Source organism: Streptomyces sp. NPDC046379, assembly GCF_055587785.1.
The window spans coordinates 113795-170943 of the sequence record NZ_JBVJFP010000006.1 but is presented as its reverse complement, the minus strand read 5'-3'; the positions used below and the strand labels follow the sequence as shown (position 1 = coordinate 170943).

General features: G+C 72.0%; 50 protein-coding genes (1 of these 50 cut by a window edge). 31 read left to right on the top strand and 19 right to left on the bottom strand.

All coding sequences use genetic code 11. The annotated features are described in order from the left end of the window. Positions 1-782, bottom strand: partial view of a hypothetical protein gene (locus ACZ6KF_RS13435; RefSeq protein ID WP_356635546.1) — the 5' portion only. The gene continues 166 nt to the left of window position 1, outside the view; 782 of the gene's 948 nt are visible here — the first part of the coding sequence; it begins with the start codon at positions 780-782; the stop codon falls past the left edge of the window. A 220-nt stretch (positions 783-1002) separates the two neighbouring features. Between ACZ6KF_RS13435 and uvrC the strand changes: the two genes are divergently transcribed. The 11 genes from uvrC to pgi all read left to right on the top strand — a co-directional run bounded on the left by uvrC (position 1003) and on the right by pgi (position 15776). Continuing rightward, complete coding sequence (gene uvrC / locus ACZ6KF_RS13430; protein WP_469238479.1) at positions 1003-3087, top strand: excinuclease ABC subunit UvrC; 2085 nt, start codon at positions 1003-1005, stop codon at positions 3085-3087. Positions 3088-3575: 488 nt separating this feature from the next. After that, positions 3576-4475, top strand: coding sequence for an RNase adapter RapZ (gene rapZ / locus ACZ6KF_RS13425; protein WP_356635631.1), 900 nt, complete (start codon positions 3576-3578; stop codon positions 4473-4475). Further along, entirely contained in the window at positions 4472-5539 is a 1068-nt protein-coding gene (locus tag ACZ6KF_RS13420) for a gluconeogenesis factor YvcK family protein (RefSeq protein ID WP_356635550.1), read from the top strand. Before rapZ ends, ACZ6KF_RS13420 begins: the two co-directional genes overlap by 4 nt. After that, positions 5530-6519, top strand: a complete 990-nt coding sequence (gene whiA, locus ACZ6KF_RS13415) for a DNA-binding protein WhiA (protein WP_356635552.1) — start codon at positions 5530-5532, stop codon at positions 6517-6519. Before ACZ6KF_RS13420 ends, whiA begins: the two co-directional genes overlap by 10 nt. A 285-nt stretch (positions 6520-6804) precedes the next feature. Continuing rightward, on the top strand, positions 6805-9759 hold the full coding sequence (locus ACZ6KF_RS13410) for a M14 family metallopeptidase (RefSeq protein WP_469159797.1): 2955 nt from the start codon (positions 6805-6807) through the stop codon (positions 9757-9759). Positions 9760-9927: 168 nt separating this feature from the next. Further along, entirely contained in the window at positions 9928-10935 is a 1008-nt protein-coding gene (gap, locus tag ACZ6KF_RS13405; protein WP_356635556.1) for a type I glyceraldehyde-3-phosphate dehydrogenase, read from the top strand. A gap of 146 nt (positions 10936-11081) precedes the next feature. Next, complete coding sequence (locus ACZ6KF_RS13400) at positions 11082-12293, top strand: phosphoglycerate kinase (protein ID WP_356635558.1); 1212 nt, start codon at positions 11082-11084, stop codon at positions 12291-12293. Between the two features lie 6 nt (positions 12294-12299). Continuing rightward, positions 12300-13076 carry a triose-phosphate isomerase gene (tpiA, locus tag ACZ6KF_RS13395; RefSeq protein WP_356635560.1) on the top strand — a complete coding sequence of 259 codons (777 nt, stop codon included), beginning with the start codon at positions 12300-12302 and terminating at the stop codon, positions 13074-13076. Between the two features lie 101 nt (positions 13077-13177). Further along, a complete protein-coding gene (secG, locus tag ACZ6KF_RS13390; protein WP_356635562.1) occupies positions 13178-13414 on the top strand; it encodes a preprotein translocase subunit SecG in 237 nt (78 codons plus the stop codon). 216 nt (positions 13415-13630) lie between these two features. Further along, positions 13631-13966 carry an RNA polymerase-binding protein RbpA gene (locus tag ACZ6KF_RS13385; RefSeq protein ID WP_073952427.1) on the top strand — a complete coding sequence of 112 codons (336 nt, stop codon included), beginning with the start codon at positions 13631-13633 and terminating at the stop codon, positions 13964-13966. Positions 13967-14123: 157 nt separating this feature from the next. Continuing rightward, positions 14124-15776 (top strand): glucose-6-phosphate isomerase, encoded by a 1653-nt coding sequence (gene pgi, locus ACZ6KF_RS13380; RefSeq protein ID WP_356635565.1) that lies wholly within the window; start codon positions 14124-14126, stop codon positions 15774-15776. Between the two features lie 53 nt (positions 15777-15829). Here the strand turns inward: pgi and ACZ6KF_RS13375 are convergent, their stop codons facing one another. The 3 genes from ACZ6KF_RS13375 to ACZ6KF_RS13365 all read right to left on the bottom strand — a co-directional run bounded on the left by ACZ6KF_RS13375 (position 15830) and on the right by ACZ6KF_RS13365 (position 19519). Beyond that, positions 15830-18112, bottom strand: a complete 2283-nt coding sequence (locus tag ACZ6KF_RS13375; RefSeq protein WP_469238478.1) for an ABC transporter permease — start codon at positions 18110-18112, stop codon at positions 15830-15832. A 58-nt stretch (positions 18113-18170) separates the two neighbouring features. Then, positions 18171-18902 carry an ABC transporter ATP-binding protein gene (locus ACZ6KF_RS13370; RefSeq protein ID WP_356635633.1) on the bottom strand — a complete coding sequence of 244 codons (732 nt, stop codon included), beginning with the start codon at positions 18900-18902 and terminating at the stop codon, positions 18171-18173. 101 nt (positions 18903-19003) lie between these two features. Further along, complete coding sequence (locus ACZ6KF_RS13365; protein ID WP_356635569.1) at positions 19004-19519, bottom strand: PadR family transcriptional regulator; 516 nt, start codon at positions 19517-19519, stop codon at positions 19004-19006. A gap of 126 nt (positions 19520-19645) precedes the next feature. On the opposite strand from ACZ6KF_RS13365, the gene ACZ6KF_RS13360 reads away from it, so the two are divergent. The 5 genes from ACZ6KF_RS13360 (at position 19646) to ACZ6KF_RS13340 (ending at position 26273) form a co-directional block, all read left to right on the top strand. Continuing rightward, positions 19646-20914, top strand: coding sequence for an ABC transporter substrate-binding protein (locus ACZ6KF_RS13360; protein ID WP_469238477.1), 1269 nt, complete (start codon positions 19646-19648; stop codon positions 20912-20914). 148 nt (positions 20915-21062) lie between these two features. Next, complete coding sequence (locus ACZ6KF_RS13355; RefSeq protein ID WP_356635573.1) at positions 21063-22691, top strand: glycoside hydrolase family 13 protein; 1629 nt, start codon at positions 21063-21065, stop codon at positions 22689-22691. A gap of 53 nt (positions 22692-22744) precedes the next feature. Then, positions 22745-24073 (top strand): ABC transporter substrate-binding protein, encoded by a 1329-nt coding sequence (locus ACZ6KF_RS13350; protein WP_356635575.1) that lies wholly within the window; start codon positions 22745-22747, stop codon positions 24071-24073. Positions 24074-24078: 5 nt separating this feature from the next. Next, entirely contained in the window at positions 24079-25437 is a 1359-nt protein-coding gene (locus tag ACZ6KF_RS13345; protein ID WP_469238476.1) for an ABC transporter permease subunit, read from the top strand. After that, on the top strand, positions 25434-26273 hold the full coding sequence (locus ACZ6KF_RS13340) for a carbohydrate ABC transporter permease (RefSeq protein ID WP_356635579.1): 840 nt from the start codon (positions 25434-25436) through the stop codon (positions 26271-26273). Before ACZ6KF_RS13345 ends, ACZ6KF_RS13340 begins: the two co-directional genes overlap by 4 nt. A gap of 57 nt (positions 26274-26330) precedes the next feature. Here the strand turns inward: ACZ6KF_RS13340 and pgl are convergent, their stop codons facing one another. Genes pgl through tkt form a run of 5 tightly spaced genes read right to left on the bottom strand, consistent with a single transcriptional unit; the run spans position 26331 to position 32951 of the window. Further along, positions 26331-27113: a 6-phosphogluconolactonase gene (pgl, locus tag ACZ6KF_RS13335; RefSeq protein WP_356635581.1), complete on the bottom strand. Its 783-nt coding sequence runs from the start codon at positions 27111-27113 to the stop codon at positions 26331-26333. Beyond that, positions 27110-28171: a glucose-6-phosphate dehydrogenase assembly protein OpcA gene (gene opcA, locus ACZ6KF_RS13330; protein WP_469159801.1), complete on the bottom strand. Its 1062-nt coding sequence runs from the start codon at positions 28169-28171 to the stop codon at positions 27110-27112. Before opcA ends, pgl begins: the two co-directional genes overlap by 4 nt. Continuing rightward, positions 28168-29706, bottom strand: coding sequence for a glucose-6-phosphate dehydrogenase (gene zwf / locus ACZ6KF_RS13325; RefSeq protein ID WP_469159802.1), 1539 nt, complete (start codon positions 29704-29706; stop codon positions 28168-28170). The genes opcA and zwf overlap by 4 nt, the downstream gene beginning before the upstream one ends. Positions 29707-29710: 4 nt before the next feature. Further along, complete coding sequence (gene tal / locus ACZ6KF_RS13320) at positions 29711-30829, bottom strand: transaldolase (RefSeq protein WP_356635587.1); 1119 nt, start codon at positions 30827-30829, stop codon at positions 29711-29713. 34 nt (positions 30830-30863) lie between these two features. Beyond that, positions 30864-32951: a transketolase gene (tkt, locus tag ACZ6KF_RS13315; protein WP_469175478.1), complete on the bottom strand. Its 2088-nt coding sequence runs from the start codon at positions 32949-32951 to the stop codon at positions 30864-30866. A gap of 361 nt (positions 32952-33312) precedes the next feature. Between tkt and ACZ6KF_RS13310 the strand changes: the two genes are divergently transcribed. From ACZ6KF_RS13310 to ACZ6KF_RS13300, 3 genes are all read left to right on the top strand, one after another. Continuing rightward, the gene (locus tag ACZ6KF_RS13310; protein ID WP_469159803.1) at positions 33313-34281 is read left to right on the top strand and encodes a heme o synthase; all 969 of its coding nucleotides are present in this window, start codon (positions 33313-33315) and stop codon (positions 34279-34281) included. A 105-nt stretch (positions 34282-34386) separates the two neighbouring features. Then, positions 34387-34731, top strand: a complete 345-nt coding sequence (locus tag ACZ6KF_RS13305) for a hypothetical protein (protein WP_356635591.1) — start codon at positions 34387-34389, stop codon at positions 34729-34731. A 16-nt stretch (positions 34732-34747) separates the two neighbouring features. Next, the gene (locus tag ACZ6KF_RS13300) at positions 34748-35080 is read left to right on the top strand and encodes a hypothetical protein (protein ID WP_469238475.1); all 333 of its coding nucleotides are present in this window, start codon (positions 34748-34750) and stop codon (positions 35078-35080) included. On the opposite strand, the gene ACZ6KF_RS13295 is transcribed toward ACZ6KF_RS13300, so the two are convergent. The 3 genes from ACZ6KF_RS13295 to ACZ6KF_RS13285 form a co-directional block, all read right to left on the bottom strand. After that, on the bottom strand, positions 35026-36069 hold the full coding sequence (locus tag ACZ6KF_RS13295; protein WP_469159805.1) for a COX15/CtaA family protein: 1044 nt from the start codon (positions 36067-36069) through the stop codon (positions 35026-35028). The genes ACZ6KF_RS13300 and ACZ6KF_RS13295 overlap by 55 nt on opposite strands. 50 nt (positions 36070-36119) lie before the next feature. Then, positions 36120-36836 (bottom strand): ABC transporter permease, encoded by a 717-nt coding sequence (locus ACZ6KF_RS13290; RefSeq protein ID WP_356635637.1) that lies wholly within the window; start codon positions 36834-36836, stop codon positions 36120-36122. A gap of 139 nt (positions 36837-36975) precedes the next feature. Beyond that, positions 36976-37899 carry an ABC transporter ATP-binding protein gene (locus tag ACZ6KF_RS13285; protein WP_469238474.1) on the bottom strand — a complete coding sequence of 308 codons (924 nt, stop codon included), beginning with the start codon at positions 37897-37899 and terminating at the stop codon, positions 36976-36978. A gap of 179 nt (positions 37900-38078) precedes the next feature. Between ACZ6KF_RS13285 and ACZ6KF_RS13280 the strand changes: the two genes are divergently transcribed. The 10 genes from ACZ6KF_RS13280 to ACZ6KF_RS13235 all read left to right on the top strand — a co-directional run bounded on the left by ACZ6KF_RS13280 (position 38079) and on the right by ACZ6KF_RS13235 (position 46071). Further along, a complete protein-coding gene (locus ACZ6KF_RS13280) occupies positions 38079-38792 on the top strand; it encodes a helix-turn-helix transcriptional regulator (RefSeq protein ID WP_356635597.1) in 714 nt (237 codons plus the stop codon). Next, entirely contained in the window at positions 38789-40210 is a 1422-nt protein-coding gene (gene sufB, locus ACZ6KF_RS13275) for a Fe-S cluster assembly protein SufB (RefSeq protein ID WP_356635599.1), read from the top strand. The genes ACZ6KF_RS13280 and sufB overlap by 4 nt, the downstream gene beginning before the upstream one ends. Before the next feature lie 58 nt (positions 40211-40268). Then, a complete protein-coding gene (sufD, locus tag ACZ6KF_RS13270; protein WP_356635601.1) occupies positions 40269-41456 on the top strand; it encodes a Fe-S cluster assembly protein SufD in 1188 nt (395 codons plus the stop codon). Next, complete coding sequence (locus ACZ6KF_RS13265; protein ID WP_356635603.1) at positions 41453-41770, top strand: non-heme iron oxygenase ferredoxin subunit; 318 nt, start codon at positions 41453-41455, stop codon at positions 41768-41770. The genes sufD and ACZ6KF_RS13265 overlap by 4 nt, the downstream gene beginning before the upstream one ends. A 7-nt stretch (positions 41771-41777) precedes the next feature. Continuing rightward, positions 41778-42542 (top strand): Fe-S cluster assembly ATPase SufC, encoded by a 765-nt coding sequence (gene sufC, locus ACZ6KF_RS13260; protein ID WP_356635605.1) that lies wholly within the window; start codon positions 41778-41780, stop codon positions 42540-42542. Further along, on the top strand, positions 42539-43795 hold the full coding sequence (locus ACZ6KF_RS13255) for a cysteine desulfurase (protein ID WP_356635607.1): 1257 nt from the start codon (positions 42539-42541) through the stop codon (positions 43793-43795). Before sufC ends, ACZ6KF_RS13255 begins: the two co-directional genes overlap by 4 nt. A 15-nt stretch (positions 43796-43810) precedes the next feature. Then, positions 43811-44275 carry a Fe-S cluster assembly sulfur transfer protein SufU gene (sufU, locus tag ACZ6KF_RS13250; RefSeq protein ID WP_356635609.1) on the top strand — a complete coding sequence of 155 codons (465 nt, stop codon included), beginning with the start codon at positions 43811-43813 and terminating at the stop codon, positions 44273-44275. Continuing rightward, positions 44272-44604 carry a metal-sulfur cluster assembly factor gene (locus ACZ6KF_RS13245; RefSeq protein ID WP_356635611.1) on the top strand — a complete coding sequence of 111 codons (333 nt, stop codon included), beginning with the start codon at positions 44272-44274 and terminating at the stop codon, positions 44602-44604. The genes sufU and ACZ6KF_RS13245 overlap by 4 nt, the downstream gene beginning before the upstream one ends. A 145-nt stretch (positions 44605-44749) precedes the next feature. Next, positions 44750-45739, top strand: a complete 990-nt coding sequence (dapD, locus tag ACZ6KF_RS13240; protein WP_356635613.1) for a 2,3,4,5-tetrahydropyridine-2,6-dicarboxylate N-succinyltransferase — start codon at positions 44750-44752, stop codon at positions 45737-45739. Between the two features lie 107 nt (positions 45740-45846). Beyond that, the gene (locus tag ACZ6KF_RS13235) at positions 45847-46071 is read left to right on the top strand and encodes a hypothetical protein (RefSeq protein ID WP_356635639.1); all 225 of its coding nucleotides are present in this window, start codon (positions 45847-45849) and stop codon (positions 46069-46071) included. Positions 46072-46084: 13 nt separating this feature from the next. Here the strand turns inward: ACZ6KF_RS13235 and dapA are convergent, their stop codons facing one another. Then, positions 46085-46978 (bottom strand): 4-hydroxy-tetrahydrodipicolinate synthase, encoded by an 894-nt coding sequence (gene dapA, locus ACZ6KF_RS13230; RefSeq protein WP_356635615.1) that lies wholly within the window; start codon positions 46976-46978, stop codon positions 46085-46087. Between the two features lie 256 nt (positions 46979-47234). On the opposite strand from dapA, the gene ACZ6KF_RS13225 reads away from it, so the two are divergent. Then, positions 47235-48680, top strand: coding sequence for a hypothetical protein (locus ACZ6KF_RS13225; protein WP_469238473.1), 1446 nt, complete (start codon positions 47235-47237; stop codon positions 48678-48680). 174 nt (positions 48681-48854) lie between these two features. Further along, on the top strand, positions 48855-50309 hold the full coding sequence (locus tag ACZ6KF_RS13220) for an alkaline phosphatase PhoX (protein WP_356635619.1): 1455 nt from the start codon (positions 48855-48857) through the stop codon (positions 50307-50309). Positions 50310-50375: 66 nt separating this feature from the next. On the opposite strand, the gene ACZ6KF_RS13215 is transcribed toward ACZ6KF_RS13220, so the two are convergent. The 6 genes from ACZ6KF_RS13215 to ACZ6KF_RS13190 all read right to left on the bottom strand — a co-directional run bounded on the left by ACZ6KF_RS13215 (position 50376) and on the right by ACZ6KF_RS13190 (position 56815). Next, entirely contained in the window at positions 50376-51584 is a 1209-nt protein-coding gene (locus tag ACZ6KF_RS13215) for a TerD family protein (protein WP_469238527.1), read from the bottom strand. A 158-nt stretch (positions 51585-51742) separates the two neighbouring features. After that, positions 51743-52732 (bottom strand): zinc-dependent alcohol dehydrogenase family protein, encoded by a 990-nt coding sequence (locus ACZ6KF_RS13210; protein ID WP_356635621.1) that lies wholly within the window; start codon positions 52730-52732, stop codon positions 51743-51745. Continuing rightward, positions 52729-53574 carry a carbohydrate ABC transporter permease gene (locus ACZ6KF_RS13205; RefSeq protein WP_469238472.1) on the bottom strand — a complete coding sequence of 282 codons (846 nt, stop codon included), beginning with the start codon at positions 53572-53574 and terminating at the stop codon, positions 52729-52731. Before ACZ6KF_RS13205 ends, ACZ6KF_RS13210 begins: the two co-directional genes overlap by 4 nt. After that, positions 53571-54518 (bottom strand): carbohydrate ABC transporter permease, encoded by a 948-nt coding sequence (locus ACZ6KF_RS13200; protein WP_356635625.1) that lies wholly within the window; start codon positions 54516-54518, stop codon positions 53571-53573. The genes ACZ6KF_RS13205 and ACZ6KF_RS13200 overlap by 4 nt, the downstream gene beginning before the upstream one ends. Beyond that, positions 54515-55885, bottom strand: coding sequence for an ABC transporter substrate-binding protein (locus ACZ6KF_RS13195; RefSeq protein WP_356635627.1), 1371 nt, complete (start codon positions 55883-55885; stop codon positions 54515-54517). Before ACZ6KF_RS13195 ends, ACZ6KF_RS13200 begins: the two co-directional genes overlap by 4 nt. A gap of 129 nt (positions 55886-56014) precedes the next feature. After that, positions 56015-56815 (bottom strand): DeoR/GlpR family DNA-binding transcription regulator, encoded by an 801-nt coding sequence (locus ACZ6KF_RS13190; protein WP_356635629.1) that lies wholly within the window; start codon positions 56813-56815, stop codon positions 56015-56017. Between the last annotated feature and the right edge of the window lie 334 nt (positions 56816-57149).

Sequence of the window (57149 nt, the reverse complement as noted above, 5' to 3'; positions counted from 1 at the left end):
TCGAAGCGGACCTGAAGGGCGTACTGGCCGCCGGCGGGGCCGAAACCGCGCACGTACTCGCGTGACACGCCGGCCGTTCCGTCCTCGACGCCGTAGCGGAAGAGGAACGTGTCGCCCGCCCGCAGCCGCGTGTCGAACATCAGCTCGGCGACGACGACGCCGGTCTCCCGGTGCCGCCGGACGCGTCCCGTGCGGCAGTTCTCCAGGGCCAGCACCGCCATCCTGTCCGGGGCGCAGCCCGGGTCGCCGTGGTGCACGGCCACGAAACGGTCCACCCCGTCCCGGTGGGCGCGCACGATGTGGTGCGACTCACGCCCCACAAGCTCCCGGCGCGCCCCGATGCGCACCTGTTCATGGTGGCCGAGCATGTGCAGGCCGCCGTCGAGCGGCGCGTCCAGCTCGGCCAGCAGCCGTTCCAGAACGTCGGAGGCCTCCACCCGGGAGCGGTAGGAGCGGGTGCCCGGGTGCCGGACGACCGTCTCCTCGTCGGCCTCCGCGAGCAGCCGGATCAGCGACTCCTCGGGCAGCTGGAGTATCTCCTCCAGTGCCCGAACGGCCCGCAGCGACTCCGGGCGCTGCGGCCGGCGGGCGCCCTGCTGCCAGTAGCTCAAACTGGTGACGCCGACCTTCACGCCGTACCGCGACAGATGGTGCTGCACGCGCTGCAACGGCAGGCCGCGGGCGGCGATCGCGGCGCGCAGCGCGACATGGAACGGGCCGCCCCGCAGGGCGGTGTCCAGTTCCGCCGCGGCGGCGTCCGCGTGCTGTGTGGCGTGCGGCATGTGAGGCGGCCTCTCTGTGACGGTTCACCGGCTGGTCGGGCCGGTCGACGCGGGTCCTCGGGCCCACCTCCCACCGGCGCCGGCGCCCCGTCGTGTCGCGCGTCGCCGTGCACGGTCCCGAGTTCCACCGCATTGAAGCGTGTCGACCATGGCTCGACAACACCTGGCGCCGAACCGCGGCCCCACCGCGGTGTCGGCACCCGCCAGTAGGGTGTGAGACATGGCCGACCCCTCCAGCTACCGCCCCAGGCCGGGTGAGATCCCGGACTCCCCCGGGGTGTACAGGTTCCGTGACGAGCACCGCCGGGTGATCTACGTCGGGAAGGCGAAGAGCCTGCGCCAGCGCCTGGCCAACTACTTCCAGGACCTGGCGGGCCTGCACCCGCGCACGCGCACCATGGTCACCACGGCCGCGTCCGTGGAGTGGACGGTGGTGTCCACGGAGGTCGAGGCGCTCCAGCTGGAGTACTCCTGGATCAAGGAGTACGACCCGCGGTTCAACGTCAAGTACCGCGACGACAAGAGCTACCCCTACCTCGCCGTCACGATGGGCGAGGAGTTCCCGCGCGTGCAGGTCATGCGCGGGCACAAGAAGAAGGGCGTGCGCTACTTCGGGCCCTACGGGCACGCGTGGGCCATCCGCGACACCGTCGACCTGCTGCTGCGGGTCTTCCCGGTGCGCACCTGCTCGGCCGGCGTCTTCAAGAACGCCGCCCGCACCGGCCGCCCCTGTCTGCTCGGCTACATCGGCAAGTGCTCCGCCCCCTGCGTCGACAAGATCTCCGCCGAGGACCACCGCGACCTCGCGGAGGAGTTCTGCGACTTCATGGCCGGCCGCACCGGGACCTATCTGCGCCGCCTTGAGCGGCAGATGGCCCAGGCCGCCGAGGAACTGGAGTACGAGCGGGCGGCGCGGCTGCGCGACGACATCGGGGCCCTGAAGAAGGCGATGGAGAAGAACGCCGTCGTGCTCGCCGACGCCACCGACGCCGACCTGATCGCGGTCGCCGAGGACGAACTGGAGGCGGCCGTGCAGATCTTCCACGTCCGCGGCGGACGCGTGCGCGGCCAGCGCGGCTGGATCACCGACAAGGTGGAGGAGATCACCACCGGCGCCCTGGTCGAGCACGCCCTCCAGCAGCTGTACGGCGAGGAGACCGGCGACGCCGTCCCCAAGGAGGTGCTGGTCCCCGCGCTGCCCGATCCGGTCGAGCCGGTGCAGGAGTGGCTGACCGGGCGGCGGGGGGCGAACGTCTCGCTGCGCATTCCGCAGCGCGGGGACAAGAAGGCGCTGATGGAGACGGTGCAGCGCAACGCCCAGCAGTCGCTCGCGCTGCACAAGACCAAGCGCGCCTCCGACCTGACCACGCGTTCGCGCGCGCTGGAGGAGATCGCCGACGCGCTCGGCCTGGACAGCGCCCCGCTGCGCATCGAGTGCTTCGACGTCTCCCACCTCCAGGGCGACGACGTGGTGGCGTCGATGGTCGTCTTCGAAGACGGCCTCCAGCGCAAGAGCGAGTACCGGCGCTTCCAGATCAAGGGCTTTCGGGGGCAGGACGACGTCCGGTCCATGCACGAGGTGATCACGCGCCGCTTCCGTCGCTATCTGGCGGAGAAGGAGCGCACGGGCGAGTGGACCGACGGGGAGGAGACCGTCGCCGCCGGCGCCGGCGGCGACCTGCCGGCCGCCGTCGAGAACACCCTCACCGAGGACGACGGCCGCCCCAAGCGCTTCGCCTATCCGCCGCAGCTCGTCGTCGTGGACGGCGGCAGGCCACAGGTCGCGGCGGCGCGGCGGGCACTGGACGAGCTGGGCATCGACGACATCGCCGTGTGCGGGCTGGCCAAGCGGCTGGAGGAGGTCTGGCTGCCGGACGACGACGACCCCGTGGTCCTGCCCCGCACCAGCGAGGGCCTCTACCTGCTCCAGCGCGTCCGTGACGAGGCCCACCGGTTCGCGATCACCTACCAGCGCGCCAAGCGCTCCCAGCGCTTCAAGTCCGGCCCGCTCGACGAGGTGCCCGGGCTCGGCGACACGCGCAAACAGGCGTTGATCAAGCATTTCGGTTCGGTGAAGAAGCTGCGGTCCGCGACAATCGACCAGATCTGCGAGGTTCCCGGCATAGGCCGCAAGACGGCGGAAGCCATCGCCGTGGCGTTCGCCCGGGCGGCCCCGGCCGCACCCGCCGTGAACACGGCTACCGGAGAGATCATTGAGGACGAGGAGCCCGAAACGACGGCGGGCCCCTCGGGGGAGCCCGTGACCGCGGGCGCCCCGGACGAGCGACGGGGGCAGGAGACATGACCGAGCACGAGACGCAGCCCGCTGCGGAACGCAACCCGACCCACGAGGCGGCGGCCGGAACCGGGGGGCCGACGTCCGGGGCCGCGGGTCCACGCCCGGCGGACGACCGGCCGTCCGCCGACCGGGCCGCGGAGCGGCCGGACGACGACGGGCGGCCCATGGCCGCCGCTCGGGCCGCCGACGGGCCCGGCCCGGCCGGGCAGGACCCGGCCCGGCCGGCTCCGGCCGGATCCAATGCTGCCGGATCGAATGCTGCCGGATCGGGGGCTGCGGGATCGAGGGCTGCTGGACTGGCCGCGGCCCGGCCGACGGCACAGGGCCCGGCCCGGGAGGGGGCTGCCGGATCGGAGGTTGCCGACCCGGCCTCGGCCCGGCCGACCGAGCAGGGTGCGACCGCCCACGGCGCGACCGCGCAGGACGCGGGCGGGCAGGACGCCGGGCTGCCCGGTGACGGAGTGCAGGACGCGGGACAGGTGGACGGAGAGCAGATGAGTACGGCTGGTGAGGCGGGCGGGGTGCCCGAGGCCGCGATCCCCGAGCTGGTGATCATCTCGGGGATGTCCGGGGCGGGGCGGTCCACGGCCGCCAAGTGTCTGGAGGACCTCGGCTGGTTCGTCGTGGACAACCTGCCGCCCGCCCTGATCCCCACCATGGTGGAGCTGGGCGCCCGCTCGCAGGGCAACGTCGCGCGGATCGCCGTCGTGGTCGACGTGCGGGGCCGCCGGTTCTTCGACAACCTGCGCGAGTCCCTCGCCGACCTGGAGGCCAGGAACGTCACCCGGAGGATCGTTTTCCTGGAGTCCTCCGACGATGCCCTGGTCCGCCGTTTCGAGTCGGTGCGCCGCCCCCACCCCCTCCAGGGCGACGGCCGCATCGTGGACGGCATCGCCGCCGAGCGCGAGCTGCTGCGCGAGCTGCGCGGCGACGCCGACCTGGTGATCGACACCTCCAGCCTCAACGTGCACGAACTGCGCGCCAAGATGAACGCCCAGTTCGCCGGCGAGGAGGAGCCCGAGCTGCGGGCCACCGTGATGTCGTTCGGCTACAAGTACGGCCTCCCGGTCGACGCCGACCTCGTCGTGGACTGCCGCTTCCTGCCCAACCCGCACTGGGTCCCGGAGCTGCGCCCCTTCACCGGCCTCAACGAGGAGGTGTCCGGGTACGTCTTCAACCAGCCCGGCGCCAAGGAGTTCCTCGACCGCTACTCCGAGCTGCTCCAGCTCATCGCCGCCGGCTACCGCCGTGAGGGCAAGCGGTACGTGACCGTCGCCGTCGGCTGCACCGGCGGCAAGCACCGCTCGGTCGCGATGTCGGAGAAGCTCGCCGCGCGCCTCGCGGCCGAGGGCGTGGAGACGGTGGTCGTGCACCGGGACATGGGACGCGAATGACCAAACGTACGTTGCGGCTCAGCAGGCTGCGCCGGGCCGTCCCCGAGGGGCGCGGCGGCCGGCCCGCCGAGCCCCGCGGGGGCCGGGCGCGCCGCCGGGGCGCCCAGCCCAAGGTCGTCGCCCTCGGCGGCGGCATGGGCCTGTCCGCCTCGCTCGCCGCGCTGCGCCGGATCACCGGCGACCTCACCGCCGTCGTCACCGTCGCCGACGACGGCGGCTCCAGCGGCCGGCTCCGCGACGAGCTGGGGGTGCTGCCGCCCGGCGACCTGCGCAAGGCCCTGGCCGCGCTGTGCGGGGACGACGACTGGGGCCAGACCTGGGCCCGCGTCATCCAGCACCGCTTCCAGTCCGGCGGCGAGATGCACGGCCACGCGGTCGGCAACCTGCTGATCGTCGCCCTGTGGGAACAGCTCGGCGACCATGTCCAGGCCCTCGACCTGGTCGGCAGGCTGCTCGGCGCGCAGGGCAGGGTGCTGCCCATGTCGGCCGTGCCGCTGGAGCTCCAGGCCCTGGTCAGGGGGCACGACCCCGAGCGGCCCGACGCCGTCGACACCGTCCGCGGCCAGGCCAACGTCGCCCTCACCCCGGGCGAGGTGCAGTCCGTGCACCTGGTGCCGGGCGCCCCTCCCGCCGTCCCCGAGGCCGTCGAGGCCGTCCTGGACGCCGACTGGGTGGTGCTCGGCCCCGGCTCCTGGTTCTCCTCGGTGATCCCGCATCTGCTCGTGCCCGAGCTGCTGGACGCCCTCACCGAGACCAAGGCCCGCCGGGTCCTCTCCCTGAACCTCGCCCCGCAGCCGGGAGAAACCGAGGGCTTCTCCCCGCAGCGTCATGTGGAGGTTTTGGGACGACACGCCCCTAAACTCGCCCTGGACGTGGTGCTGGCCGACGAGGCGGCCGTGCCCGACCGCGACTCGCTGACCGACGCCGCCCGGCGTCTGGGGGCCGCGGTCGAGCTGGCCCCGGTGGCCCGTACCGACGGAACCCCGCGGCACGACCCGGAGCTCTTGGCCGCCGCGTACGACCGTATTTTTCGGATGCATGGAAGGATCGGCCCATGGCGATGACGGCAGCGGTGAAGGACGAGATCTCCCGGCTCCCCGTCACCCGGACCTGCTGCAGGAAGGCGGAGGTCTCCGCCATTCTGCGGTTCGCCGGCGGCCTCCACCTGGTCAGCGGGCGCATCGTGATCGAGGCGGAGCTGGACACCGCGATGGCGGCCCGCCGCCTCAAGCGGGACATCCTGGAGATCTTCGGCCACAGCTCGGAACTGATCGTGATGGCGCCCGGCGGGCTGCGCCGCAGCTCGCGCTACGTCGTCCGGGTGGTAGCGGGCGGCGACCAGCTGGCCCGGCAGACCGGCCTCGTGGACGGTCGCGGACGCCCCATCCGGGGTCTGCCCCCGCAGGTGGTCTCCGGGGCCACCTGCGACGCCGAGGCGGCCTGGCGCGGCGCCTTCCTGGCCCACGGCTCGCTCACCGAGCCCGGCCGCTCCTCCTCCCTGGAGGTGACCTGCCCCGGCCCCGAGGCCGCCCTCGCCCTCGTCGGCGCCGCCCGTCGGCTGTCCATCGCGGCGAAGGCCCGCGAGGTGCGCGGCGTGGACCGGGTGGTCGTCCGCGACGGCGACGCGATCGGCGCGCTGCTCACCCGGCTCGGCGCCCACGAGTCGGTGCTGGCCTGGGAGGAGCGCCGGATGCGCCGCGAGGTCCGCGCCACCGCCAACCGGCTCGCCAACTTCGACGACGCCAACCTGCGCCGCTCCGCCCGCGCGGCCGTCGCCGCCGGCGCCCGCGTCGCCCGCGCGCTGGAGATCCTCGGCGACGACGTGCCCGAGCACCTCGCCGCCGCCGGCCGGCTGCGCATGGAGCACAAGCAGGCCTCCCTGGAGGAGCTGGGCGCCCTCGCCGACCCGCCGCTGACCAAGGACGCCGTCGCCGGCCGCATCCGCAGACTGCTGGCCATGGCCGACAAGCGCGCCGCCGACCTCGGCATCCCCGGCACCGAGGCCAACCTCAGCGAGGAACTCGCCGACAACCTCGCGGGCTGACTCCGGCCCTCACGGGCCGACCGCTGCCGAACTCGCCGTCCGACCGCCGACCGGCCGAACCGCCGGCCCGACCGGCCGGCCCGGCCGGCCTCACCGGGCGACCCGCCTCGCCGTCGGCCGACCTCGTCGGCGAACCCCGACACCCCGTCAAACCGCCGGAGCCGACGCCCCCTTGGGCGATCGGCCCCGGCGTCCCCCGTTCCCGTCGCACTCTTGACTCGATCAAGAAGTGTCATGAGCCTGGCACCTATTCGCCGCTGTGGCGAACCAGTACCAGGGGGGTACATGAGACACAGAGCGGGATTGATCCTCGCTGTCGGCGCGCTCCTCCTCGCAGGAGCGGGCACCGCACCCATCGCCCAGGCACAGCCCTCGAACCCGGCCGAGGCCGAGGCCGAGGAAGTCAAGGTCTTCCGCGCCGAGGTGACGAAGCGGCAGGTACCCCTGCTGCTCGCCGCCGGACAGGACGGCCACGAACTCAGCGAGCGCGTCCCCGAGAAGGGCACCGCCACCGTCGAGGCCTTCCTCACCGACAAGCAGGCCGAGCAACTGCGCGAGCAGGGCGTCGAGCTCGCCGAGCACACCCTCTCCGCGCGCGCCGAGGCCCGCGTCGAGGCCGCGGCGGACGGGGTCTTCCGGCCGTACAGCGGGCCCGGCAACCTCAAGGAGGAGATCCTGCGGACGGGGCAGGAGCATCCGTCCCTCACCAAGGTCGTCTCCATCGGCAAGACCGTCCGGGGGCAGGACATCCTGGCCGTCAAGCTCACCAAGAACGCCAGGAAGACCAAGGACGGCGCCAGGCCCTCGGTGCTGTACCTGTCCAACCAGCACGCGCGCGAGTGGATCACGCCGGAGATGACCCGCCGGCTGATGCACCACTACCTGGACAACTACCGGACCGACCGGCGCATCAAGCGGATCGTGGACACCACCGAGCTGTGGTTCGTCATCTCCGCCAACCCCGACGGCTACGACTTCACGCACGCCGCCGACGGCGACCGGCTGTGGCGCAAGAACATGCGCGACAACAACGGCGACGGCGCGTACACCATCGGGGACGGCGTCGACCTCAACCGCAACTTCGCCTACAAGTGGGGCTACGACGACGAGGGCTCCTCCCCGTACCCCACCAACCAGACCTACCGCGGCCCCGGCCCGAACTCCGAGCCCGAGACCAAAGCCCTGGACGCCCTCCAGAAGCGCATCGGCTTCGAACTCGGCATCAACTACCACTCCGCCGCCGAGCTGCTGCTGTACGGCGTCGGCTGGCAGGTCGCGACGCACACCCCGGACGACGTGCTCTACAAGTCCCTCGCCGGCACCCCCGGCAACTCCGCCATCCCCGGCTACCTCCCGCAGCTCTCCTCCGAGCTGTACACCACCAACGGCGAGGCGGACGGCCACGCGGCCAACGTCAACGGCACGGCGATGTTCACGCCCGAGATGTCGACCTGCCAGACGATCTCCAACCTCTACCCGGACGACCCCTGGAACGCCGCGGACTGCGCCTCCGGCTTCAACTTCCCGGACGACGAGAAGCTGATCCAGGACGAGTTCGAGAAGAACGTCCCGTTCGCGCTGTCCGTCGCCGAGTCGGCGGCCCGGCCCGACCGGCCCAAGTCCTCGGTCGGCGTGGAGGCCCCCGACTTCACCCCGGCGCCCTTCACCACCTCCTACTCGCGCGGCGCCGACCAGGAGGTCTCCGTCGTCGTGCGCAAGTCGGTGCGCGACAAGGAGCTGAAGTACCGCGTCAACGGCGGGCGCGTCCACGACGTGGCCCTGCGGCCCTGGCGCGGCGGCGAGACCTTCGGCGGCGAGGACAACCTGTACTTCGACGAGTACCGTGCCAAGGTCCTCGACGGCTCGCCCGGCGACGAGGTCGAGGTGTGGTTCAGCGGCGAGACCCGCGAGGGCAGGCCCACCCGCAGCGAGAGCTTCACCTACACGGTGGCCGAGCGGCGGCGCGCCGACGTGCTCGTCGTCGCCGAGGAGGGCCAGAGCGCGACCCACGCGCAGACCTACGTCGACGCGCTGCGCGCGAACGGTCACCGGGCGCTGGTGTGGGACGTCGCCGAGAAGGGCGCGCCCGACGCGCTCGGCGTCCTGAAGCACTTCGGCACGGTCGTCCACTACACGGGCGCCGTGCGCCCCGGCAACGCCACTCAGATGGAGCTGCGCGCCTACCTGAACGAGGGCGGCAAGCTGATCGAGGCGGGCGAGACGGCCGGCGGCTCGGTCGACCTCGGCGACGGCACCCTGTCGAACGACTTCAGCCAGTACTACCTGGGCGCCCACAGCCGCACGTCCCTCCCGGGCGTCACCGGCTTCGACGGCGTCGGGGCGCTGGACGGCGTCGTCGCGCCGCTCGGCGACGCGCCCGGCAACCCGCTGAACACGGCCGGGTCCTTCGGCGTCACCTCCGACACCCTGCCGGTGGAGACGTTCCCGCAGTTCGAGAGCGCGGGCGCGGGCCGGTACCCGGGCACGGTGAACCCGTACGGCCCCTACGAGGGCGACTCCATGGCGGCGGTCACGCACTCCGACTACGCCTGGAACCGGCTGACCCGCACCATCGACCTCACCGGCGTGAGCGCGGCCGACCGGCCCACCCTGCGCACCCGGCTGCTGTGGGACACCGAGGAGGGCTACGACCACGCCGTACTGGAGGCGCACACCGCGGGCGCGGACGACTGGACCACGCTCCCGGAGGCGGGCGGCGCGACCGGCACCGCCGTACCGGCCGAGTGCGAGGCCGGCTACTTCATCCAGGCGCACCCCGCGCTGAAGCGCTACCTCACCCCGGGCGACGCCGGCTGCACGCCGACCGGCACGAGCGGGGCGTGGAACAGCTTCACCGGGGCCTCGGACGGCTGGCAGCAGGTCGAGTTCGACCTGTCGGCGTACGCCGGGAAGACGGTCGAGGTCGCGCTGAGCTACATCACCGACCCCGGCTCCGGCGGCCACGGCGTCCTGGCCGACAACGCCACCGTCGTCATCGGCGGCGCGGCGGGCCCGGCCGACGGTTTCGAGACGTCTCTCGGCGCGTGGAGCACGCCCGGTCCGCCCGCGGGCAGCCCCGCGGTCATCAAGGACTGGGGCCTGGCCGGCGAGCTGTTCCGGACCTACGGGGCGGTCGCCACGGACGACACCGTGCTGCTGGGCTTCGGCCTGGAGCACGTGGCCTCCGAGACGAGCCGTGAAGCGCTCATCCGAAGGGCTCTCACGGCACTTGAGAGCTGATCCGGGCGGGTGGCCCGTACCCCTACTCGCGGGTACGGGCCACCCCGCCTTGTATGGGCGTCTCGATGTCACCCCGGGGCCCTCAGGGAGGTAGGGTCGTAGGCGGTCGGGGACATCCCATACAGCTCGCCGGTCTCACAACCGGCGTACCAACGAGGAGATCGGTTCGTGACGATCCGCGTAGGCATCAACGGCTTTGGCCGCATCGGTCGTAACTACTTCCGCGCGCTGCTGGAGCAGGGTGCAGACATCGAGATCGTGGCTGTCAACGACCTGGGTGACACCGCGACCACCGCGCACCTGCTCAAGTACGACACCATCCTGGGCCGCCTCAAGGCCGAGGTGTCGCACACCGCCGACACGATCACCGTCGACGGCCACACCATCAAGGTCCTCTCCGAGCGCAACCCCGCCGACATCCCGTGGGGCGAGCTGGGCGTCGACATCGTCATCGAGTCGACCGGCATCTTCACGAAGAAGGCGGACGCCGAGAAGCACCTGGCCGGCGGCGCCAAGAAGGTCCTCATCTCGGCTCCGGCCTCCGACGAGGACATCACCATCGTGATGGGCGTCAACCAGGACAAGTACGACCCGGCGAACCACCACGTCATCTCCAACGCCTCCTGCACCACCAACTGTGTGGCGCCGATGGCGAAGATCCTGGACGAGAACTTCGGCATCGTCCGGGGCCTGATGACCACGGTGCACGCGTACACCAACGACCAGCGGATCCTGGACTTCCCGCACAAGGACCTGCGCCGCGCCCGCGCCGCCGCCGAGAACATCATCCCGACCACCACGGGCGCCGCCAAGGCGACCGCGCTGGTCCTGCCGCAGCTCAAGGGCAAGCTCGACGGCATCGCGATGCGCGTCCCGGTCCCCACCGGCTCGGTCACCGACCTGGTCCTGGAACTCGGCCGCGAGGTCACCAAGGAAGAGGTCAACGCCGCCTTCCAGAAGGCCGCCGAGGGCGAGCTGAAGGGCATCCTCGAGTACACCGAGGACCCGATCGTCTCCTCCGACATCGTCAACGCCCCGGCGTCCTGCACCTTCGACTCCTCTCTGACCATGGTCCAGGAGGGCAAGAACGTGAAGGTCATCGGCTGGTACGACAACGAGTGGGGCTACTCCAACCGCCTTGTCGACCTGACGGAATTCGTCGGCAACCAGCTCTGATCGGCTGAAGCGGGCACTTCGGTGTGAGAGCAGGGCTCGGGCGGCGCGGCGCGCGCCGTCCGAGCCCTGACTCGCGTACGGATCGGCCCGCAACGGATCCATCACTTCCGATCACGAGCGATCACGAGCCACACAGGAGTCCCCTCATGAAGACCATCGACGAACTGCTCGCCGAAGGCGTCGCCGGCCGGCGGGTCTTCGTCCGCGCCGACCTCAACGTGCCGCTGGACGGCTCCGTCATCACCGACGACGGCCGCATCCGCGCCGTGGTGCCCACCGTCAAGGCCCTCGCCGAGGCGGGCGCCCGCGTGGTCGTCGCCTCTCACCTGGGCCGCCCCAAGGGCGCCCCGGACCCCGCCTTCTCGCTCGCCCCGGCCGCCGCCCGGCTCGGCGAACTCCTCGGCGCCGACGTGGCGTTCGCGACGGACACCGTCGGCGACTCCGCCACGTCCACGGTCGCCGGCCTCGCCGACGGCGGCGTCGCGGTCGTGGAGAACCTGCGCTTCAACGCGGGCGAGACGGCCAAGGACGACGCCGAGCGCGCCGCCTTCGCCGAGCAGCTGGCCGCCCTCGCGGACGTGTACGTGGGCGACGGCTTCGGCGCCGTGCACCGCAAGCACGCCTCCGTCTACGACCTGCCGGCCCGGCTGCCGCACTACGCCGGCTTCCTCATCGCCACCGAGGTCGGCGTCCTGAAGAAGCTCACCGACGACGTGCGGCGCCCGTACGTCGTCGTGCTCGGCGGCTCCAAGGTCTCCGACAAGCTCGCCGTGATCGACCAGCTCCTCGGCAAGGCCGACCGGCTGCTGATCGGCGGCGGCATGGTGTTCACCTTCCTCAAGGCCAAGGGCCACGAGGTCGGCGTCTCCCTCCTCCAGGAGGACCAGCTCCCGGCCGTCAAGGAGTACATGGAGCGCGCCGAGAAGAACGGCGTCGAGCTGGTGCTGCCGGTCGACGTCGTGGTCGACGCCGCCTTCCCGGACCTGAAGACCAAGGCCCCCGGCAACCCGGCCACCGTCGCCGCGGACGCCATGCCCGCCGACAAGCTGGGCCTGGACATCGGTCCCGAGACCCGCAAGCTGTACGCCTCGAAGCTCGCCGACGCCGCCACCGTCTTCTGGAACGGCCCCATGGGCGTCTTCGAGCACCCCGACTACGCCGAGGGCACCAAGGCGGTCGCCCAGGCCCTCATCGACGCCCCGGGCTTCACCGTGGTCGGCGGCGGCGACTCCGCCGCCGCCGTGCGCACCCTGGGCTTCGACGAGAACGCATTCGGCCACATCTCGACCGGTGGCGGCGCCTCCCTCGAATACCTCGAGGGCAAGACGCTCCCCGGCCTCGCCGCACTGGAGGACTGACCCCGCATGACCACTCGCACGCCGCTGATGGCGGGCAACTGGAAGATGAACCTCAACCACCTCGAGGCCATCGCCCACGTCCAGAAGCTCGCCTTCGCCCTGGCCGACAAGGACTACGAGGCCGTCGAGGTCGCCGTCCTGCCGCCCTTCACCGACCTGCGCTCCGTGCAGACCCTGGTCGACGGCGACAAGCTGAAGATCAAGTACGGCGCCCAGGACATCTCCGCGCACGACTCCGGCGCCTACACCGGCGAGATCTCCGGCGCCATGCTGGCCAAGCTGAAGTGCACGTTCGTGGCGATCGGCCACTCCGAGCGCCGCCAGTACCACGGCGAGACCGACGAGCTGGTGAACGCCAAGGTCAAGGCCGCCTACAAGCACGGACTGACCCCGATCATGTGCGTCGGCGAGGAGCTGGAGGTCCGCGAGGCGGGCAACCACGTCTCCCACACGCTCGCCCAGGTCGAGGGCGGCCTCAAGGGCCTGCCGGCCGAGCAGGCCGAGAGCATCGTGATCGCCTACGAGCCCGTCTGGGCCATCGGCACCGGCAAGGTCTGCGGTGCCGAGGACGCCCAGGAGGTCTGCGCCGCGATCCGCGCGAAGGTCGCCGAGCTGTACTCCCAGGACGTGGCCGACAAGGTCCGCGTCCAGTACGGCGGCTCCGTCAAGGCCGGCAACGTCGCCGAGATCATGGCGCAGGCCGACATCGACGGCGCCCTGGTGGGCGGCGCCTCGCTGGACGCGGACGAGTTCGTCAGGATCGTGCGCTTCCGCGACCAGTGAGTATGCGCTGACGACGATACGTCGTACCCTTGCGGGGGCGCGGTGGCTTCAGGCCGTCGTGCCCCCGTCGTCCATCCGTATCCGAGGAAGTTGGTCCAGCCGTGGTTTTGGGGTTCTCGATCGCCCTGATCGTCTTCAGCCTGCTGCTGATGCTGCTGGTGCTGATGCACAAGGGAAAGGGCGGCGGCCTCTCCGACATGTTCGGTGGCGGTATGCAGACGTCCGTCGGCGGCTCCTCCGTCGCCGAGCGCAACCTCGACCGCATCACCGTGGTGGTCGGTCTGCTGTGGTTCGCGTGCATTGTCGTGCTGGGCATCCTGATGAAGATCGACAGCTGATCGGATCGCAGCCGCACCGCACCACGCACTTCCGCACGTAAGGCCCCATGATGGGTACGCGCAGCTGAGCGCGGCCTATCATGGGGCTTGCGTCTTGATGGGGGGCTTGTCACTCCAATCACTGGACGCGCGTTGGGCCTTACGTAGACTGAGGCGCTCGCAGCGAAGCGAAACGCCGAGTCGCTTTGCGGCACCATCACGCAGGGAGTTACGACCGTGGCAAGTGGCAACGCGATCCGAGGAAGCCGGGTCGGGGCGGGGCCGATGGGCGAGGCCGAGCGCGGCGAGTCCGCGCCGCGTCTGCGCATCTCCTTCTGGTGCTCCAACGGACACGAGACCCAGCCGAGCTTCGCCAGCGACGCGCAGGTTCCCGACACCTGGGACTGCCCGCGCTGCGGCTTCCCGGCCGGCCAGGACCAGGACAACCCACCGGCCCCGCCGCGCACCGAGCCCTACAAGACGCACCTGGCGTACGTCCGGGAGCGGCGCAGCGACGCGGACGGCGAGGCGATCCTCGCCGAGGCGCTCGCCAAACTGCGGGGCGAGATCTGACAGTCGACATCAGGCCGGACGCCCGTGGGCGCCCGGCCGGACCTGTCTGGCACCTGGACCGCAGCGGGCCGGCTTCACTTTGATCCATTAGGTTGGGTCCGGCAGCGGGGCAGCTACGCACCAGGGTGCACAGGCAGGAAGAAGGCTGGAGTCCCAGATGAACGCAGACGGCCGTATCAGGCTCAACCAGATGCCCGAGTGGTCCGCGCTGGCCAAGCACCGTGAGGAGCTGGGCGAGGTGCGGCTTCGGGAGCTGTTCGACGCCGATCCCGGGCGCGGCAGCGGCTACACCGTGCAGGTCGGGGACCTGTACGTCGACTACTCCAAGCACCTGGTCACCGACGAGACGCTGCGGCTGCTGCGCGAGCTGGCCGCCGCGACCGACGTGTTCGGCCTGCGGGACGCCATGTTCCGCGGCGAGAAGATCAACACCACCGAGGACCGCGCCGTCCTGCACACCGCACTGCGCGCCCCGCGCGACGCGGTGATCGAGGTCGACGGCGAGAACGTCGTGCCGAAGGTGCACGCGGTCCTCGACAAGATGGCCGGCTTCGCGGAGCGGGTGCGCTCCGGGGAGTGGACCGGCCACACCGGCAGGCCGATCCGCAACGTCGTCAACGTCGGCATCGGCGGCTCCGACCTGGGCCCGGCGATGGCGTACGAGGTGCTGCGGCCCTACAGCGCACGGGACTTGACGCTTCGTTTCGTCTCCAACGTCGACGGCGCCGACCTGCACGAGGCGGTGCGGGACCTGGAGCCGGCGGAAACGCTGTTCATCATCGCGTCCAAGACCTTCACCACCATCGAGACGGTCACCAACGCCACGTCGGCGCGCAAGTGGCTGCTGGACGCGCTGGGCGACGACGCGGCGGTGGCCAAGCACTTCGTCGCCCTGTCGACGAACGCGGAGAAGGTCGCCGAGTTCGGCATCGACGTCGAGAACATGTTCGAGTTCTGGGACTGGGTCGGCGGGCGCTACTCGTACGACTCCGCCATCGGCCTGTCCCTGATGATCGCCATCGGCCCCGACCGGTTCCGCGAGATGCTCGACGGCTTCCACCTGGTCGACGAGCACTTCCGCACCGCGCCCGCCGAGTCCAACGTGCCGCTGCTGCTGGGCCTGCTGGGCATCTGGTACGGCAACTTCCACGACGCCCAGTCGCACGCGGTACTGCCGTACAGCCACTACCTGTCCAGGTTCACGGCGTACCTCCAGCAGCTCGACATGGAGTCCAACGGCAAGTACGTGGACCGGGACGGGCGCGAGGTCGAATGGGAGACCGGGCCCGTGGTGTGGGGCACGCCCGGCACCAACGGGCAGCACGCCTATTACCAGTTGATCCACCAGGGCACCAAGCTGATCCCGGCCGACTTCATCGGCTTCGCCGAGCCGGTCGCCGAGCTGAGCGAGGAGCTGAAGGCCCAGCACGACCTGCTGATGGCCAACTTCTTCGCCCAGACGCAGGCGCTGGCCTTCGGCAAGACGCCGGACGAGGTGCGGGCCGAGGGGGTCCCGGAGGAACTGGTCGCGCACAAGACGTTCAAGGGCGACCACCCGACGACGACGATCCTGGCGCGCGAGCTGACGCCGTCGGTGCTCGGCCAGCTGGTCGCGCTGTACGAGCACAAGGTGTTCGTGCAGGGCGCGGTGTGGAACATCGACTCCTTCGACCAGTGGGGCGTGGAGCTGGGCAAGGTCCTCGCCAAGCGCGTCGAGCCCGCCCTGACGGAGGGCACGGACGTCCCGGGCCTGGACGCCTCCACCAAGGCGCTGGTGGCGAAGTACCGGGAGCTGCGGGGACGCGGCTGACCTTCCCGCCCCGGCGGCGTGCTCCACGCCGCCGGGGCGCACGTCGTCTCCCGTCAGGCCACCGCGCTGAGGGTGTCCGCCAGGCGGCGCTGGGCCGCCCGGGTCGCCGGGACCGCCGCCAGGGCCGCCGCTCCCGCCACGGCCGCCGCCGCCAGGGCCAACAGGAGCGCGGGGGAGGGGAGTTGGGCGATGCCCGCGCCGATGCCGCTCGATCTGCCCTGGGCGTCGATCAGCCAGCGGGCGAGCGGCAGGCCCAGGGCCGTGGCGAGGGCGACGGCGGTCAGGGTCGTGCAGGCGGTGGCCGTGACCGTGATCGCGGTGATCTGGCGCGGTGACAGACCGATGGCCTTCAGCGCCAGCAGGTCCCGTTCGCCCTCGCGGACCGTGCCGCTGATCGCGGTGAGCAACTCGATCAGCCCGATCAGGGCCAGCACGGCGATCAGCCCCAGCACCACCGCGCGCAGCGGGGACAGGCCGTCCGCCGGGTTGGTCACGGCGTGCACGTCCAGCCGGCCCTCGCCCGCACCGGTCAGGCGGGCGGTGACCTCCTCGGGGGAGGCGTCCGGCTTCAGGCGCAGCTGGTACAGGGTCGGGCGCAGGCGCGGGTCGTTGGCGCGCAGGGTGTCCAGCGAGGTCGAGATGACCCGGCCGGCGTTCTCCGGCTCGATGCTGCGGCCGACGATGTGCAGGATCTGCGGCTGGTCGCCGACGGTCATCCGCACCCAGTCGCCCACCCGCACGTCCAGGAGGTCCAGCAGGCCCTGCCCGGCCACCGCTTCGTCCGGGCCGTGGGCCGGGCGGCCCTCGGCGAGGGCGTACGGGTAGGGCTCACGGTGGGTGCCGAGGCCCCGCAGGGCGATGGTCGCCGTCTGGCCCGGCACCAGCGCCGCCACCTCCACGCCCGGGTAGGCGGCGGCGACCCCCGGGTCGCGGGCCAGCAGGGCGCGGGCGTCCCGGTCGCCGAGGCCGGCGTCGGCGCGGACGGTGAGCGCGGCCGGCAGGCCGATCCGCTCGGGGCTGTGGTGCACCCGGTCCAGCGTGGTCCACGCGCTCATCGCCACCACGATCAGCAGCAGCGGCAGCCCCAGCCGGGCCACCGCCGCCAGGGATCGCGGACGCCGGGCGAAGGCCCGGTGCAGGCCCAGCACCAGCGCGGGCGGCACCCGCACCCCGAGCGCCCGCCGGGCCACCCCGGACAGCCGCCCGCCCAGCGGCGCCGCCGGCCGCGGCACCGGCACCGGCGGCACCCGCCCCGCCCGCCACGCCGCCAGCCCCGTCGTCGCGCCGATGAACAGCACCGCGGCCACCGGCACCCCGGACAGCGCCAGGGTGTGTCCCGGCAGGCCCTGCCACACCCCGACCGCGTCCCCGAGCCGCCCCGGCACCCGGCTCCCCAGCGCCTCGGTCAGCGCCGCCGCGGCCACCGCGCCCAGCAGCGCGTAGGCCAGGTGCTGGAGCAGGAAGACCCGGACGACCTGGGCCGGCGTGAAGCCGATCGCCTTCAGCACGGAGATGTCCCGCAGATGACCGCGGATACGGGTGCCGATCGCCCCGTGCACGGCGAACCCGGCGGCGACCAGCGCCCCGAGCCCGAACAACCCGAGCACCTGGCCGAGCAGCCGGTCGTCGCCCTGCGCCTCGGCCCGCGCCTGCCGCCAGGTGGAGACCTCGCCGATCGCCCCGGCGCCCAGCACGGTCACCGCCCGCTGGACGGCGTAGTCCGTGTCCTGCGGATCCGTCAGCCGCAGTCCGACCACCTGCCCGTCCGGGTCGCCCACGGCGGCCGGCGGCGCCCACACCAGACCCGGCCGCTCGCCCGGCCGGTACCCCGGCTCGGCGCTGTCGGCGATGCCCAGCACGGTCAGCCGGCGGCCCTCGGCGGTCAGCGCGAGGGTGTCGCCGGGCTCGGCGAGCAGGGCGCGGGCGAGACGGCTCTCCAGGACCACCCCGTCGGGCCGGGTCGGGTCGAGCCAGTCGCCGGCCACGAGCGGCGGGCGGACGGCGTCCGGCCGGTCGGCGGTGCCCCGCAGTTGCACGGAGGCGCGGGTGCCCCGGGCGGCGACGGTGGCGGAGGCGGTCGGGTAGGGCCCGGCGACGGACTCCACGCCGTCCAGCGAGGCCAGCTTCCCGGTGTCGGCGGCGGCGTCGGTGTGCAGCCAGACATGGGCGCCGCGGGACTGGCTGAAGACCCGCTGCCAGGGGTTGGTGGCATAGCCGAAGAGCGCGGCGGCCAGCAGCAGGGAGGCGACGATGCCCGCGGTGGCGAGCACCAGGAACAGCGCCTCGCCGCGGTGCGCGCGCAGATCGGAGTGCGCCCAGCGCAGGGTGGCTCGCACGGTCAGCCCTCCCGGCCGCGGACGTCGTACTCGCGCATGTCAGTCCTTCTCGCGCATCTCAGTCCTTGAGCTCCAGCACCCCGGATATGCCGCGGCGGCGCGGCGGCGGGGCGGCGTCCAGCTCGGCGTCGTCCACGATCCGCCCGTCGAAGAAGCTGATCACCCGGTCCGCCGCACTGGCCAGCCGGGCGTCGTGCGTGACGAGCAGGATGGTCTGCCCGCGCTGGTGGAAACGGGACAGCAGCCGCATCACCTCGCGGGTGCCCCGGCTGTCCAGGCTGCCCGCGGGTTCGTCGGCGAGCAGCAGCGGCGGATGGTTGACCAGCGCCCGGGCCAGCGCCACCCGCTGCTGCTCGCCGCCGGACAGCTCGCCCGGCATGCTGCGCCCCTTGCCCGCGAGGCCCAGCTCGGCCAGCAGCCGTTCCCGCTCGGCGCGTGCCCGCTTCGGGGAGGCGCCCGCGAGCAGCGCGGGCAGTTCGACGTTGTCGGCGACGGACAGGTTCGACACCAGGTTGAAGAACTGGAAGACGATGCCGATGCGCTTCCTGCGCTCCACCGCCCAGCGGGCCTCGCCGTAGGAGTCGGTGCACTCGCCGTCCAGCCAGATGCTGCCGGCGTCCGGCCGCTGCAGGCCGCCGAGCAGATGCAACAGCGTCGACTTGCCGGCGCCGGACGGGCCGGTGATCGCCACGAACTCGCCGCGGCGCACGCTCAGGTCGACGCCGCGCACGGCGTGCGCCGGGGCGCCCTCCCCGTGGTGCGTCTTGGCCAGCCCTTCGGCGCGCAGCACGGGCGCCTCGGCATGCGCCGCCGGCGTCCCGGCGCGCGGCTCGGGCGCTCCGGCGCGGGCCACGGGCGTCCCGGCGCGCGGCGCGGGAGCGGAACCCTCGCTCACTCCAGCTCCTCCAGCTCTTCCTGGCACCGCTCCAGCCAGTCGAGGTCGGCCTGCAGATGCAGCATCGCGCCCTCGATCAGAAGATGCGCGATGCGGTTGTCGCGGTCCTCGGCGGCGGCGAGCTTGGAGAGACTGCGCATGGTGTTGAGGTACTGGCGCCGCTGCTTGTTGATCAGGGCGATCTGGTCGGCGAGACCGGTCTGCGGGGCGAGCGCCAGCTTCATGAAGAACTCGTCCCGCACCCGGGGCTCGTCCGAGGGCTCCGCGTACCAGGCGCGCAGTTCCTCCCGCCCGGCGTCGGTGAGGTGGTAGACCTTCTTGTTGGGCCGGCTCGACTGCTCGACGTCCTCGCCCTCGATCAGTCCGGACTTCTCGAGGCGGCCGAGGGTGACGTAGATCTGGCCGACGTTCGGCTGAGGGTACGCGGAGCCCAGCAGTTGCTCAAGGTCCTGCTTCAGTTCGTAGCCGTGGGCCGGGCCGCGTGCGAGGAGTGCCAGGAGGGGGAGGCGCACTCGTGCAGTCCTCCTGTCCGCCGCGTGAGGTGTGCCAAGGCCCTAGTATCGCCCATTGCCTAACAGGTATACATGCCTCTGACGCCGGGCGACGGGGCCCGGCGCCGGTGGTACAGGGAGGAACCTATGCGGTGGATGCGTGCCGCCGGTAGGGGCCTCCTCGTCCTCCTCGTGGTCCTGACCGGCTACGCCGCCTCCGGGGCGCGGGCCCAGGACGCGGCGGACGGCGGGCGCGGCCCGCTCACCCTGGCCACCGCCGGGGACCTCACCGGCTATCTCGGCCCCCTGCTGGAGGGCTGGAACCGCACCCACCCAGGCGAGCGGGTCACCCTGGTCGAGCTGCCCGACTCCGCCGACGAGACCCGCGCGCAGATGGCGACCGACCTGCGCTCCGGCGACCGCAGCCGGTTCGACGTGCTCAACATCGACGTCAACTGGACCTCGGAGTTCGCCGCAGCCGGCTGGATCCGCCCGCTGCCGCCCGACCGCTTCCCGCTGCGGACGTTCCTGCCGCCGGTCGTGGACACCGCGACCTACGACGGCCGGCTGTACGCCGTCCCGTACGTCACCAACGCCGGGCTGCTGCTCTACCGCAAGGACGTCCTCGAAGCGGAGGGCGTCCCGCCGCCGCGCACCTGGGCCGAGCTCGAGCGGTACGCGCGCACCCTCGCGCCGCGGCACGGACTCGACGGTTACGCGGGCCAGTTCCTGCCCTACGAGGGCCTCACCGTCAACGTGGCGGAGGCCGTGTACTCCGCGGGCGGGACGATCCTCGGCGACGAGGGCGCGCGGGTCACCGTGGACTCCGCGGCGGCCCGCGAGGGCGTCGGCTTCCTCGCCCGGGGCGTGCGCGAGGGATGGATCCCCGAGGAGGCGCTGACGTACAAGGAGGAGGAGTCCAAGCAGGCCTTCCAGGACGGCCGGCTCCTCTTCCTGCGCAACTGGCCCTACGCGTACGTCGCCGCGTCCGCCGAGGGCTCCCGGGTCGCCGGGAAGGTCGGCGCCGTGCCGCTGCCCGGTCCGGACGGGCCGGGGACGAGTGTCCTAGGCGGCTCCAACCTGGCCGTCAGCACCCATGCCCGGCACCCCGACTCGGCCGCGCGGCTGATCGCGTACCTCACCGGGGAACGGGTCCAGCGGCAGGTCCTCACGCGCGGCGCGCTGCCGCCGGTGCGCGCCGAGCTGTACGAGGACCCGGTGCTGATCCGGGCGTTCCCCTACCTGCCGACCCTGCGGGCGAGCGTGCTCGCCGCCGCGCCGCGGCCCAAGAGCCCGCGCTACGACCAGGTGAGCCTGGCCGTGCAGGCGGTCGTGCACGACGCGATGAACGGGCGCCAGACGCCCGAGGACGCGGTGCGCAGGCTGGCGCGTGAGCTGGCGGCCGTCTCCCGCTGACAGCAGCGCATAGTTACTCGTTAGGTAACGGCGATATTCCAACTGCCCTCGGCGTGTCCGGATAATGCCCGCTTTATTCGGTCAACTGGCCGGGATGTTCTGTTCACTTCGTTGACACCCTCCCAGCGTCGCTACCTAACATGCATGCATGTCGAGCAAGCAGCACCACTGGTGGCGGGACGCGGTGATCTACCAGGTGTACGTCCGCAGCTTCCTGGACAGCACCGGGGACGGGGTCGGCGATCTCGCCGGCGTCCGGGCCGGGCTGCCGTACCTCAAGAAGCTCGGGGTGGACGGCATCTGGCTGAGCCCCTTCTATCCGTCCCCGCAGCACGACCACGGCTACGACGTGGCCGACTACTGCGACGTGGACCCGCTCTTCGGCGACCTCGACGAGTTCGACCGGCTGGTCACCGCCGCCCGGCGGCTCGGCGTGAAGGTGCTGCTCGACATCGTCCCCAACCACTGCTCCAGCGAGCATCCCTGGTTCCGCGAGGCGCTGGCCTCGCCGCCCGGCAGCCCGGCCCGTGCCCGCTTCCACTTCGCCGACGGACGCGGCCCCGGCGGCGACGAGCCGCCCAACAACTGGCACGCCATGTTCGGCGGCCCCGCCTGGACCCGGATCACCGAGCCGGACGGCCGCCCCGGCCAGTGGTACCTGCACATGTTCACGCCCGAACAGCCCGACTGGAACTGGCGCGAGCCGCAGGTCGCCGCCGAGTTCGACCGCGTCCTGCGGTTCTGGCTCGACCGGGGCGTCGACGGCTTCCGCATCGACGTCGCCGCCGGCCTCTTCAAGCACCCTCAGCTGCCCGACTCGCCCGACCCGGAGGCCGACGCCCGCACCCGCGACTCGGTCAACCCGCTCGCCTGGAACCGGCCCGAGGTGCACGACGTGTGGCGGCACTGGCGGGCGGTGTGCGAGGAGTACACGGCGCGCGACGGCCGCGAACGCCTCCTCGTCGGCGAGGTGTCCGTGCCCACCGCCCGCGAACACGCCCACTACGTCCGCCCCGACGAACTCCACCAGGCCTTCTTCTTCGACCTGCTGGGCGCCCCCTGGGACCCCGACGCCTTCCGCAAGGTCATCTCCGAGGCCATGCAGGACATCGCGGGCACCGGCTCCACGGTCACCTGGGTGCTCAACAACCACGACCAGGTCCGCACCGTCACCCGCTACGGCGAACCCGCCCCGCACGGCAGCGGCCTCGGCGCCGCCCGTGCCCGCGCCGCAGCCCTGCTGATGCTGGCGCTGCCCGGCTCGGCGTACATCTACCAGGGCGAGGAACTGGGCCTGCCCGAGGTCGTCGACCTGCCCGACGACGTCCTCACCGACCCGATCTACCGCCGCACCGGCAGCCGCGCCCGCATCCGCGACGGCTGCCGGGTCCCGCTGCCCTGGTCGGGACAGGCCTCCCCGTTCGGCTTCACCTCCGGAACCGACAGCGCCAAGCCGTGGCTGCCGCAGCCCTCGTACTTCGCCGAGTACGTCACCGAACGCGCCCTCGCCGACACCCGCTCCTTCTGGCACCTCTACCGCGACGGTCTGCAACTGCGCGCCCAGCTCCCGCAGTTGGGCGACGGAACGCTGCGCTGGATGGACACCCCGCCCGGCGTGCTCGCCTTCACCCGCGGCGACGGCCTGGTCTGCGCCGTCAACTTCGGCACCGCCCCCACCCCCGCCCCGGTCCCCGGCACCCCGCTGCTCGCCAGCGCCCCCTGCCCGCCCGGCGTGCTCCCCGGCTCCACGGCCGCCTGGTGGATCACCGACCTGTGAGCCGCCCGGCCCCACCAGACCCGAACCGCCCCACCTCCGAAGGGACATCAACGATGATGCGACGACGTACCACCCTGCTCGCCGGCTGCACCGCCCTCGTCCTCGCGCTCGGCGCGACCGCCTGCGGCGACAGCGAGCCCGTCTCCGCCGGCGGCGGCGACCAGGCGTTCAGCGGCCAGACGGTCACCGTCGCCGGCGTGTGGTCCGGCACCGAGCAGAAGAACTTCCAGAAGGTGCTGGACGCCTTCACCGAGAAGACCGGCGCCAAGACGCAGTTCGTCTCCACCGGCGACAACGTCTCCACCGTCGTCGGCAGCAAGATCGAGGGCGGCAACGCCCCCGACGTCGTGATGGTCCCGCAGGTCGGCGTCCTCCAGCAGTTCGCCAAGAGCGGCTGGCTGGAGCCGCTGTCGAAGACGGCCCAGCAGTCCGTGGCCGCCAACTTCGCCGGCGTCTGGAAGGACTACGGCAGCGTCGACGGCACCCTGTACGGCCTCTACTTCAAGGCCGCCCACAAGTCCACCGTCTGGTACAGCCCCGACGCCCTCGCGCAGGCCGGCGTCGAGCCGCCGAAGACGTACGACGAGATGCTGGAGGCCGGGCAGACCATCTCCGACTCCGGGCTCGCCGCCTTCTCGGTCGCCGGTCAGGACGGCTGGACCCTCACCGACTGGTTCGAGAACATCTACCTGTCCCAGGCCGGCCCCGAGAAGTACGACGCCCTCGCCGCGCACGAGCTGAAGTGGACCGACGACAGCGTGGTCGAGGCGCTCACCACCCTCGGCAAGCTGTTCAAGGACAAGCAGCTGATCTCGGGCGGGCAGCAGGAGGCCCTGAACACCGACTTCCCCGGCTCCGTGGAGAAGGTCTTCGGACCCGAGCCCGAGGCCGGCATGGTCTACGAGGGCGACTTCGTCGCCGGCGTCGCCAAGGACCAGTTCGGCCGGACCATCGGCAAGGACGCCGACTTCTTCCCCTTCCCGCCCGTCGGCGACGGCGAGGCGCCCGTGGTCAGCGGCGGCGACGCGGCCGTGGTGCTCAAGGACGGCAAGAACCGCAAGGCCGGCCAGGCGCTCGTGGAGTACCTGGCCACGCCGGAGGCCGCGGCCGTGTGGGCGGAGGCCGGCGGCTTCCTGTCCCCGAACAAGAAGCTCGACCTCGCCGCCTACGGCGACGACGTCACCCGCGCCACCGCCGAGTCGCTCGTCAACGCCGGCGACTCGGTCCGCTTCGACATGTCCGACCAGGCCCCGGCCGCGTTCGGCGGCACCAAGGGCGCGGGTGAATGGAAGCTGCTCCAGGACTTCCTGCGCGACCCGTCCGACCCCGAGGGCACCGCCGCCAAGCTCGAGGCCGCCGCGGCCAAGGCCTACAAGGGCTGACGGCCGTGACCGCCACGCTCGTCAAAGAGGCGAGCCCCCCGTCCGCCGTCGGCGCCGGTCCCGTCCGGCGCCCGCGGCGGCGCGGGCGGATCGTCGCCGCGCTCTTCGTACTGCCCGCACTGCTCCTGCTCGGCGCGCTCGTCGTCTACCCGGTGCTGTACTCCGTCGGCCGCAGCTTCTTCGACGCCTCCGGCACCGAGTTCGTGGGCGGCGAGAACTACACCGAGATGTTCCGCGACCCGGCCACCGTGAAGGCCATCCGCAACACCGCGATCTGGGTCGTGGTCGCGCCGACCCTGCTCACCGGCCTCGGCCTGATCCTCGCCGTGCTGGTGGAGAAGGTCCGCTGGGCCACCGCCTTCAAGCTGCTGCTGTTCATGCCCATGGCGGTGTCCTTCCTCGCCGCCGGCATCATCTTCCGCCTCGCCTACGACGAGGACCCCGACAAGGGCGTGCTGAACGCGGCCGTCGTCGCCGTGCACGACGCCTTCGAGGGCACCTCCACCTATCCGACGGCCCGGGCCCGCGACGGCCACGGCCTCACCAAGGAGCCGGACGGCTCCTACCGGACGAGCGCGAGCGCGGCCCCCGGGGACGCGCTGACGCTCGGCATGGTCGGCGTCCTCCCCGCCGACCTGCCCGACGGCGCCCGGCCTGCCCTCCCCGCGGCCGGGCGCCAGACGGGACCCGACGAACTGAGCGGCGTCGTCTACCTCGACTTCACCCCCGGCGGGGGAGGGGAGCAGGGCAGGGTCGACCCGAAGGAGAGCGGGCTGCCCGAGATGACGGTCGAGGCGCTGCGCGACGGCAAGAAGGTCGCCTCCACGACCACCGCCGCCGACGGCTCCTTCCGCTTCCCCGGCCTCGACCCGGGCCCGTACACCGTGAAGCTCCCCGCCGCGAACTTCGCGCCGCCCTACGAGGGCGTCTCCTGGCTCGGGCCGGCGCTGGTCACGCCCGCGATCATCGGGGCGTACCTGTGGATCTGGACCGGGTTCGCCATGGTCCTCATCGGCGCCGGGCTGTCCACGCTGCCCCGGGACGCGCTGGAGGCGGCGCGCATGGACGGAGCCAACGAGTGGCAGATCTTCCGGCGGATCACCGTCCCGCTGCTGGCGCCCGTGCTGACCGTGGTCTTCGTGACCCTCGTGATCAACGTGATGAAGGTCTTCGACCTCGTCTACATCATCGCGCCCGGACCCGTGCAGGAGGACGCGACCGTGCTGGCGACGCAGATGTGGCTGGTGTCGTTCGGCGGCGGCAACAACCAGGGCCTCGGCAGCGCCCTCGGCGTGCTGCTGCTCCTGCTCGTCGTCCCCGCGATGGTGTTCAACGTCCGCCGCTTCAAAAGGAGTCAGCGATGAACGCCGTCCGGCGCCACCTGGGCAGCGGGGTCGTGCAGGCCTTCCTCGTGGTCGTCGCCCTGGTGTGGGTGACACCGCTGGCCGGTCTGTTCCTGTCGTCGCTGCGGTCCGCCGAGGACACCGCGAAGGGCGGCTGGTGGACCGTGTTCACCAGCCCCGGCCAGCTGTCCTTCGACAACTACTCGGCCCTGCTGGAGAACTCCGGCATGACCCAGGCGTTCTGGAACACCGTCCTGATCTCGGTGCCCACCACGGTCCTGGTCGTCGTCATCGCCGCGCTCGCCGGATACGCCTTCGCCTGGCTGGACTTCCCCGGCCGCGACGCCGTCTTCCTCGTCGTCGTGGCCCTGCTGGTCGTCCCCGTCCAGATCGGCCTGCTCCCCGTCGCCAAACTCTTCGGCCAGCTCGGCCTGTTCGGCACGATTCCGGGTGTGGTCCTCTTCCACGTCGCGTACGGGCTGCCGTTCGCGGTGTTCCTGCTGCGGAACTACTTCGCCGAGATGCCCAAGGAGATGCTGGAGGCCGCTCGCATGGACGGCGGCAGCGAATGGCGCGTCTTCGTCAGCCTCGTCCTGCCCGTGGGCCGGCCGGCGATCGCCTCGCTCGCCATCTTCCAGTTCCTGTGGGTGTGGAACGACATGCTGGTGGCCCTCCTCTTCGCCGACAGCGCCTCCCAGCCGCTGACCGTGGAACTCCAGTCCCAGATCCGCCAGTTCGGCAGCAACATCGACGTCCTCGCCCCGGGCGCGTTCCTGTCCCTGGTGGTGCCGGTGGTGGTCTTCTTCGCCTTCCAGCGGCACTTCGTGCAGGGGGTGATGGCGGGGTCGGTCAAGTAGGCCCCCCTTGAACGCGTCGGGCCCCGCTGCGGCGGCAGCGGGGCCCGACGCTCCTGTTCAGGACGTCGCCGGAGGATACAGCGACCGCGGCAGCCGGGACGCCGCCGCGGAGTCCAGGAGCCACAGGGTGCGGGAGAGGCCCTTCGCGCCGGACGCCGGGGCCTGGATCTCGCCCGCGCCGGACAGGGCGATCCGCGCCGCCGTCGCCTTGTCCTCGCCGGCCGCCAGCAGCCAGACCTCCCGGGCCGACCGGATCGCCGGGAGGGTCAGGGTGATCCGGGTCGGCGGCGGCTTGGGCGCGCCGTGGACGCCGACGACCGTGCGCTCGGTCTCCCGTACGGCCGGCAGCTCCGGGAAGAGCGAGGCCACGTGGGTGTCCGGGCCGACGCCCAGCATCAGCACGTCGAACGCCGGGACGCCGCCGTGGTCGCCGGGGCCGGCCGCGCGGGCCAGCTCCTCGGCGTAGGCGGCGGCCGCCGCGTCCACGTCGGAGCCGTGCGGGCCGTCCGACGCGGGCATCGCGTGCACCCGCTCCGGATCCACCGGCACCGAGTCCAGCAGCGCCTTCCGGGCCTGGGTGACGTTGCGCTCGGGGTCGCCCTCGGGCACGAAGCGCTCGTCGCCCCACCACAGGTCCAGGCGCGACCAGTCGACCGCGTCCCGGGCCGGCGCCGCGGCCAGCGCGGCGAGCAGCCCGTTGCCGTTGCGGCCGCCCGTCAGCACGATCGACGCGGAGCCGCGCGAGGCCTGCGCGTCCACGATCCTCGTGATCAGCCGGGCCGCGGCGGCCTGCGCCATCAGCTCCTTGTCGCGGTGCACGACCAGCTGGGGAGTGCTCACTTCGCCGCCGCCCTCTTCACCGGCGCCGGCGCCGCCGCGTCCTTGGCGGGAGCCTTCGCGGCCTCCTCGACGGGGGTGCGGACCGCGACCGGCCCCTCGCCCTCGCCGCCCCCTTTGGCGGGCGCGGCGTCCGCCGCCTGGAGCCGGTCCACGCCGTAGCGCAGCGCCGACGCGTAGGTGTCGTCCGGGTCCAGCCGCCGCAGCTCCTCCGCGAGCAGCTCGGCGGTGTCCCGGCGCTTGAGCGCCACCGCACGGTCCGGCTGCCCCTCGATCGACAGCGTGGCCAGCGAACCGTCGGCCCGGTCCAGCACGATCGGCCCGCAGTCGGTCTCCATCCGCACCGCCGTCAGGCCCGGACCGGCCGACGGCGAGCGCCGGACGGGGACGCCCAGCCGGTCCGCGAGCCACATCGCCAGCAGCTCGCAGCTCGGGTTGAACTCCTCGCCCTCCACGTCCACCGACCGCACCTCGCAGGCGACCTGGTCCAGGGCCGCGGCCAGCATCGAGCGCCAGGGCGTGATGCGGGTCCACGACAGGTCCGTGTCGCCCGGCGTGTAGGCGGCGGCCCGCTCGGCCAGCGCCGACACCGGCTGCTCGCAGGCGTACGTGTCGGTGACCCGGCGCTGGCCCAGCGCGCCCAGCGGGTCGCCGGCCGCGTCCAGCGGCGCGTCCACCGGCCACCAGACGACCACGGGGGCGTCCGGCAGCAGCAGCGGGAGCACCACCGACTGGGCGTGCTCCGCCACGTCGCCGTACAGCCGCAGCACCACCGTCTCGCCGGTGCCCGCGTCGGCGCCCACCCGCACCTCGGCGTCGAGCCGGGACTGGGTGCGGTCCCGGGGGGTGCGCGAGACGCGCTTGATGACGACCAGGGTGCGCGACGGGTGCTCGTGCGAGGCGGCGTTGGCGGCCTTCAGGGCGTCGTAGGCGTTCTCCTCGTCGGTGACGATGACGAGGGTGAGGACCATGCCGACGGCCGGCGTGCCGATGGCCCGGCGGCCCTGCACGAGCGCCTTGTTGACCTTGCCGGCCGTGGTGTCGGTGAGGTCTATCTTCATGGCCGGCGCCAGCTCCGTCCGTCTCGTTCGAGCATCTCGTCCGCCTCGACGGGTCCCCACGTCCCGGCCGGGTACTGCGCGGGCCTGCCGTGCGTGTCCCAGTACTCCTCGATCGGGTCGAGGATCTTCCAGGACAGCTCGACCTCCTCGGTGCGCGGGAACAGGTTGGAGTCCCCGAGCAGCACGTCCAGGATCAGCCGCTCGTACGCCTCCGGGCTCGACTCCGTGAAGGACTCGCCGTACGCGAAGTCCATCGACACGTCCCGGATCTCCATCGACGTGCCCGGCACCTTCGAGCCGAAGCGGACGGTCACGCCCTCGTCGGGCTGGACCCTGATGACGATCGCGTTGGAGCCCAGCTCCTCGGTGGCCGTCGTGTCGAAGGGGGAGTGCGGGGCGCGCTGGAAGACGACCGCGATCTCCGTCACGCGCCGGCCGAGCCGCTTGCCGGTGCGCAGGTAGAAGGGGACGCCCGCCCAGCGGCGGTTGTCGATGCCCAGCTTGATCGCGGCGTAGGTGTCGGTCTTCGACGCGCCGTCGATGCCCTCCTCCTGGAGGTAGCCGATCACCTTGGCGCCGCCCTGCCAGCCGGCCGCGTACTGACCGCGCACGGTGTCCCGGCCCAGGTCCCGGGGCAGTCTGACCGCGCCGAGCACCTTGGTCTTCTCCGCGGCCAGCGCGTCGGCGTCGAAGGAGGCGGGCTCCTCCATCGCGGTCAGCGCGAGCAGCTGGAGCAGGTGGTTCTGGATGACGTCACGGGCGGCGCCGATGCCGTCGTAGTAGCCGGCCCGGCCGCCGATGCCGATGTCCTCGGCCATCGTGATCTGCACGTGGTCCACGAACGACCGGTTCCAGATCGGCTCGAACATCGTGTTGGCGAAGCGCAGCGCCAGGATGTTCTGGACCGTCTCCTTGCCGAGGTAGTGGTCGATGCGGAAGACCTGGTCGGGGGCGAAGACCTCGTGCACGATCGCGTTGAGTTCCTCGGCCGACTTCAGGTCGTGCCCGAACGGCTTCTCGATGACCGCGCGGCGCCAGGAGCCGCCCTTCTGGTCGGCGAGGCCGTGCTTCTTCAGCTGCTGGATGACCACCGGGAAGGACCGCGGCGGCACCGACAGGTAGAAGGCGAAGTTGCCGCCTGTGCCCTGCGCCTTGTCCAGCTCCTCGATGGTGGCCCGCAGCCGCTCGAAGGCGGAGTCGTCGTCGAAGGTGCCCTGGACGAAGCGCATGCCCTGGACGAGCTGCTGCCAGACCTCCTCGCGGAAGGGGGTGCGGGCGTGCTCCTTGACGGCGTCGTGGACCTCCTGGGCGAAGTCCTCGTCGGCCCACTCGCGGCGGGCGAACCCGACGAGCGAGAAGCCCGGCGGCAGCAGACCCCGGTTGGCGAGGTCGTACACCGCGGGCATCAGCTTCTTGCGCGACAGGTCGCCCGTGACGCCGAAGATGACCAGGCCCGACGGCCCCGCGATGCGCGGGAGCCGTCGGTCCGCGGGATCACGGAGCGGGTTCGCTCCGGAACCGGGAAGGGGAGCCAAGGTCTCAGCCCTCCGAGGGGGCGAGACGCTTCAGCTCGGCCTCGGTCGACGCCAGCAGGTCGTTCCAGGACGCCTCGAACTTCTCGACGCCCTCGTCCTCGAGCAGCTGCACCACGTCGTCGTACTTGATGCCGAGCCGCTCGACCGCGTCCAGGTCGGCGCGGGCCTGCTCGTACGTCCCGGCGACGGTGTCGCCGGTGATCTCGCCGTGGTCCTCGGTGGCCAGCAGCGTGGCCTCCGGCATGGTGTTGACCGTGTTCGGCGCGACCAGGTCGGTGACGTACATGGTGTCGCTGTACGCCTTGTCCTTGACGCCCGTCGACGCCCACAGCGGACGCTGCTTGTTGGCGCCCGCCCGCTCCAGCGCGGCCCAGCGGTCCGAGGAGAAGACCTCCTCGTACGCCTGGTAGGCGAGGCGCGCGTTGGCGACGGCGGCCTTGCCGCGCAGCGCCTTGGCCTCGTCGGTGCCCAGCGCGTCGATCCGCTTGTCGATCTCGGTGTCGACGCGGGAGACGAAGAAGGACGCCACCGAGTGGATCTGCGAGAGGTCCAGGCCCCGCTCCTTGGCCTTCTCCAGGCCGGTCAGGAACGCGTCCATGACCTTGCGGTAGCGCTCCAGGGAGAAGATCAGCGTGACGTTGACGCTGATGCCCAGGCCGATGACCTCGGCGATGGCCGGGATGCCCGCCTCGGTCGCCGGGATCTTGATCAGCGTGTTGGGGCGGTCCACCAGCCAGGCCAGCTGCTTGGCCTCGGCGACGGTGGCCCGGGTGTCGTGCGCGAGGCGCGGGTCGACCTCGATGGACACCCGGCCGTCCTGGCCGTTCGTCGCGTCGTAGACCGGGCGCAGGATGTCGGCGGCGTCGCGGACGTCCGCCGTGGTGATCATCCGGATGGCCTCCTCGACGGTGACCTTGCGGGCGGCCAGGTCCGACAGCTGCTGGTCGTAGCCGTCGCCCTCGGAGATCGCCTTCTGGAAGATCGTCGGATTGGTGGTGACGCCCACGACGTGCTGCTGGTCGATCAGCTCGGCGAGGTTGCCGGACGTGATCCGCTTGCGCGACAGGTCGTCCAGCCAGATCGCGACGCCTTCTTCGGAGAGGCGCTTGAGTGCGTCTGTCATGGAAATTGCATCTCCTACGTGTCGTGTGTGAGCGTCAGCGCTGGGTCGCGGCGAGGGATTCCCGCGCCACGGCGGCCACGTTCTCGGCGGTGAAGCCGAACTCGCGGAAGAGGACCTTGCCGTCCGCGGAAGCGCCGAAGTGCTCCAGCGAGACGATGCGGCCGGCGTCCCCGACGTACTTGTGCCAGGTCAGACCGATGCCGGCCTCGACCGCGACCCGAGCCTTCACGGACGGAGGCAGGACGCTGTCCCGGTACCCCTGGTCCTGCTGCTCGAACCACTCCACGGACGGCATCGACACCACGCGGGTCGGCACGCCGTCCGCCTGGAGCCGCTCGCGCGCCTCGACGGCCACGTGAACCTCGGAACCGGTCGCGATCAGCACGACCTGCGGCTCGCCGCCCTCGGCCTCGAACAGCACGTAGCCGCCCTTGGCCGCGTCCTCGTTGGGCTCGTACGTCGGCACGCCCTGACGGGTGAGCGCCAGGCCGTGCGGCTGGCCCTTGCCGAACTCCTTGGTCCACCGGCGCAGGATCTCGCGCCAGGCGATCGCCGTCTCGTTGGCGTCGGCCGGACGGACCACGTTCAGGCCCGGGATCGCGCGCAGCGAGGCCAGGTGCTCCACCGGCTGGTGGGTCGGGCCGTCCTCGCCGAGACCGATGGAGTCGTGCGTCCACACGTAGGTCACCGGCAGGTGCATCAGCGCGGACAGGCGCACCGCGTTGCGCATGTAGTCGGAGAACACCAGGAAGGTGCCGCCGTAGACACGGGTGTTGCCGTGCAGCGCGATGCCGTTCATCTCCGCGGCCATGGAGTGCTCGCGGATGCCGAAGTGGATCGTGCGGCCGTACGGGTCGGCCTCCGGCAGCGGGTTGCCCTCGGGCAGGAACGACGACGTCTTGTCGATCGTCGTGTTGTTGGAGCCCGCCAGGTCGGCGGAGCCGCCCCACAGCTCGGGGACGACCGGGCCGAGCGCCTGGAGCACCTTGCCGGACGCGGCACGGGTGGCGACCGCCTTGCCCGGCTCGAAGACGGGGAGCTTCTCCTCCCAGCCCGCGGGCAGCTCGCCCGCCGCGATGCGGTCGAACTCGGCGGCCCGCTCCGGGTTGGCGTCGCGCCACTGCTGGAACGACTTCTCCCAGGCGGCCTTCGCCTCGCGCCCGCGCTCCAGCGCCTTGCGCGTGTGGGCGATGACCTCGTCGGCGACCTCGAAGGACTGCTCCGGGTCGAAGCCGAGGACGCGCTTGGTGGCCGCGACCTCCTCGTCGCCGAGCGCCGAGCCGTGGGCGGCCTCGGTGTTCTGCGCGTTCGGGGCCGGCCAGGCGATGATGGAGCGCATCGCGATGAACGACGGCCGGTCGGTGACGGCCTTGGCCTCCTCGATCGCCGCGAAGATCGCGGCCGGGTCCAGGTCGCCGTTGGCCTGCGGCTCAACGCGCTGCACGTGCCAGCCGTAGGACTCGTACCGCTTGACGGTGTCCTCGGAGACGGCCGTCTCGGTGTCGCCCTCGATCGAGATGTGGTTGTCGTCCCACAGCAGGATCAGGTTGCCGAGCTTCTGGTGACCGGCCAGCGAGGACGCCTCGGCGGAGATGCCCTCCTGGAGGCAGCCGTCGCCGGCGATGCAGTAGACGAAGTGGTCGAAGGGCGACTCGCCCGCCGGGGCCTCGGGGTCGAACAGGCCGCGCTCGTAGCGGGCGGCCATCGCCATGCCCACGGCGTTGGCGACACCCTGGCCGAGCGGCCCGGTCGTCGTCTCCACGCCCTTGGTGTGCCCGTACTCCGGGTGGCCCGGGGTCTTGGAGCCCCAGGTCCGGAAGGCCTTCAGGTCGTCCAGCTCCAGGCCGAAGCCGGCCAGGTAGAGCTGGGTGTAGAGGGTCAGGGACGAATGCCCCGCGGACAGCACGAAGCGGTCGCGGGCGACCCAGTCGGGATCCGCCGGGTCGTGCCGCATCACCTTCTGGAAGAGGGTGTACGCGGCGGGCGCCAGGCTCATCGCCGTGCCCGGATGGCCGTTGCCGACCTTCTGTACGGCATCGGCGGCAAGGACGCGGGCGGTGTCGACGGCCCGCTGGTCCAGCTCGGTCCACTCGAGGTCTGTGGTGGTCGGCTTGGTGCTCACCCTGAGTCAGGGCTCCTCTCCACAAGTCGAAGGCCGGTGTCCTGGGGCGTACACCGGCTGCCGGTGCACCTGGAAAGCCCACCGGACGCTGCCGAGCCTACCCCCAGCAACGCGCCTTTTTCCGAGCCGTTCCACAGTGCGGGTCGCTCCCGCGCATCATGCCCCCGACCGGCGCTTTTCCCACTCGGGCAAGTGAATACGGGCTTGCTCATCTGACCGTTCAGATGAGGGTCCGGCCGCACCTCGGAGCGCTCCGTCCAACACGAGCCGACCCCCGCGAATGCCGCGCTCTGGGCAACGTCTACAGTGGCGTGGTACGCGCGAGCCTTTACCCGGACTTCACACGGCGGGGCTTGCTGGGATGTCTCTGTCAGGGGTGTGCGTGACGGCCGTTGAATCCCGTCCTGCGGGGGTCCTCGGGACGAACCAAAGCCCGGCCCGCCGGCCGTTCGGAGCCCGTGTCGGGGCGTTCGTGGCTCTGACCAAGCCGCGGATCATCGAACTGCTGCTCATCACCACCGTTCCGGTGATGTTCCTCGCCGAGCAGGGTGTCCCGGACCTCGGGCTGGTGCTCGTCACCTGCCTCGCGGGCTATCTGTCCGCGGGCGGCGCGAACGCGCTGAACATGTACATCGACCGCGACATCGACGCGCTGATGGACCGCACCTCGCAGCGTCCGCTGGTCACCGGGATGGTGAGCCCGCGCGAGTGCCTCGCCTTCGGCATCGCCCTCGCGGTCGCCTCCACGCTGCTGTTCGGCCTCGCCGTGAACTGGCTGTCGGCCTGGCTCGCGCTCGGCGCGCTGCTGTTCTACGTCGTCGTCTACACGATGATCCTCAAGCGCCGCACCTCGCAGAACATCGTCTGGGGCGGCATCGCGGGCTGCATGCCGGTGCTGATCGGCTGGTCCGCGGTGACGAACTCGCTGTCGTGGGCGCCGCTCATCCTCTTCCTGGTCATCTTCTTCTGGACGCCGCCGCACTACTGGCCGCTGTCCATGAAGGTCAAGGAGGACTACGCGCGCGTGGGCGTGCCGATGCTGCCGGTCATCGCCTCCAACAAGACGGTCGCGAAGCAGATCGTCGTGTACAGCTGGGTGATGGTCGCGGTCTCCCTGCTGCTGACCCCGCTCGGCTACACCGGCTGGTTCTACACGCTGGTCGCGCTGGCCTCCGGCGGCTGGTGGCTATGGGAGGCGCACGCCCTGATGAACCGGGCGAAGGCCGAGGCCACGGGCGCGAAGCTGAAGGAGATGCGGCTGTTCCACTGGTCCATCACCTATGTGTCGCTGCTGTTCGTGGCGATCGCGGTGGACCCCTTCCTGCGCTGACCTCCCGCGCAGCGGGACTTTTCCGGCCGTAGCGGGCGGGGTGCGTGGTCAAGGCCACGCACCCCGCCCGTCGCCGTTCGATCTACCCGTCGGTAGCATCCTGGCATGGCAGACACGCAGCAGGTTGACGCGAAGGCCGAGCGCAGGGCCGAGCACAAGGCCGCCCGGCTCGCCCGGCAGATCGGCGCCTTCGCCAAGCAGCACGGCGGGGCCGAGGGTCACGTCGCCCACCTCGGGCAGCTCGGCGCGCGGATCGTCCTCGTCGGCGAGGACGGCGGCTGGGGCGACCTGGTGGCCCCCTCGGTCGCCGTCGCCGAGAAGGCGGTCGAGAAGGCCGGCATCACCACTCACGAGTCCTTCGACGGCGAGTTCGCCGCCAAGGTGAAGACCGGACCGTACGAGTGGTCGCGTATGGCCGGCATCCAGGTCGGCGGCCCCTCCAACGACTGAGCGACGGCGACGGCCGGTGCACTGGCCGACCCCGGGCGCCCGCACCCCGCCTGGGCGCACCGGCAGCTGTTCCGGCGGCCGGTCCCCCCGGTCGCCGGGCGCGAGCCGCACGCGTTCGGCCGCGCAGGTCGTCCTCCGGGACGGCCGTCTGATCACCAAGCGGGAGGCGCTGGACGAACCGGGGCGGCTCGGGGCGCCCGCCGAGGTCGTCGAGGACGTCCGCGTCCGGCGCCACGGCGATAACGCCCCGCCCACGCAAGGGTGGACGCGCCGGCGCCCCGAGCCGGTGAGCGGCTACCTCGGCCCGGCCATCGACGCGGTGGTCGCCTCGTACGCGCCGGCCGGCTGAACCTCCGGGACGGGCGGCTCGTCGCCGGCCCGTTCGCGCAGCGACAGCAGCACCCGCAGCGTCGCGATCCACACCAGGCAGGACCCCACCATGTGCAGGCCGACCAGGACCTCGGGCAGGTCCGTGAAGTACTGGACGTAGCCGATGCCGCCCTGCGCCAGCAGTACCAGGAACAGGTCACGCGTCCGGCGCAGCGGCCCGCTCGGGGCGTCGACCGCCCGCAGCACGAACCACAGGGCGAAGACCAGCGTCACCACGATCCACGCGAGGACGGCGTGCAGCCGGGTCACGTCCTCCCACAGGATGCCCAGCGGCATCTCCATGCGCGGCACGTCGCTGGAGTCGCCCGCGTGCGGGCCCATGCCGGTGACGACCGTGCCGACCGCGATCAGCGCGACCGTGACCCCGACCAGGATCCGGACCAGCTGCCGCACCACCGCGCCGACCAGCGGACGCGGGGCGCCGTCGCCCTCGCGAGTGCGCTGCCACATGACCGTGGCGACGGCGATCAGCGCGGAGGAGAGCAGGAAGTGCGCCGCGACCGTGTACGGGTTCAGGCCCACCAGGACGACGATGCCGCCGAGGACCGCGTTGCCCATCACCACCCAGAACTGGGCCCAGCCCAGCCGGGTCAGCCCGCGCCGGAACGGCTTCTGCGAGCGGGCGGCGACGATGGCCCAGCCGACCGCCGCGCACAGCACGTAGGTCAGCATCCGGTTGCCGAACTCGATGGCGCCGTGCAGCCCCATCGCGCTGGTCGCGGTGAGGGATTCGTCGGTGCACTTCGGCCAGGTCGGGCAGCCGAGACCGGAGCCGGTCAGCCGTACGGCGCCGCCGGTGCCCACGATGACCACCGACATGACGAGCGCGGCGAGGGCCGCCCGCTGGACCGTCCGGGGGTCGGGGGTCCAGCGCGCGGCGACGAAGGCGAGGGGGTTGCGCACGGCGGCTGCCGCATCGGCACGGGTCACGTTCAGCACGGGAACCATCGTAGGCCGGGGTTTGTGCACGCTTTCACGAGGGGTCGGCCCGGCCGGTCTCACTCCCAGCGGAAGAACCGTCCGGCCGCGGCCAGGCCCGCCACCGACCAGGCGGCGAGAATGCCGAGGTCCCCCCAGGGCACGCCCGCGCCGTGCCGGAGCACGTCCCGCAGACCGTCCGACAGCGCCGCGATCGGCAGCAGCCCCAGCACCTGCTGGGCGGCGTCCGGGAACTTCTCCAGCGGCACGATCACCCCGCCGCCCACGAGCAGCAGCAGGAAGACGAGGTTGGCCGCGGCGAGCGTCGCCTCGGCCTTCAGGGTGCCCGCCATGAGCAGGCCGAGCCCGGAGAAGGCGGCCGTGCCGAGGACCAGCAGGAGCAGCACGGTCAGCGGGTTGCCGTGCGGGTCCCAGCCGAGCGCCAGGGCGATCACGGTGACGAGCAGCACCTGGAGGACCTCGGTGACCAGCACCGACACCGTCTTGGCGGTCATCAGGCCCCAGCGCGGCAGCGGTGAGGAGGCGAGCCTCTTCAGCACGCCGTAGCGGCGCTCGAAGCCCGTCGCGATGGCCTGGCCGGTGAACGCGGTCGACATCACGGCGAGCGCGAGGACGCCGGGGGCGAGGAAGTCGACGGCCTCGCCCTCGCCGGTGTCGACGACGTCCACGGTGCTGAAGAGGACCAGCAGCAGCGTCGGGATGACCACCGTCAGCAGCAGCTGTTCGCCGTTGCGCAGCAGCATCCGCGTCTCCAGGACGGCCTGCGCGGCGATCATGCGGGGCAGCGGGGCCGCGCCCGGCCTCGGTGCGTAGGCGCCGGTGGTCACGGGCGCGGCTCCTTCCCCGTCGGTTCCGGGCCGTGCCCTCCCGGGGGACGACCCCCGGATCCCCTGCCGTTCGTCGTGCGGGCCGCGGTCACGAGCGCAGCTCCTTCCCCGTCAGTTCCAGGAAGACGTCCTCCAGCGTGTGCCGTTCCACCGAGATGCGGTCCGGCATCACGCCGTGCTGCGCGCACCACGACGTCACCGTGGCCAGCAGCTGCGGGTCGATCTTGCCGACGACCCGGTACGAGCCCGGCGTCGGCTCGGCCGCCGTGCAGTCCGCGGGCAGCGCCTTGAGCAGCGAGCCGACGTCGAGTCCGGGGCGGCCGGTGAAGCGCAGGGTGTTCTCGGCGCCGCCGCGGCACAGCTCCTCGGGGGAGCCCTGGGCGACGACCCGTCCGGCGTCGATGATGGCCACGTCGTCGGCGAGCTGCTCGGCCTCGTCCATGAAGTGGGTGGTGAGGATCACGGCGACGCCGTCGGCGCGCAGGTCGCGGACCAGGTCCCAGGTGGCGCGGCGGGCCTGCGGGTCGAGGCCGGCCGTCGGCTCGTCCAGGAACACCAGCTCGGGCCGGCCCACCACGGCCATGGCCAGCGCGAGCCGCTGCTGCTGGCCGCCGGACAGCCGCCGGTACGCCGTCCGGCCGCAGGAGCCGAGGCCGAGGCGCTCGATCAGGGCGTCGACGTCGAGGGGGTGGGCGTGCAGCCGGGCCACGTGGCGCAGCATCTCGTCCGCGCGGGCGCCGGAGTAGACGCCGCCCGACTGGAGCATCACCCCGATCCGGGGCCGCAGCTCGCGCGACTGGCGCACCGGGTCCAGGCCCAGTACCCGCACGTTCCCGGAGTCGGGCCTGCGGTACCCCTCGCACGTCTCGACCGTGGTCGTCTTGCCGGCGCCGTTGGGACCGAGGACCGCGGTGACACCCGTTCGGGCCACCAGGTCCAGGCCGTTCACCGCGGTCTTGTGGCCGTACCGCTTCACCAGGGCCTGCACCTGGACCACGGGCTCGCTTCGCATGGGTCCAGAGTCTAGGTTCGCCGCGGCCCTCCCCGGCGCCAGGGGTGCGGGAGGATCGCCGTACGATCGGCCAATGATCGTTTCCGCAGGTCATTAGGTATGCCTAAGTGACGCAGCGCACCATTCGCCGGACCGGGCGCGGCTTGTCACCCTCTCGCGAATTACGCAACAATGGTGTTGTGAAAAACGTCGGCGAGGTCCCCCACGAGGAACTCGCGACCGGTGAGCGGTCCACCCGCAACCGCGTCGCGCGGTCCGTCCTGGACCACGGCCCGTCGACCGTCGCCGAACTGGCCGGGCGGCTGGGTCTCACCCAGGCCGCCGTCCGCCGGCACCTGGACGCCCTGGTCGCCGACGACGTGGTCGAGGCGCGCGAGCAGCGGGTGTACGGCGCGCGCACGCGCGGGCGCCCCGCCAAGGTCTTCGCGCTGACCGACCACGGCCGCGAGGCGTTCGACCAGTCGTACGACAAGCTGGCCGCCGACGCGCTGCGCTGGATCGCCGACCGCGAGGGCGGGTCGGAGGCGATCGCCGCCTTCGCCCGCGCCCGGATCGCCGCCCAGAGCGGCGCGTACCGCCGGGCCGTCGAGACGGCGACCCCCGAGGAGCGCACGGAAGCCCTCGCCAAGGCCCTCAGCGCGGACGGGTACGCTGCTACCGCGCGCAGCGCGCCCACCGGCGAGCAGCTGTGCCAGCACCACTGCCCGGTCGCCCACGTCGCCGAGCAGTTCCCCCAGCTGTGCGAGGCCGAGACGGAATTTTTCGCCGAGATTCTCGGTACGCACGTACAGCGGCTGGCGACCATCGCGCACGGCGACGGCGTCTGCACGACGTTCATCCCCAAGATTTCCCACACCGCATCTGCAAGCACGGCCGGGAGGAACCCCGCATGACGCTCCCCACGGAGACTGCCCACCCCGAACTCGAGGGCCTGGGCAAGTACGAATACGGCTGGGCCGACTCCGACACGGCCGGCGCCTCCGCCAGGCGCGGCATCAACGAGGACGTCGTCAAGGACATCTCCGGGAAGAAGTCCGAGCCGGAGTGGATGACCAAGCTCCGCCTCAAGGGCCTGAAGCTGTTCGAGAAGAAGCCCATGCCCAACTGGGGCTCGGACCTGTCGGGCATCGACTTCGACAACATCAAGTACTTCGTGCGCTCCACGGAGAAGCAGGCGGAGTCCTGGGAGGACCTGCCCGAGGACATCAAGAACACCTACGACAAGCTCGGCATCCCCGAGGCGGAGAAGCAGCGCCTCGTCGCGGGCGTCGCCGCGCAGTACGAGTCGGAGGTCGTCTACCACCAGATCCGCGAGGACCTGGAGGAGCAGGGCGTCATCTTCCTCGACACGGACACCGCGCTCAAGCAGCACCCGGAGCTGTTCAAGGAGTACTTCGGCACGGTGATCCCGGCCGGCGACAACAAGTTCGCCGCGCTGAACACCGCCGTGTGGTCCGGCGGCTCCTTCATCTACGTCCCGCCGGGCGTGCACGTCGAGATCCCGCTCCAGGCCTACTTCCGCATCAACACGGAGAACATGGGCCAGTTCGAGCGGACCCTGATCATCGTCGACGAGGGCGCCTACGTGCACTACGTCGAGGGCTGCACGGCGCCGATCTACAAGTCGGACTCGCTGCACTCCGCGGTCGTCGAGATCATCGTCAAGAAGAACGCCCGCTGCCGCTACACGACCATCCAGAACTGGTCGAACAACGTCTACAACCTGGTCACCAAGCGCGCCGTCGCCTACGAGGGCGCGACCATGGAGTGGATCGACGGCAACATCGGCTCCAAGGTGACGATGAAGTACCCGGCCGTCTACCTGATGGGCGAGCACGCCAAGGGCGAGACGCTCTCCATCGCCTTCGCGGGCGAGGGCCAGCACCAGGACGCCGGCGCGAAGATGGTCCACATGGCGCCCAACACCTCCTCCAACATCGTCTCCAAGTCGGTGGCGCGAGGCGGCGGCCGCACCTCCTACCGCGGTCTCATCGAGATCGGCGAGGGCGCCCCGGGCTCCAAGTCGAACGTGCTGTGCGACGCGCTGCTCGTCGACACCATCTCCCGCTCGGACACCTACCCGTACGTGGACGTCCGCGAGGACGACGTCTCCATGGGCCACGAGGCGACCGTCTCCAAGGTCTCCGACGACCAGCTCTTCTACCTGATGAGCCGCGGTCTGTCCGAGGACGAGGCGATGGCGATGATCGTGCGCGGCTTCGTCGAGCCGATCGCCAAGGAACTGCCTATGGAGTACGCGCTGGAGCTCAACCGGCTGATCGAGCTGCAGATGGAGGGCGCGGTCGGCTGACCGTCCCCGCCGCCCCGCCAAGCCACTCACGCACAGGAAAGCGAGCACTACGACAGCCATGGCTGAGGCTCAGAACTCCCCGGTGGGCTCCTCCACCACCGCCGGCGCCATCGCGGTGGCCGCCGAGTCCACCGTCGCCACGCGCATGAGCGCGCCCCCGTCCTTCGACGTGGCGGACTTCCCGGTCCCCCACGGCCGCGAGGAGGAGTGGCGGTTCACCCCGCTGGAGCGCCTGCGCGGCCTGCACGACGGCACCGCCGTCGCCACCGGCGAGGGCGTCCGGATCGAGGTGGAGGCCCCCGAGGGCGTCACCGTCGAGACCGTCGGACGCGACGACGCGCGGCTCGGCCGGGCCGGCACGCCCGTCGACCGCGTCGCCGCCCAGGCGTACTCGGCGTTCGAGAAGGCCTCCGTGATCACCGTCCCCAAGGAGACGGCGCTCACCGAGCCCATCCGCATCGCCGTGCAGGGCCGGGGCGGGGTCGCCTACGGGCACCAGGTCGTGGAGCTCGGAGCCTTCGCCGAGGCCGTCGTCGTCATCGACCACTCCGGTGACGCGGTGCTCGCCGCCAACGTCGACTACGTCCTCGGCGACGGCGCCAAGCTGACCGTCGTCTCCGTCCAGGACTGGGACGACAAGGCCGTGCACGTGGCCCAGCACAACGCCCTCGTCGGCCGCGACGCCACCTTCAAGTCGGTCGTCGTCACCTTCGGCGGCGATGTCGTCCGGCTGCACCCGCGCGTCGCCTACGCCGGCACCGGCGGCGAGGCCGAGCTGTTCGGTCTGTACTTCACCGACGCCGGCCAGCACCAGGAGCACCGCCTGCTGGTCGACCACAACACCCCGCACTGCAAGTCGAACGTCGTCTACAAGGGCGCGCTCCAGGGCAACGACGCGCACGCCGTGTGGATCGGCGACGTGCTGATCGAGGCCAAGGCCGAGGGCACCGACACCTACGAGATGAACCGCAACCTCGTCCTCACGGACGGCGCGCGGGTCGACTCGGTGCCGAACCTGGAGATCGAGACCGGCGAGATCGTCGGCGCCGGCCACGCCTCCGCCACCGGCCGCTTCGACGACGAGCAGCTGTTCTACCTGATGGCCCGCGGCATCCCGGAGTACGAGGCCCGCCGTCTGGTGGTCCGCGGCTTCTTCGCCGAGCTGGTCCAGCAGATCGGCGTCGACGACATCGAGGAGCGCCTCCTCACCAAGATCGACGAGGAGCTGGAGGCGTCGGTCGCATGACCTACGTACGCGCCTGTGGGCTGAGCGAGCTGGCGGAGGACACCCCCAAACGGGTGGAACTCGACGGCACGCCGGTCTCGGTCGTCCGTACCGGGGGAGAGGTGTTCGCCATCCACGACATCTGCTCCCACGCGAACGTCTCGCTGTCCGAGGGCGAGGTGGAGGACTGCCAGATCGAGTGCTGGCTGCACGGCTCCGCGTTCGACCTCCGCACCGGCAAGCCGTCCGGCCTCCCCGCGACGCGCCCCGTCCCCGTATATCCCGTAAAGATCGAAGGGGACGACGTTCTCGTCTCCCTCACCCAGGAGTCCTGAGGCACCCATGGCAACGCTTGAAATCCGAGACCTGCACGTCACCGTCGAGGTCGAGAACGGCACGAAGGAAATCCTCAAGGGTGTCGACCTCACCGTGAAGCAGGGCGAGACGCACGCCATCATGGGCCCCAACGGCTCCGGCAAGTCGACCCTCGCCTACTCCCTCGCGGGTCACCCGAAGTACACGATCACCGGCGGCACCGTCACCCTCGACGGCGAGGACGTCCTGGAGATGTCCGTCGACGAGCGCGCCCGCGCCGGCCTGTTCCTCGCCATGCAGTACCCGGTCGAGGTCCCCGGCGTGTCCGTCTCCAACTTCCTGCGCACCTCCGCCACCGCCATCCGCGGCGAGGCCCCCAAGCTGCGCACCTGGGTGAAGGAGGTCAAGGAGGCCATGGAGCGCCTCAACATGGACCCCGCCTTCGCCGAGCGCAACGTCAACGAGGGCTTCTCCGGCGGTGAGAAGAAGCGCCACGAGATCCTTCAGCTGGAGCTGCTCAAGCCGAAGGTCGCGATCCTCGACGAGACCGACTCCGGCCTCGACGTCGACGCCCTGCGCGTCGTCTCCGAGGGCGTCAACCGCGTCCGCGAGTCCGGCGAGTCCGGCACCCTGCTGATCACGCACTACACGCGGATCCTGCGCTACATCAAGCCCGACCACGTCCACGTCTTCGCGGGCGGCCGGATCGTCGAGTCGGGCGGCCCCGAGCTGGCCGACAAGCTGGAGAACGAGGGCTACGAGGCATACACGAAGGGTGGGGCATCCGCGTGACACAGCTGCCGGGCCTCCTCGACACCGAGGCGATCCGTAAGGACTTCCCGATCCTGGACCGTCTGGTCCACGACGACCGGAAGCTCGTGTACCTGGACAACGCGGCGACCTCGCAGAAGCCGCGGCAGGTGCTGGACGCCCTGAGTGAGTACTACGAGCGCTACAACGCCAACGTCCACCGCGGTGTGCATGTGCTCGCCGAGGAGGCCACGGCGCTGTACGAGGGCGCGCGCGACAAGGTCGCCGAGTTCGTCAACGCGCCCAGCCGCGACGAGGTGATCTTCACCAAGAACGCCTCCGAGTCGCTCAACCTCGTGGCGAACATGCTCGGCTGGGCCGACGAGCCCTACCGGGTGGACGCCGACACCGAGATCGTCATCACGGAGATGGAGCACCACTCCAACATCGTGCCGTGGCAGCTGCTCGCGCAGCGCACCGGCGCGAAGCTGAAGTGGTTCGGCCTCACCGACGACGGCCGCCTCGACCTGTCGAACATCGAGGAGATCATCACCGAGAAGACGAAGATCGTCTCCTTCGTGCTGGTCTCCAACATCCTCGGCACCGTCAACCCGGTCGAGGCGATCGTCCGCCGCGCCCAGGAGGTCGGCGCGCTGGTCTGCGTCGACGCCTCCCAGGCCGCGCCGCACATGCCGCTGGACGTACAGGCCCTCCAGGCCGACTTCGTGGCCTTCACCGGCCACAAGATGTGCGGCCCGACCGGCATCGGCGTCCTGTGGGGCCGCCAGGAACTGCTGGAGGACCTGCCTCCGTTCCTCGGCGGCGGCGAGATGATCGAGACCGTGTCGATGCACTCGTCGACGTACGCCCCCGCCCCGCACAAGTTCGAGGCGGGCACCCCGCCGATCGCCCAGGCGGTCGGTCTCGGCGCGGCGATCGACTACCTCAACTCGATCGGCATGGACAAGATCCTCGCCCACGAGCACGCGCTCACCGAGTACGCGGTGCGCCGGCTGGCCGAGGTCCCCGACCTGCGGATCATCGGCCCCACCACGGCCGAGGACCGCGGCGCCGCGATCTCCTTCACGCTCGGCGACGTCCACCCGCACGACGTGGGCCAGGTCCTCGACGAGCAGGGCATCGCCGTCCGCGTCGGCCACCACTGCGCGCGGCCGGTCTGCCTGCGGTACGGAATTCCCGCGACCACGCGAGCGTCGTTCTATCTGTACTCCACGCCGGCCGAGATCGACGCTCTGGTCGACGGCCTGGAGCACGTACGGAACTTCTTCGGCTGAGGGGCGTGCACAGACGTGAAGCTGGATTCGATGTACCAGGACGTCATCCTGGACCACTACAAGAACCCGCACGGACGGGGCTTGCGGGACGGTGACGCCGAGGTGCACCACGTGAACCCCACGTGCGGCGACGAGATCACGCTGCGCGTGAAGTACGACGGCACGACCGTCAGCGACGTCTCGTACGAGGGCCAGGGCTGCTCGATCAGCCAGGCCAGCGCCTCCGTGCTGAACGAACTGCTGGTCGGCAGGGACCTGGCCGACGCGCAGCGGATCCAGGAGACCTTCCTGGAGCTGATGCAGTCCAAGGGCCGGATCGAGCCGGACGACGCGATGGAGGAGGTCCTGGAGGACGCCGTGGCGTTCGCCGGGGTCTCCAAGTACCCCGCCCGGGTCAAGTGCGCCCTCCTGAGCTGGATGGCGTGGAAGGACGCGACGGCCCAGGCGCTGGGCGCCGACGCCGAAAGGAAGACGGCATGAGCGAGACCGTGGAGATGCAACCGGCCTCGGAGGAAGAGCTCCGCGAGGCCCTGATGGACGTCGTCGACCCCGAGCTGGGCATCGACGTCGTCAACCTCGGACTGATCTACGGCATCCACATCGACGACTCCAATGTGGCGACCGTCGACATGACCCTGACCTCCGCGGCCTGCCCGCTGACGGACGTCATCGAGGACCAGGCCAGGTCCGCCACGGACGGCCTCGTCAGCGAGCTGCGGATCAACTGGGTCTGGATGCCGCCGTGGGGCCCCGACAAGATCACGGACGACGGCCGCGACCAGCTCCGGGCGCTCGGCTTCAACGTCTGAGCAGCCCCGGCCGACCGGTTCGAGCAGCCGGGTCACGGCAGGACGAGGGGAACGGCGACGCCCGCGGGCGGCGCCGTTTTCCGTTTCCTGAGACGGCCCCGACACCGGTTCGCCCGGGCGGGGCCGGTCACGTTAGGTTGCCCTCATGACCGACACGACTGCTCCCCGCACCACCGGCGCCGTGGCCGCCGGCCTCGCCACGATCGCCGCCGACGGCACCGTTCTCGACACCTGGTTCCCCGCCCCCGAGCTGACCGGCGAGCCCGGCCCGGCCGGCACCGAGCGCCTGGACGCCGGCCGCACCGCCGAGCTGCTGGGCGAGCACGGCGCGGCCGCCCTCGGCAAGGACGAGGTGCGCGGCGTGGAGATCGTCGCGGTCCGCACGGTCATCTCCTCCCTGGAGGACAAGCCGCTCGACACGCACGACGCGTATCTGCGCCTGCACCTGCTCTCGCACCGGCTGGTCAGGCCGAACGGGCAGAACCTCGACGGCATCTTCGGCCTGCTGCCCAACGTCGCCTGGACCTCGCTGGGCCCGGTCGCCGTCGACACCCTGGAGACCGTGCGCCTGGCCGCCCGCGCCCGCGGACTGCACCTGAGCGTCTTCGGCGTCGACAAGTTCCCGCGCATGACCGACTACGTCGCCCCGGCGGGCGTGCGCATCGCCGACGCCGACCGCGTCCGCCTCGGCGCCCATCTCGCCGCGGGCACCACGGTCATGCACGAGGGCTTCGTCAACTTCAACGCCGGCACCCTCGGCACCTCCATGGTCGAGGGCCGCATCTCGCAGGGCGTCGTCGTCGGCGACGGCTCCGACATCGGCGGCGGCGCCTCCACCATGGGCACCCTGTCCGGCGGCGGCAAGGAGCGGGTGGCCATCGGCGAGCGCTCCCTGGTCGGCGCCGAGGCCGGCATCGGCATCGCCCTCGGTGACGACTGCGTGGTCGAGGCGGGCCTCTACCTCACCGCCGGGACCCGCGTCACGCTGCCCGACGGCCAGATCGTCAAGGCGCGCGAGCTGTCCGGCGCGTCCAACATCCTCTTCCGCCGCAACTCGGTCACCGGCACGGTCGAGGCCCGGCCGAACAACGCCGAGTGGGGTGGGCTGAACGACGTCCTGCACAGCCACAACTGATCACTTGAAGGGATGACCCGCCGTGTCCTCGGGCCCGTTTCGGCGATGAACGGGTGAACACGGCGTCCGACCGGGCGCCGGAACGCGAGGACGAGGGCTGAGCAGTGATGAAGAACGAGTGGGCGAGGACCGCCGTACGCCGGCTGGGCGTGACGGCCGGGGTGGTGACGGTGTGCTGGCTCCCGGCGGGCGCCGCGCACGCCGACGAGACCAACGCGGACTCGCACAACGGCCCCCGCATCGGCCTGATCAACTTCGGGCAGGTCGACGACCCGATGGAGGACGTGCTCCAGCACGTCCGCGTCCTGGGTCTCGGCGACGTGACGGGCTGAGCGGTCCCCGGCGTCAGGCCGGGACGCTCTCGTACGCCGTCAGCAGCCCGTCGACCGTCGCGCGGTCGGCGGGCCGCAGGGGGGCGCGGACCGGGCCCGCGGGCAGGTCCAGCGCTCCCAGCAGGGCCTTCGCCGTCACGCTGCCGGGCAGGCCCGCCGCCATCATCGCCTCGATCAGAGCGGTGGCCCCCTGCTGGAGTCGCGCCGCCCGCCGGGTGTCGCCCGCGTCGAAGGCGTCCAGCACCTCCCGCGTCCGGCGCGGGAGAACGTTGGCGACCGTGCTGACGCAACCCGTCGCCCCCACCGCGTACAGGGCGAGGTTGTGCTCGTCGCAGCCCGCGTAGTACGCGAGGTCCGTGCGGGCGAGCACCTTCTGGGCGGCCAGGAAGTCGTTGGAGCAGTCCTTCACCGCCACGATCCCCGGATGCCCGGCGAGCCGGAGCAGCGTCTCCGGCTCGATGCGCACCCCGGTGCGGGCCGGGATGTCGTACAGCATCACCGGCAGCCCGCAGCCGTCCGCGACCGCCCGGAAGTGCGCCTCCACCGCGTCCTGCGGGGGCCTGCTGTAGTACGGCGCCACCACCAGCACCGCGTCCGCGCCGGACTTCCGCGCGGCCCGGGCCAGTTCGAGGGTGTGCCGGGTGTCGGCGGTGCCCACGCCCGCGATCACCGGGGCCCGGCCGCCGACCGCCTCCGCCACCGCCGCGATCAGCGCCGACTTCTCCGCGTCGGACGTGGTCGGCGACTCGCCCGTGGTGCCGTTGAGCACCAGACCGTCGCAGCCCTCCTCCACCAGCCGGACGGCGAGCCGCTGCGCGCCCTCCGCGTCCAGCGCGCCGGAGGGGGTGAAGGGCGTGACCATGGCGCACAGGACGCGGCCGAGGGGAGGGGAGGCGGGGTTCGTCATGCGGGTAGTCTCGGCGCAGTGATCGTGAAGCTCCACTTAATTCTGCTTAGGGATATCGGTAAGCAGAGCGAAAGGGTGGACGTGAGGTCACGTCGAGGTCGGGGCCGGGTGGCATGAGGTTCAGCCACTTGTCCGGGTTTCGGCCATGTGTGTCCGGCGGAGGAGAGATGAACCGGGCGGCATGGGTGGAAATCCGTCTAGGCTGAGCCGCCGAGCCCTTCGTACGGCCTTCCAGGCGTCCTAGGAGAACCCGCCGATGTCAGACAGCCCCTCCCTGCCGCCCGTGCGGCTGACCTCCGCAGCGGAGCTGGCGCGCGACGCGCTGTCCACGCCCCTGCTGTCCCGGGCCGTCCGGCTCGCCCGCTGGGCCGGCCCGGACACCCGCGTGGACGCCGGGGGCGCGCTGGCCGACGAGCAGCTGCCGGCCGCGGCCGGCGCGCTCGGGCTGGCCGGGGACGACGCCGCCGCGCTCGCGAGCGAGGCCTGGCGGGTGGCGATGGACGCCGGACTGGTCGACCTCGCCGACGCGGACGCCGGCACCGTCGCGGCCGGCGAGGACCTCGCCCTGGTCACCGGTGGCTCACCGCACGACGTGCTCGGCGTCTGGCTCGCCGCCCTGGAGGCGGTCCTCGCCGACGCGAGCGTGCCCGACCTGGACGGCCTGGCCGACGCGCTGGACGACGGCGGCCGGATCGACCCGGCCGCCCTGGACTGGAACCCGCAGGCCGAGGCGGAGTTCCTCGACGGAGTGCTCGGCAGCCTCTACGCCCTGACCGCGGGCGAGGACGGTCCCGCCGGCGCCGCCCCCGTGCCGCTGCCCGCGCTCGCCGCCTCCGTGCTCGTGCCCGGCGACATGGCCGAGCCCACCGACGCCGTGCTCCGTGAGGTGTCGGAGGCGATGGTCCGGCTGGACGAGCAGTTCCGGACGCTGGAACCGATCGGCCTGGTCGAGTACCGGCCGGTGGACGAGGCCCTGCTGGCCGAGGCCGCGGCCGACGACGACCCGGTGGAGCCCGCCGCGCCGCTGGACGACGCCGACGTCGCCCGCTACGGCATGGTCCGGCTCACGCCGCTCGGCCTGTACGGGCTGCGGGCGCGGCTGCTGGAGGCCGGGTTCACGGCGCCCGTGGTCGGCGATCTCGCGGACAAGGGCGCGGACGCGCTGCTCGACGGCACGGCCGGATACCCGCCGGGTGCCGCCCAGGCCGAGACCGAGCAGTGGCTGGCCCGCCGGGAGGGCCTCGCCGCGGCGCGTGAACTGCTCGCCGCCGCCCGCGGCCAGGACGCCGGGGCCCCGCTGCGCCGGCTGCGCTGCCAGCAGGCCCTGTCCCTGGTCGGCCCCGACGCCGAACCGGCGCTGCGCGAGGTGCTCGACGACCCCGAACTCGGCGGACTGGCCCGCGTCTGGCTCACCGAGCACGGTTTCCCGGACGTTCCCGCACCCTCCGAGGAACTGGTCTTCTGGCTGACCGTCGACACCCTCGCCGCACAGCTCGCCGCCGAGGGCGACTCCGAGGAACTCCACGCCCTGGTCGAGGGCCTCGCGCAGCAGCACGGCGGCTTCTTCACGGCCGCCTGGCGGGTCGACCACCCGGCGACGGCCGACGTCCTGGAGGCGATGGGCCGCATACACCCGGACAAGAAGGTCGCCAAGCAGGCCAGGACCGCGGCCTTCAAGGCCCGCTCCCAGCACGGCGGCTGAGCGGCCCCGGACGAGGCGGCGCCGGACGACGCCCCGGAGCGGTCCCGGACGCGGTCGCCCAACCGGACGGGATGCCGTCGCCCGGCGTTCAACCCCTGTTCAGCGGTGGGCGGAACGGTGTGGCCGAACCAGGTCGCCATCCTCCACGGCCCGCTCACCGTCACAGGAGACAGCATGTCGCTCAGCCGCAGGGACTTCGCCCGGACGACCGCGATCACCGGGGCCGGTGTCGCTCTGACCGGCAGCGTGGGCGCCCTCGCCTCCGCCCCCGGCGCCCTCGCCTCCACCGAGACGGAGACGGCCGGCGCGGCGCCCGGGCGCGACGCCGCCTTCCACGGCGGCGTCGGCTACGGCCCGCTGCTGCCCGACCCCGACGGCATCCTCGCGCTGCCCGCCGGCTTCTCGTACCGGATCCTCACCCACACCGGCAGGACCCGCCTGGAGTCGGGGGAGTTCACCCCGGCCGAGCACGACGGCACGGCGGCCTTCGCCGGTCCGCGCGGCACCACCCTGCTCGTCAACAACCACGAGATGGACGGGCCCCGCGACGAGCAGGAACACCCCGTGCCGCTCGCCGAGGGCCTGGTCTACGACCCGGCCGCGCCCGGCGGCTGCACCGTCGTGGAGATCCGCCGCGACGGCCGTGTCGCCGAGTGGGTCGGCATCTCCGGCACCGCCAACAACTGCGCGGGCGGCACCACCCCGTGGGGCACCTGGCTCACCTGCGAGGAGAACGCCGACCGGGCCGGTGAGAACGGCATGACCAAGGACCACGGCTACGTCTTCGAGGTCGACCCCGTCGACCGGCGCGCCAACCGCCACCCCAAGCCGCTGAAGTTCTTCGGCCGTTACGAGCACGAGGCCGTCGTCATCGACCCCAGGCGCGGTCACGCCTACCTCACCGAGGACGCCGACGAGCCCAACGGCCTGTTCTACCGCTGGACCCCGCCCAAGGGCTTCGCGTACGGCCCCGGCCGGCTGCGCACCCTCGCCGACGACGCCGGCGTCCTCCAGGCGCCCCGCTGCTTCGACTCCGGCGGCCGGTTCGTGGACGACCTCTCCCGCGCCGCCAAGGTCGGCACCGTCTACGGCGTCGACTGGATCGACGTGCCCGACCGGGACGCCCGCGAGGTCGCCGTGCGCGAGCAGTTCGGGCCCGGGGAGGTCACCCGCGCCCGCAAGCTGGAGGGCATGTGGTGGGGCGACGGCGGCGCGTACATCGTCTCCTCGTACGCCCGCGAGGAGAGCCCCGGCCGGCACGACGGGCAGGTCTGGTTCTACGACCCCAAGCGCCGCACCCTCACCCTGAAGGTGCTGCTCGGCGTCAACCCCGACCCGTCGAAGGACGGCGCCCTCGACGGCCCCGACAACATCACCGTCTCCCCGTACGGCGGCCTGATCATCGCCGAGGACGGCGACGGCGTGCAGCACCTGTTCGGCGCGACGGACAGCGGGCGGACGTACCCCATCGCCCGCAACGAGCTGAACATCGGCACCGAGGAGGAGCCGGAGTACAGCGAGTTCACCGGGGTCACCTTCTCGCCGGACGGGAAGACGCTGTTCGCCAACATCCAGGAGCCGGGGATCATGCTGGCGATCACGGGGCCGTGGAAGCGGCAGAAGCGGTGACCTGATCCGCGCCGGCAGAAGCCGGGCGCCCTTCCCGGGGAAGGGCGCCCGCGGGCTGCGGCGCCTCTACAGGGCCTGGGCGGCCGGCTTGACCATGTTGCGGACCGTGCGGGCCTTGACGAAGTCGCCCATCGCGGTCATCTCCCACTCGCCGGTGAACTGGCGGATCAGCTTCGCCATCATCACACCGGTCTGCGGCTCGGCGCCGGTGAGGTCGAAGCGGACCAGTTCCTCGCCGGTCAGGCCGTCCAGGAGGCGGCAGTAGGCCTTGGCGACCTCGGTGAACTTCTGGCCGGAGAAGGAGTTCACCGTGAAGACCAGCCCGGTGACCTCCTGCGGGAGCCGGCCGAGGTCGACCGTGATCACCTCGTCGTCGCCGCCGCCCTCGCCGGTGAGGTTGTCGCCGGAGTGCCGGATCGCGCCGCCCACGATCGTCAGCTTGCCGAAGTAGCAGCTGTCGATGTGATTGCGCTGCGGGCCGTACGCGATGACCGAGGCGTCCAGGTCGATGTCCTTGCCGCGGTAGGCGGGCTCCCAGCCGAGTCCCATCTTCACCTGGGACAGCAGCGGGCGGCCGCCCTTCATCAGGGAGACGGTCTGGTTCTTCTGGAGGCTGACCCGGCCCTTGTCGAGGTTGATCTTCCCGGCGCCGGGCGCGGGGGCGGGCGGCGCGGCCGGGGGCGCGGGCGGCGCCGGCGGAGCCGCCAGGCGCGGGTCCGCCGCCGGCGGGGCGGTCGGCGGCTGCACGGGGGCGGCCGGCGCGGGCTGGGCCGGGGCCGCGGGCTCCTCGACCGTGACGCCGAAGTCGGTGGCGATGCCGGCCAGGCCGTTGGCGTATCCCTGGCCGACGGCGCGGGCCTTCCAGACGCCGTTGCGGAGATAGATCTCCACGACCACCAGCGCCGTCTCGGCCCCGAGCTGCGGGGGCGTGAACGTGGCCAGCACGCTGTCGTCGTCCGCGTTGCGGATCGTGGCGGTCGGCTCGATGCCCTGGAAGGTCTGGCCGGCCGCGTCCGGACTGGCCGTGACGACGATCTTCTCGATCCCCGGGGGCACCGCCGCGGTGTCCACGGTGATGGCGTCGGGAGCGGCGCCGCCGCCGGAGCGGTAGGTCACGCCGGGGCCGCTGGGCTGGTTGTAGAAGATGAAGTCGTCGTCGGAGCGCACCTTGCCGTCGGCGGTGAGCAGCAGGCCCGAAACGTCGAGCCGCACCGGTGCGGCGACGTCCACCGTCACGCGCGCGGCGGGCAGAGGGATGTTCGAGCCGGGGGTCATAGCTGTCATGCCGGGTCAACGAGCGAGGCCGTTTTACCGTTCCCTTACCGTCCCCATTCGGCGGGGCGGCCGAGGACGCGCGCGGCGGCGGGGAGGGCGCCGTGCAACGTCCCCGGCCCCGGCGGCGGCGCCGGACGGGGCCCTCGGCCCGGCGACGGCTACGGCACCACCACGATCTTGCGGCCCACGCCCGACGCGAACTGGGCCAGGGCCTCCGGGTAGCGGTCCAGGGGGACGCGGTCGCTGATGAAGAGGTCCGGGTCCAGGACCCCGGTGGCGAAGAGTTCCGCCGCGCGTTCGAAGCTGTGCAGGACCGCCATCGACCCGGTGATGGTGATCTCCTGGTTGTAGACGCGGTACGGGTCGATGGTCACCCGGGTCGCGTAGTCGGCGACGCCGAACTGGAGGAACGTGCCCGCCTTGGCCACCCGGTCCAGGCCGTCCTGGATCGCCGCCGCGTTGCCCGTCGCGTCGATCACCAGGTCCCAGCCCTGGGGGCGGTCCAGTTCGTCCGGGTCCGTCGCGCAGGCGCTCACCCCGAGCCGGCGGGCGGTCTCCAGGCGGGCCGGGTTGACGTCGACCACGTCCACGCTCGCCGCGCCCGTCCGCTTGGCCAGCTCCAGCATCATCAGGCCCATCGTCCCGGAGCCGTAGATCAGGACGTGGGCGCCGAGGCGGGAGCGCAGGACGTCGTAGCCGCGCACCGCGCAGGACAGGGGTTCGATCAGGGCGGCGTCCTGGGTGCGGACGTGGTCGGGCAGCTTCACGCAGTTCGCCACGGGCGCGAGGGCGTAGCGGGCCGCGCCGCCGGGTGTGGTCACGCCGATCGCCGCCCAGCGTTCGCAGAGGTTGTTGTGGCCGGTGCGGCAGTAACGGCACTCGTGGCAGTAGAGGGAGGGGTCGACCGCGACCCGGTCGCCGGGAGAGACCTCGGTGACCCGTGTGCCGACCGCGACCACCTCGCCCGCGAACTCGTGGCCCGGCACGATCGGCAGCTTCGGGGCGAACTCGCCCTGGAGGATGTGCAGGTCCGTGCCGCACAGTCCGCACGCCGCGACCTCCACGACGACGTCGCGGGGGCCCGGCGCCGGGTCCGGAACCTCGGCGACGACGGCCCGGCCGGCGGACTCGATGACGGCGGCCTTCATTTCACTGCTCCCAACGACAGGCCCTGGACCAGCTTGTCCTGGGCGGCGAACCCCGCGGCGAGCACCGGCAGGGAGACGACGAGCGACGCGGCGCACACCTTCGCCAGGAACAGGCCCTGGCTGGTGATGAAGCCGGTCAGGAAGACGGGGGCGGTCCCGGCGACCACGCCGGTCACCACCCGGGCGAACAGCAGCTCGTTCCAGCTGAAGATGAAGCAGATCAGGGCGGTGGCGGCGATGCCCGGAAGGGAGATGGGGGCGACCACACGGGTCAGGATCACCGGCAGCCGGGCGCCGTCGACGCGGGCGGCCTCGATCACCGCCACCGGGATCTCGGCGAGGAAGGACTGCATCATCCACACCGCGATCGGCAGGTTCATGGAGGTGTAGAGGACGACGAGGAGCCAGATGTTGTCGAGCAGTCCGGCGTTCTTCGCGAAGAGGTAGATCGGCAGCAGGCCCGCCACGGCCGGCAGCATCTTGGTGGAGAGGAAGAAGAACAGGACGTCCGTCCACTTGCGCACCGGCCGGATCGACAGGGCGTACGCGGCGGGCAGCGCCAGCAGCAGGACGCAGACGGTGGAGACGACCGACGCCACCGCCGAGTTGATCAGGGCGGGCCAGGGGCTCGCGCCGCCGCCCGCGCCGAAGAACTCGCGGTAGCCGTCCAGGGTGAGGGCTGCGGTGAACGACGGCGGGTTGGTCGCGGCGTCCTCCTCCGAGTGGAAGGACGTCAGCGCCATCCAGGCGATCGGCAGGAAGAACACGATGCCGGCCAGCCAGGCGGCCAGGCCCAGACCGACGCCCTTGCGGCGTGCGGTCGTCGCGGCGACGGCGCTCATGCGCGGGACACCTCCTCGCGGAACAGGGACGACACCACGCGCAGCGCGAAGGTGGCGATGACGAGGGAGCCGACGACCACCAGGACGCCGGCGGCCGAGGCGAGGCCGTTCTCGTGGGCCTGGTAGAAGCTCTGGTAGACGGTGTAGGGGAGGTTGGCGGTGCCGAGGCCGCCGGAGGTGAGGGTGAAGACGGCGTCGAAGTTCTGCACGATGTGGATCGAGCCGAGCAGGGCGCCGAGTTCGAGGTAGCGGCGCAGATGCGGCAGCGTGAGGTGGCGGAAGACCTGCCAGTCGCTCGCCCCGTCGACGCGGGCGGCCTCCGCCTGCTCGGGATCGCGGCTCTGGAGGCCCGCCAGCAGGATGAGCATCATGAACGGCGTCCACTGCCAGACCAGCGAGGCCTGCACCGCGAGCAGCGGGGTGTTCGAGATCCAGTCGGGCTGCGGGCCGCCGACGTACTGCAACAGGCCGTTGAACAGGCCGTACTCGGGGTTGTAGAGGACGTGCTTCCACAGCAGCGCCGCTGCCACCGGGACCACCAGGAACGGCGCGATGAGCAGGGTGCGCACCACGCCCCGGCCGCGGAATCGGCGGTCCAGCAGCAGCGCGAGCAGCAGGCCCAGGACCAGGCTCGTGAGCACCACGCCCGCCGTGAGCAGGGCCGTCGTCCACACCGAGCGGCGCAGGTCCGGATCGGTCAGCACCTCCCGGTAGTTGTCGAGGCCGGTGAAGTGACGGGCGTCCGGATACAGGGCGTTCCAGTCGAAGAAGGAGATCACCAGCGTCGCCACGAACGGCAGCTGGGTCACCACGATCATGAAGACCAGGGCGGGCAGCAGCGGCGCCCGCGTGGACCAGGCGCGCAGCCGCGGCGAGGGCCGGCGGACGGGGGCGGGGAGCGGGGGAGCGGCCACGGGGGCCGGCGTCGGCGTCGTCGCGGTCATCGTCCCTCGTACTCCTCGGAGATCTTCTCGGCGAGCTGCTGGGACCTGCGCAGGGCCGCCTCGACGGACTGGCGTCCCGCGATGGCCGCGCTGATCTCCTGGGAGACCCTGGTGCCCAGATCGGTGAACTCGGGGATGCCGACGAACTGGATGCCGGGCGCCGGGCGCGGCTGCACCCCCGGGTCGGTGGGCCGGGCGGCCTCGATGGCCCGCTTGGTCATCTCCTGGAAGGCGGCGGCCTCCCGGCGGTACGCCGGGTGCGCGTACGTCGAGGCGCGCTTGCCGGCCGGGACGCTGGACCAGCCGATCTCCTCGCCGACCAGCTCCTCGTACTCCTTGCCGGACGCCCAGGAGACGAACTTCCACGCCTTGTCCGGGTTGCGGGAGGCCTTCTGGATGCCCCAGGCCCAGGTGTAGAGCCAGCCCGAGGACTCCGTCCGCTCGACGGGCGCGGGGGCGTAGCCGATCCTTCCTTTGACCGGGGAGCCGGCGGACTCCAGGGCGCCGGCCGCCGAGGTGGCGTCGTACCACATGGCGACCTTGCCCTGGGTCATGTTGTTGAGGCACTCCGCGAACCCGGCCTGGGGCGCCCCGGACTCGCCGTGCTCGCGCACCAGGTCGACATAGAACTTCGTCGCCTTCTCGAACTCGGGGGAGTCCAGGCGGGCCGTCCAGTCGCGGTCGAACCAGGTGCCGCCGAAGGTGTTCACGACGGTCGTCAGCGGCGCCATCACCTCGCCCCAGCCGGGCAGTCCGCGCAGGCAGATGCCCTTCATGCCGGGTTTCGCCCCGTCGGCGCGGGCGGCCAGCTCGGCGACCTGGGTCCAGGTGGGGCGCTCGGGCATCGTCAGGCCCGCCTCGGCGAAGACGTCCTTGCGGTACATCAGGAAGGACGACTCGCCGTAGAAGGGCTGTCCGTAGAGCTTGCCGTCGTCGCCGGTGAGCGACTCGCGCATCGGCCTCAGCACGTCCCCCTCGTCGTACGCCGGGTCGGCGGCGACGTAGGAGTCCATCGCGTGCAGCCAGCCGTTGCGGGCGTAGATCGGGATCTCGTAGTTGGAGAGGGTGGCGACGTCGTACTGGCCCGCCTGGTTGGCGAAGTCCTGGCTGATCTTGTCGCGGACGTCGTTCTCGGGCAGCACGGTGAAGTGGACCTCGATGCCGGTCTTCCGGGTGAAGTGCTCGGCGGTGAGCTTGCGCAGGTCGGTCATCTGGGGGTTGTTGACCATCAGGACGTTGAGGGAATCGCCGCCGGATCCGGCTCCGCCCGCTCCGGTCCAGCAGCCGGAGAGCAGCGGGGCGAGCAGCGTCCCTGCGGCGGCCGCGGCGAGCGCGGCTCGCGGCCTCCGTCGGCTCGGGGTGCGCATGGATCGCTCCTGGGTGCGTGAGGGGTTGGGGGAGTGGGGGACGGGGGTGGGGGAGGCGTGAAGGGGCTTATCGGTGCATAAGGGGCATCGGCGGGTGTGGGGGTGCCCTGCGGGCGTGAGGGCGGTGGGTCAGACGCGGATCACCTGAGGGCCGAGCAGGGAGTAGCGGTGGGCCTCGGCGGCCGGGAGCAGCGTGCTGGTGACGATGGCCTGCAGCGCGCCGATCTCGGCGAAGCGGCAGAAGCCGGCCGCCCCGAACTTGGTGTGGACGCCGGTGAACACGGTCCGCCTGGCCGACCGGATCGCCTGCGCCTTGACCTCGCCGACGGCCGGGTCCGGGGTGGTCAGCCCGTGTTCGCGGGAGATGCCGTTGGCGCCGATGTAGGCGAGGTCGAGGACGAACCCGGCCAGCATCCTCGTCGTCCAGTGGTCGACGGTGGCCAGCGTTCCGGCGCGGACCCGGCCGCCGAGCAGCAGCACGGAGACGTTCCCGGCCCCGGCGAGCGCGCCCGCGACCGGCAGGGAGGCGGTCACCACGGTCAGCGGGCGGTCACGGGGCAGGCCCTCGGCGACGAGCTGGGGGGTGAAGCCCTCGTCGACGAAGACCGTCTCGGCGTCGCCGAGCAGTTCGGCCGCGGCGGCCGCGATCCGGCGCTTCTCGGGGACGTGACTGGTGACGCGGTAGGCGAGCGTCGTCTCGAAGCCGGCGCTCTCCACCGGATAGGCGCCGCCGTGGGTGCGGCGCAGCAGGCCGTGGTCCTCCAGGACGCGCAGATCGCGCCGGACGGTCTCCTTGGCGACGCCGAGATCGGCGGCGAGGGCGGTGACGGCGACCGAGCCCTTGGCGCGCGCGGCCCGGACGATCGCGCGCCTGCGCTCCTCCGCGGTCGCCGCCGTTTCCGCCGCGTCCGCCGCCTCCGCCGTCGTCATCGCCGTTCCCCGCTTTCCCGCCGCGTCTTCTGGCCGGCCGACCCGGGCCGAACGGGCCCGGAACCGCCCGTTCGGGCCCGGTGGGGCCTTGGCGGAATTTCTACAGCGGGGGCGGGGCGCTGAACAGGTCTGTTCCGGAACCGATGGCGCCCGTTCGTGCCCGTTCGGTCCGGCGGGGTCCCGTCTCGGACCTGCGCGGGCGGGCACGGGGGCGGGAAAGCGGGCGTCGCGGGTGCCCGAATGCGGCGGCGGGGGGGGGGGGGGGGGGGGCCCCCCCCCCCCCCCCCAGAGCTCCTTCCCCCTTTTACGCGGGGTTTTTGTCTGTGGGGCCCCC

Coding starts and splice junctions, on each gene's coding strand:
- pgi (WP_356635565.1), top strand. CDS start 14,124: ATGAACGCAGACGGCCGTATCAGGCTCAACCAGATGCCCGAGTGGTCC.
- ACZ6KF_RS13295 (WP_469159805.1), bottom strand. CDS start 36,069: ATGGTTCCCGTGCTGAACGTGACCCGTGCCGATGCGGCAGCCGCCGTG.
- ACZ6KF_RS13285 (WP_469238474.1), bottom strand. CDS start 37,899: ATGCGAAGCGAGCCCGTGGTCCAGGTGCAGGCCCTGGTGAAGCGGTAC.
- ACZ6KF_RS13305 (WP_356635591.1), top strand. CDS start 34,387: ATGGCAGACACGCAGCAGGTTGACGCGAAGGCCGAGCGCAGGGCCGAG.
- ACZ6KF_RS13215 (WP_469238527.1), bottom strand. CDS start 51,584: ATGACCCCCGGCTCGAACATCCCTCTGCCCGCCGCGCGCGTGACGGTG.
- tpiA (WP_356635560.1), top strand. CDS start 12,300: ATGACCACTCGCACGCCGCTGATGGCGGGCAACTGGAAGATGAACCTC.
- ACZ6KF_RS13200 (WP_356635625.1), bottom strand. CDS start 54,518: ATGACCGCGACGACGCCGACGCCGGCCCCCGTGGCCGCTCCCCCGCTC.
- whiA (WP_356635552.1), top strand. CDS start 5,530: ATGGCGATGACGGCAGCGGTGAAGGACGAGATCTCCCGGCTCCCCGTC.
- uvrC (WP_469238479.1), top strand. CDS start 1,003: ATGGCCGACCCCTCCAGCTACCGCCCCAGGCCGGGTGAGATCCCGGAC.
- ACZ6KF_RS13210 (WP_356635621.1), bottom strand. CDS start 52,732: ATGAAGGCCGCCGTCATCGAGTCCGCCGGCCGGGCCGTCGTCGCCGAG.
- ACZ6KF_RS13265 (WP_356635603.1), top strand. CDS start 41,453: ATGACCTACGTACGCGCCTGTGGGCTGAGCGAGCTGGCGGAGGACACC.
- ACZ6KF_RS13190 (WP_356635629.1), bottom strand. CDS start 56,815: ATGACGACGGCGGAGGCGGCGGACGCGGCGGAAACGGCGGCGACCGCG.
- ACZ6KF_RS13340 (WP_356635579.1), top strand. CDS start 25,434: ATGAACGCCGTCCGGCGCCACCTGGGCAGCGGGGTCGTGCAGGCCTTC.
- sufC (WP_356635605.1), top strand. CDS start 41,778: ATGGCAACGCTTGAAATCCGAGACCTGCACGTCACCGTCGAGGTCGAG.
- ACZ6KF_RS13290 (WP_356635637.1), bottom strand. CDS start 36,836: ATGATCGCCGCGCAGGCCGTCCTGGAGACGCGGATGCTGCTGCGCAAC.
- ACZ6KF_RS13350 (WP_356635575.1), top strand. CDS start 22,745: ATGATGCGACGACGTACCACCCTGCTCGCCGGCTGCACCGCCCTCGTC.
- dapD (WP_356635613.1), top strand. CDS start 44,750: ATGACCGACACGACTGCTCCCCGCACCACCGGCGCCGTGGCCGCCGGC.
- ACZ6KF_RS13225 (WP_469238473.1), top strand. CDS start 47,235: ATGTCAGACAGCCCCTCCCTGCCGCCCGTGCGGCTGACCTCCGCAGCG.
- opcA (WP_469159801.1), bottom strand. CDS start 28,171: ATGAAGATAGACCTCACCGACACCACGGCCGGCAAGGTCAACAAGGCG.
- ACZ6KF_RS13355 (WP_356635573.1), top strand. CDS start 21,063: ATGTCGAGCAAGCAGCACCACTGGTGGCGGGACGCGGTGATCTACCAG.
- tal (WP_356635587.1), bottom strand. CDS start 30,829: ATGACAGACGCACTCAAGCGCCTCTCCGAAGAAGGCGTCGCGATCTGG.
- ACZ6KF_RS13195 (WP_356635627.1), bottom strand. CDS start 55,885: ATGCGCACCCCGAGCCGACGGAGGCCGCGAGCCGCGCTCGCCGCGGCC.
- rapZ (WP_356635631.1), top strand. CDS start 3,576: ATGAGTACGGCTGGTGAGGCGGGCGGGGTGCCCGAGGCCGCGATCCCC.
- ACZ6KF_RS13310 (WP_469159803.1), top strand. CDS start 33,313: ATGTCTCTGTCAGGGGTGTGCGTGACGGCCGTTGAATCCCGTCCTGCG.
- dapA (WP_356635615.1), bottom strand. CDS start 46,978: ATGACGAACCCCGCCTCCCCTCCCCTCGGCCGCGTCCTGTGCGCCATG.
- ACZ6KF_RS13245 (WP_356635611.1), top strand. CDS start 44,272: ATGAGCGAGACCGTGGAGATGCAACCGGCCTCGGAGGAAGAGCTCCGC.
- ACZ6KF_RS13360 (WP_469238477.1), top strand. CDS start 19,646: ATGCGGTGGATGCGTGCCGCCGGTAGGGGCCTCCTCGTCCTCCTCGTG.
- sufD (WP_356635601.1), top strand. CDS start 40,269: ATGGCTGAGGCTCAGAACTCCCCGGTGGGCTCCTCCACCACCGCCGGC.
- ACZ6KF_RS13410 (WP_469159797.1), top strand. CDS start 6,805: ATGAGACACAGAGCGGGATTGATCCTCGCTGTCGGCGCGCTCCTCCTC.
- ACZ6KF_RS13420 (WP_356635550.1), top strand. CDS start 4,472: ATGACCAAACGTACGTTGCGGCTCAGCAGGCTGCGCCGGGCCGTCCCC.
- ACZ6KF_RS13235 (WP_356635639.1), top strand. CDS start 45,847: ATGAAGAACGAGTGGGCGAGGACCGCCGTACGCCGGCTGGGCGTGACG.
- ACZ6KF_RS13205 (WP_469238472.1), bottom strand. CDS start 53,574: ATGAGCGCCGTCGCCGCGACGACCGCACGCCGCAAGGGCGTCGGTCTG.
- ACZ6KF_RS13220 (WP_356635619.1), top strand. CDS start 48,855: ATGTCGCTCAGCCGCAGGGACTTCGCCCGGACGACCGCGATCACCGGG.
- sufB (WP_356635599.1), top strand. CDS start 38,789: ATGACGCTCCCCACGGAGACTGCCCACCCCGAACTCGAGGGCCTGGGC.
- ACZ6KF_RS13400 (WP_356635558.1), top strand. CDS start 11,082: ATGAAGACCATCGACGAACTGCTCGCCGAAGGCGTCGCCGGCCGGCGG.